General features: G+C 70.7%; 52 protein-coding genes, 1 pseudogene and 1 riboswitch (2 of these 54 only partly in view). Of the genes and pseudogenes, 42 read left to right on the top strand and 11 right to left on the bottom strand.

The annotated features are described in order from the left end of the window. From carB to ACI2L1_RS17200, 9 genes are all read left to right on the top strand, one after another. Nucleotides 1–1,832: the 3' portion of a carbamoyl-phosphate synthase large subunit gene (carB, locus tag ACI2L1_RS17240; protein ID WP_404740150.1), read on the top strand. The gene continues 1,477 nt to the left of window position 1, outside the view; only the last 1,832 of its 3,309 coding nucleotides appear in the window; its start codon lies off the left edge, out of view; it ends in the stop codon at nt 1,830–1,832. Nucleotides 1,833–1,883: 51 nt separating this feature from the next. Then, the gene (locus ACI2L1_RS17235; RefSeq protein ID WP_404740149.1) at nt 1,884–2,990 is read left to right on the top strand and encodes a quinone-dependent dihydroorotate dehydrogenase; all 1,107 of its coding nucleotides are present in this window, start codon (nt 1,884–1,886) and stop codon (nt 2,988–2,990) included. Beyond that, nucleotides 2,987–3,832 (top strand): orotidine-5'-phosphate decarboxylase, encoded by an 846-nt coding sequence (gene pyrF / locus ACI2L1_RS17230; protein ID WP_404740148.1) that lies wholly within the window; start codon nt 2,987–2,989, stop codon nt 3,830–3,832. The genes ACI2L1_RS17235 and pyrF overlap by 4 nt, the downstream gene beginning before the upstream one ends. Nucleotides 3,833–4,111: 279 nt before the next feature. Beyond that, nucleotides 4,112–4,435, top strand: coding sequence for an integration host factor (locus ACI2L1_RS17225; protein WP_003977346.1), 324 nt, complete (start codon nt 4,112–4,114; stop codon nt 4,433–4,435). Between the two features lie 59 nt (nt 4,436–4,494). Then, nucleotides 4,495–5,052 (top strand): guanylate kinase, encoded by a 558-nt coding sequence (gmk, locus tag ACI2L1_RS17220; protein WP_404740147.1) that lies wholly within the window; start codon nt 4,495–4,497, stop codon nt 5,050–5,052. A gap of 51 nt (nt 5,053–5,103) precedes the next feature. Further along, entirely contained in the window at nt 5,104–5,376 is a 273-nt protein-coding gene (gene rpoZ / locus ACI2L1_RS17215; RefSeq protein WP_003988945.1) for a DNA-directed RNA polymerase subunit omega, read from the top strand. 119 nt (nt 5,377–5,495) lie between these two features. After that, a complete protein-coding gene (gene coaBC / locus ACI2L1_RS17210; protein WP_404740146.1) occupies nt 5,496–6,698 on the top strand; it encodes a bifunctional phosphopantothenoylcysteine decarboxylase/phosphopantothenate--cysteine ligase CoaBC in 1,203 nt (400 codons plus the stop codon). A 240-nt stretch (nt 6,699–6,938) separates the two neighbouring features. Next, nucleotides 6,939–8,147, top strand: coding sequence for a methionine adenosyltransferase (gene metK / locus ACI2L1_RS17205; RefSeq protein WP_404740145.1), 1,209 nt, complete (start codon nt 6,939–6,941; stop codon nt 8,145–8,147). A gap of 812 nt (nt 8,148–8,959) precedes the next feature. After that, complete coding sequence (locus ACI2L1_RS17200) at nt 8,960–11,113, top strand: primosomal protein N' (RefSeq protein WP_404740144.1); 2,154 nt, start codon at nt 8,960–8,962, stop codon at nt 11,111–11,113. Nucleotides 11,114–11,569: 456 nt separating this feature from the next. Here the strand turns inward: ACI2L1_RS17200 and ACI2L1_RS17195 are convergent, their stop codons facing one another. Continuing rightward, nucleotides 11,570–12,124 (bottom strand): hypothetical protein, encoded by a 555-nt coding sequence (locus ACI2L1_RS17195; protein WP_404740143.1) that lies wholly within the window; start codon nt 12,122–12,124, stop codon nt 11,570–11,572. Nucleotides 12,125–12,335: 211 nt separating this feature from the next. Here ACI2L1_RS17195 and fmt point away from each other — a divergent pair, with 211 nt between their 5' ends. Beyond that, nucleotides 12,336–13,268, top strand: coding sequence for a methionyl-tRNA formyltransferase (gene fmt, locus ACI2L1_RS17190; RefSeq protein ID WP_404740142.1), 933 nt, complete (start codon nt 12,336–12,338; stop codon nt 13,266–13,268). A gap of 580 nt (nt 13,269–13,848) precedes the next feature. After that, nucleotides 13,849–15,267 carry an RsmB/NOP family class I SAM-dependent RNA methyltransferase gene (locus ACI2L1_RS17185; protein WP_404740141.1) on the top strand — a complete coding sequence of 473 codons (1,419 nt, stop codon included), beginning with the start codon at nt 13,849–13,851 and terminating at the stop codon, nt 15,265–15,267. On the opposite strand, the gene ACI2L1_RS17180 is transcribed toward ACI2L1_RS17185, so the two are convergent. Continuing rightward, a complete protein-coding gene (locus ACI2L1_RS17180; protein ID WP_404740140.1) occupies nt 15,268–17,424 on the bottom strand; it encodes an MMPL family transporter in 2,157 nt (718 codons plus the stop codon). A gap of 134 nt (nt 17,425–17,558) precedes the next feature. On the opposite strand from ACI2L1_RS17180, the gene rpe reads away from it, so the two are divergent. The 7 genes and pseudogenes from rpe (at nt 17,559) to ACI2L1_RS17145 (ending at nt 22,763) form a co-directional block, all read left to right on the top strand. Next, the gene (rpe, locus tag ACI2L1_RS17175; protein WP_404740139.1) at nt 17,559–18,245 is read left to right on the top strand and encodes a ribulose-phosphate 3-epimerase; all 687 of its coding nucleotides are present in this window, start codon (nt 17,559–17,561) and stop codon (nt 18,243–18,245) included. Nucleotides 18,246–18,323: 78 nt separating this feature from the next. Continuing rightward, nucleotides 18,324–19,367 (top strand): sugar-binding transcriptional regulator, encoded by a 1,044-nt coding sequence (locus ACI2L1_RS17170; RefSeq protein ID WP_404740138.1) that lies wholly within the window; start codon nt 18,324–18,326, stop codon nt 19,365–19,367. Between the two features lie 40 nt (nt 19,368–19,407). Next, entirely contained in the window at nt 19,408–19,779 is a 372-nt protein-coding gene (locus tag ACI2L1_RS17165) for a ribonuclease domain-containing protein (protein ID WP_404740137.1), read from the top strand. Beyond that, a complete protein-coding gene (locus tag ACI2L1_RS17160) occupies nt 19,776–20,087 on the top strand; it encodes a barstar family protein (RefSeq protein WP_404740136.1) in 312 nt (103 codons plus the stop codon). The genes ACI2L1_RS17165 and ACI2L1_RS17160 overlap by 4 nt, the downstream gene beginning before the upstream one ends. A gap of 131 nt (nt 20,088–20,218) precedes the next feature. Continuing rightward, entirely contained in the window at nt 20,219–21,661 is a 1,443-nt protein-coding gene (locus tag ACI2L1_RS17155) for a GuaB1 family IMP dehydrogenase-related protein (protein WP_404740223.1), read from the top strand. Nucleotides 21,662–22,177: 516 nt separating this feature from the next. Then, nucleotides 22,178–22,300 (top strand): annotated as a pseudogene (locus ACI2L1_RS17150) (amino acid permease C-terminal domain-containing protein); the annotation flags it as partial. Nucleotides 22,301–22,310: 10 nt separating this feature from the next. Next, nucleotides 22,311–22,763, top strand: coding sequence for an Lrp/AsnC family transcriptional regulator (locus ACI2L1_RS17145; protein ID WP_007380661.1), 453 nt, complete (start codon nt 22,311–22,313; stop codon nt 22,761–22,763). On the opposite strand, the gene ACI2L1_RS17140 is transcribed toward ACI2L1_RS17145, so the two are convergent. Next, nucleotides 22,756–23,214: a hypothetical protein gene (locus ACI2L1_RS17140; RefSeq protein WP_404740135.1), complete on the bottom strand. Its 459-nt coding sequence runs from the start codon at nt 23,212–23,214 to the stop codon at nt 22,756–22,758. The genes ACI2L1_RS17145 and ACI2L1_RS17140 overlap by 8 nt on opposite strands. 56 nt (nt 23,215–23,270) lie before the next feature. Continuing rightward, the gene (locus ACI2L1_RS17135) at nt 23,271–24,011 is read right to left on the bottom strand and encodes a GntR family transcriptional regulator (protein WP_404740134.1); all 741 of its coding nucleotides are present in this window, start codon (nt 24,009–24,011) and stop codon (nt 23,271–23,273) included. Nucleotides 24,012–24,245: 234 nt separating this feature from the next. Here ACI2L1_RS17135 and ACI2L1_RS17130 point away from each other — a divergent pair, with 234 nt between their 5' ends. From ACI2L1_RS17130 to ACI2L1_RS17095, 8 genes are all read left to right on the top strand, one after another. Next, a complete protein-coding gene (locus ACI2L1_RS17130; RefSeq protein ID WP_404740133.1) occupies nt 24,246–25,391 on the top strand; it encodes an ABC transporter substrate-binding protein in 1,146 nt (381 codons plus the stop codon). Continuing rightward, the gene (locus ACI2L1_RS17125) at nt 25,388–26,284 is read left to right on the top strand and encodes an ABC transporter permease (RefSeq protein WP_404740132.1); all 897 of its coding nucleotides are present in this window, start codon (nt 25,388–25,390) and stop codon (nt 26,282–26,284) included. Before ACI2L1_RS17130 ends, ACI2L1_RS17125 begins: the two co-directional genes overlap by 4 nt. Further along, a complete protein-coding gene (locus ACI2L1_RS17120) occupies nt 26,272–27,084 on the top strand; it encodes an ABC transporter permease (protein WP_404740131.1) in 813 nt (270 codons plus the stop codon). The genes ACI2L1_RS17125 and ACI2L1_RS17120 overlap by 13 nt, the downstream gene beginning before the upstream one ends. A 3-nt stretch (nt 27,085–27,087) precedes the next feature. Next, the gene (locus ACI2L1_RS17115; RefSeq protein WP_404740130.1) at nt 27,088–28,137 is read left to right on the top strand and encodes an ABC transporter ATP-binding protein; all 1,050 of its coding nucleotides are present in this window, start codon (nt 27,088–27,090) and stop codon (nt 28,135–28,137) included. A 37-nt stretch (nt 28,138–28,174) separates the two neighbouring features. Then, a complete protein-coding gene (locus tag ACI2L1_RS17110; RefSeq protein ID WP_404740129.1) occupies nt 28,175–29,584 on the top strand; it encodes an HAD-IA family hydrolase in 1,410 nt (469 codons plus the stop codon). Between the two features lie 105 nt (nt 29,585–29,689). Continuing rightward, the gene (locus ACI2L1_RS17105) at nt 29,690–30,880 is read left to right on the top strand and encodes an MFS transporter (protein ID WP_404740128.1); all 1,191 of its coding nucleotides are present in this window, start codon (nt 29,690–29,692) and stop codon (nt 30,878–30,880) included. Nucleotides 30,881–31,028: 148 nt separating this feature from the next. After that, nucleotides 31,029–31,817 (top strand): carbon-nitrogen hydrolase family protein, encoded by a 789-nt coding sequence (locus ACI2L1_RS17100; protein ID WP_404740127.1) that lies wholly within the window; start codon nt 31,029–31,031, stop codon nt 31,815–31,817. A gap of 81 nt (nt 31,818–31,898) precedes the next feature. Further along, nucleotides 31,899–33,596: a flavin monoamine oxidase family protein gene (locus ACI2L1_RS17095; RefSeq protein WP_404740126.1), complete on the top strand. Its 1,698-nt coding sequence runs from the start codon at nt 31,899–31,901 to the stop codon at nt 33,594–33,596. A 4-nt stretch (nt 33,597–33,600) separates the two neighbouring features. On the opposite strand, the gene ACI2L1_RS17090 is transcribed toward ACI2L1_RS17095, so the two are convergent. Further along, nucleotides 33,601–34,287: a DUF5995 family protein gene (locus ACI2L1_RS17090; RefSeq protein WP_404740125.1), complete on the bottom strand. Its 687-nt coding sequence runs from the start codon at nt 34,285–34,287 to the stop codon at nt 33,601–33,603. 173 nt (nt 34,288–34,460) lie between these two features. Here ACI2L1_RS17090 and ACI2L1_RS17085 point away from each other — a divergent pair, with 173 nt between their 5' ends. Next, nucleotides 34,461–35,585 carry a glycoside hydrolase family 6 protein gene (locus ACI2L1_RS17085; protein WP_404740222.1) on the top strand — a complete coding sequence of 375 codons (1,125 nt, stop codon included), beginning with the start codon at nt 34,461–34,463 and terminating at the stop codon, nt 35,583–35,585. Nucleotides 35,586–35,613: 28 nt separating this feature from the next. Here ACI2L1_RS17085 and ACI2L1_RS17080 read toward each other — a convergent pair whose 3' ends face one another. Next, complete coding sequence (locus ACI2L1_RS17080) at nt 35,614–36,825, bottom strand: MFS transporter (RefSeq protein ID WP_404740124.1); 1,212 nt, start codon at nt 36,823–36,825, stop codon at nt 35,614–35,616. 113 nt (nt 36,826–36,938) lie between these two features. Between ACI2L1_RS17080 and ACI2L1_RS17075 the strand changes: the two genes are divergently transcribed. Next, nucleotides 36,939–38,123 carry an ROK family transcriptional regulator gene (locus ACI2L1_RS17075; protein ID WP_404740123.1) on the top strand — a complete coding sequence of 395 codons (1,185 nt, stop codon included), beginning with the start codon at nt 36,939–36,941 and terminating at the stop codon, nt 38,121–38,123. Here the strand turns inward: ACI2L1_RS17075 and ACI2L1_RS17070 are convergent. Continuing rightward, entirely contained in the window at nt 38,084–38,839 is a 756-nt protein-coding gene (locus ACI2L1_RS17070) for an SDR family oxidoreductase (RefSeq protein WP_404740122.1), read from the bottom strand. The genes ACI2L1_RS17075 and ACI2L1_RS17070 overlap by 40 nt on opposite strands. Nucleotides 38,840–38,930: 91 nt before the next feature. Then, nucleotides 38,931–39,818, bottom strand: a complete 888-nt coding sequence (locus tag ACI2L1_RS17065) for an RNA polymerase sigma-70 factor (RefSeq protein WP_404740121.1) — start codon at nt 39,816–39,818, stop codon at nt 38,931–38,933. Between the two features lie 212 nt (nt 39,819–40,030). Then, a riboswitch (FMN riboswitch) is annotated at nt 40,031–40,161 on the top strand. 155 nt (nt 40,162–40,316) lie between these two features. Here ACI2L1_RS17065 and ACI2L1_RS17060 point away from each other — a divergent pair. The 9 genes from ACI2L1_RS17060 to ACI2L1_RS17020 all read left to right on the top strand — a co-directional run bounded on the left by ACI2L1_RS17060 (nt 40,317) and on the right by ACI2L1_RS17020 (nt 47,645). Continuing rightward, complete coding sequence (locus ACI2L1_RS17060; RefSeq protein WP_059207991.1) at nt 40,317–40,922, top strand: riboflavin synthase; 606 nt, start codon at nt 40,317–40,319, stop codon at nt 40,920–40,922. Next, nucleotides 40,919–41,569: a nicotinamide riboside transporter PnuC gene (gene pnuC / locus ACI2L1_RS17055; RefSeq protein ID WP_404740120.1), complete on the top strand. Its 651-nt coding sequence runs from the start codon at nt 40,919–40,921 to the stop codon at nt 41,567–41,569. Before ACI2L1_RS17060 ends, pnuC begins: the two co-directional genes overlap by 4 nt. Then, the gene (locus tag ACI2L1_RS17050) at nt 41,566–42,909 is read left to right on the top strand and encodes a bifunctional 3,4-dihydroxy-2-butanone-4-phosphate synthase/GTP cyclohydrolase II (protein ID WP_404740119.1); all 1,344 of its coding nucleotides are present in this window, start codon (nt 41,566–41,568) and stop codon (nt 42,907–42,909) included. The genes pnuC and ACI2L1_RS17050 overlap by 4 nt, the downstream gene beginning before the upstream one ends. Nucleotides 42,910–42,933: 24 nt before the next feature. Continuing rightward, the gene (gene ribH / locus ACI2L1_RS17045; protein WP_030038615.1) at nt 42,934–43,419 is read left to right on the top strand and encodes a 6,7-dimethyl-8-ribityllumazine synthase; all 486 of its coding nucleotides are present in this window, start codon (nt 42,934–42,936) and stop codon (nt 43,417–43,419) included. Between the two features lie 34 nt (nt 43,420–43,453). Beyond that, complete coding sequence (locus tag ACI2L1_RS17040; protein WP_018534786.1) at nt 43,454–43,726, top strand: phosphoribosyl-ATP diphosphatase; 273 nt, start codon at nt 43,454–43,456, stop codon at nt 43,724–43,726. A gap of 47 nt (nt 43,727–43,773) precedes the next feature. Further along, nucleotides 43,774–44,622, top strand: a complete 849-nt coding sequence (gene hisG, locus ACI2L1_RS17035; RefSeq protein ID WP_404740118.1) for an ATP phosphoribosyltransferase — start codon at nt 43,774–43,776, stop codon at nt 44,620–44,622. 14 nt (nt 44,623–44,636) lie between these two features. Further along, nucleotides 44,637–45,083, top strand: coding sequence for a PH domain-containing protein (locus ACI2L1_RS17030; protein ID WP_404740117.1), 447 nt, complete (start codon nt 44,637–44,639; stop codon nt 45,081–45,083). Between the two features lie 154 nt (nt 45,084–45,237). Further along, the gene (locus ACI2L1_RS17025; protein ID WP_404740116.1) at nt 45,238–46,572 is read left to right on the top strand and encodes a hemolysin family protein; all 1,335 of its coding nucleotides are present in this window, start codon (nt 45,238–45,240) and stop codon (nt 46,570–46,572) included. Next, nucleotides 46,569–47,645 carry a hemolysin family protein gene (locus ACI2L1_RS17020; protein WP_404740115.1) on the top strand — a complete coding sequence of 359 codons (1,077 nt, stop codon included), beginning with the start codon at nt 46,569–46,571 and terminating at the stop codon, nt 47,643–47,645. The genes ACI2L1_RS17025 and ACI2L1_RS17020 overlap by 4 nt, the downstream gene beginning before the upstream one ends. A gap of 145 nt (nt 47,646–47,790) precedes the next feature. On the opposite strand, the gene ACI2L1_RS17015 is transcribed toward ACI2L1_RS17020, so the two are convergent. Both ACI2L1_RS17015 and ACI2L1_RS17010 read right to left on the bottom strand, forming a co-directional pair. After that, the gene (locus ACI2L1_RS17015) at nt 47,791–49,656 is read right to left on the bottom strand and encodes an AAA family ATPase (RefSeq protein WP_404740114.1); all 1,866 of its coding nucleotides are present in this window, start codon (nt 49,654–49,656) and stop codon (nt 47,791–47,793) included. 432 nt (nt 49,657–50,088) lie between these two features. Continuing rightward, nucleotides 50,089–50,709 (bottom strand): uridine kinase, encoded by a 621-nt coding sequence (locus ACI2L1_RS17010; RefSeq protein ID WP_404740221.1) that lies wholly within the window; start codon nt 50,707–50,709, stop codon nt 50,089–50,091. 233 nt (nt 50,710–50,942) lie between these two features. On the opposite strand from ACI2L1_RS17010, the gene ACI2L1_RS17005 reads away from it, so the two are divergent. From ACI2L1_RS17005 to ACI2L1_RS16995, 3 genes are all read left to right on the top strand, one after another. Continuing rightward, nucleotides 50,943–52,304, top strand: coding sequence for a peptidase C39 family protein (locus ACI2L1_RS17005; RefSeq protein ID WP_404740113.1), 1,362 nt, complete (start codon nt 50,943–50,945; stop codon nt 52,302–52,304). A 149-nt stretch (nt 52,305–52,453) separates the two neighbouring features. Further along, on the top strand, nt 52,454–52,594 hold the full coding sequence (locus ACI2L1_RS17000; RefSeq protein ID WP_404740112.1) for an SCO1431 family membrane protein: 141 nt from the start codon (nt 52,454–52,456) through the stop codon (nt 52,592–52,594). Nucleotides 52,595–52,661: 67 nt separating this feature from the next. Continuing rightward, nucleotides 52,662–53,324 carry a TetR/AcrR family transcriptional regulator gene (locus ACI2L1_RS16995; protein ID WP_404740111.1) on the top strand — a complete coding sequence of 221 codons (663 nt, stop codon included), beginning with the start codon at nt 52,662–52,664 and terminating at the stop codon, nt 53,322–53,324. Nucleotides 53,325–53,416: 92 nt separating this feature from the next. Here the strand turns inward: ACI2L1_RS16995 and ACI2L1_RS16990 are convergent, their stop codons facing one another. Further along, on the bottom strand, nt 53,417–54,649 hold the full coding sequence (locus tag ACI2L1_RS16990; RefSeq protein WP_404740110.1) for a glycoside hydrolase family 18 protein: 1,233 nt from the start codon (nt 54,647–54,649) through the stop codon (nt 53,417–53,419). Nucleotides 54,650–54,996: 347 nt separating this feature from the next. Between ACI2L1_RS16990 and ACI2L1_RS16985 the strand changes: the two genes are divergently transcribed. Continuing rightward, nucleotides 54,997–56,169, top strand: coding sequence for an acyl-CoA dehydrogenase (locus tag ACI2L1_RS16985; protein ID WP_404740109.1), 1,173 nt, complete (start codon nt 54,997–54,999; stop codon nt 56,167–56,169). A gap of 333 nt (nt 56,170–56,502) precedes the next feature. Continuing rightward, nucleotides 56,503–56,581: the 5' portion of a hypothetical protein gene (locus ACI2L1_RS16980; RefSeq protein ID WP_404740108.1), read on the top strand. It continues 71 nt past the right edge of the window; the window shows 79 of its 150 coding nt (coding positions 1–79); it begins with the start codon at nt 56,503–56,505; its stop codon lies beyond the right edge, outside the window.

Here is a 56,581-nt window from a genome sequence, read left to right as displayed (position 1 = left end):
AGCGGCACGGCTTCTCCGACCAGCAGATCGGTGAGATCCGGGGGCTGCGCGAGGACGTGGTGCGCGAGGTGCGGCACGCGCTCGGCGTGCGCCCGGTCTACAAGACCGTCGACACCTGCGCGGCCGAGTTCGCCGCAAAGACGCCGTACTTCTACTCCTCCTACGACGAGGAGAACGAGGTCGCGCCCCGGACCAAGCCCGCGGTGATCATCCTGGGCTCGGGTCCGAACCGTATCGGCCAGGGCATCGAGTTCGACTACTCCTGCGTCCACGCATCCTTCGCGCTGAGCGACGCCGGGTACGAGACCGTGATGGTCAACTGCAACCCGGAGACCGTCTCCACCGACTACGACACCTCCGACCGGCTGTACTTCGAGCCGCTCACGCTGGAGGACGTCCTGGAGATCGTCCACGCCGAGCAGCAGGCCGGGCCGGTCGCGGGTGTGATCGTGCAGCTCGGTGGACAGACCCCGCTGGGTCTGGCGCAGGCGCTCAAGGACAACGGCGTACCGGTCGTCGGGACCTCGCCCGAGGCGATCCACGCCGCCGAGGACCGGGGCGCCTTCGGCCGCGTCCTCGCCGAGGCGGGCCTCCCGGCCCCCAAGCACGGCACCGCCACCACCTTCGCCGGCGCCAAGGCCATCGCGGACGAGATCGGCTACCCGGTCCTCGTACGGCCCTCGTACGTCCTCGGCGGCCGCGGCATGGAGATCGTCTACGACGAGACCCGCCTGGAGGCCTACATCGCCGAGTCGACCGAGATCAGCCCCTCACGGCCGGTCCTGGTCGACCGCTTCCTGGACGACGCGATCGAGATCGACGTGGATGCGTTGTACGACGGCCAGGAGCTGTACCTCGGCGGTGTGATGGAGCACATCGAGGAGGCCGGCATCCACTCCGGCGACTCGGCGTGCGCGCTGCCGCCGATCACCCTGGGCGGCCACGACATCAAGCGGCTGCGGGCCTCCACCGAGGCCATCGCGCGCGGGGTCGGCGTACGCGGCCTGATCAACATCCAGTTCGCGATGGCCGGCGACATCCTCTACGTCCTGGAGGCCAACCCGCGCGCGTCCCGCACCGTCCCCTTCACCTCGAAGGCGACCGCGGTCCCGCTCGCCAAGGCCGCCGCCCGGATCTCGCTGGGCGCGACCGTCGCCGAACTGCGGGCGGAGGGCCTGCTTCCGGCGAGCGGTGACGGCGGAGAGCTCCCGTTCGACGCGCCGATCTCCGTCAAGGAGGCCGTCATGCCGTGGTCGCGCTTCCGCGACATTCACGGCCGCGGTGTCGACACGGTCCTCGGCCCGGAGATGCGCTCCACCGGCGAGGTCATGGGCATCGACTCGGTCTTCGGCACGGCGTACGCCAAGTCCCAGGCGGGCGCCTACGGTCCGCTGCCGACCAAGGGGCGCGCCTTCATCTCGGTCGCCAACCGCGACAAGCGCTCCATGATCTTCCCGGCGCGCGAACTGGTCGCCCACGGTTTCGAGCTGCTCGCCACCTCCGGCACCGCCGAGGTCCTCAAGCGCAACGGCATCAACGCCACGATCGTGCGCAAGCAGTCCGAGGGCACCGGCCCGAACGGCGAGAAGACCATCGTCCAACTCATCCACGACGGCGAGGTCGACCTCATCGTCAACACCCCGTACGGCACCGGCGGCCGCCTCGACGGTTACGAGATCCGTACGGCGGCCGTGGCGCGGTCGGTCCCATGTCTGACGACGGTCCAGGCGCTCGCCGCGGCCGTCCAGGGCATCGACGCCCTCAACCACGGCGACGTGGGCGTCCGTTCGCTCCAGGAACACGCGGAACACCTGACCGCGGCCCGCGACTAGCAGCCCTGAGGGGGACACCGGAAACGGTGTCCCCCTCTTCGTGAGGACACCATGTACAAGATCTTCTTCAACCTCGTCTTCAAGTGGATGGACCCGGAGCGGGCCCATCATCTGGCCTTCCGCTGGATCCGGCTCGCCGCCCGTGTCCCGGTGCTGCGCACCTTCGTCGCCGCAGCCCTCGCGCCCCGCCACAAGGAGTTGCGCACCGAGGCCTTCGGGCTGCGCATGCACGGTCCCTTCGGCCTCGCCGCCGGCTTCGACAAGAACGCGGTCGCGATCGACGGCATGACCATGCTCGGCTTCGATCACGTCGAGATCGGCACGGTGACGGGGGAGGCCCAGCCGGGCAACCCCAAGAAGCGGCTGTTCCGCCTGGTGCAGGACCGTGCGCTCATCAACCGCATGGGCTTCAACAACGACGGTTCGCTGGCCGTCGCGGCCCGTCTGGCGTCCCGTGAGCCCGTCTTCAGGACAGTCGTGGGTGTCAACATCGGCAAGACCAAGGTCGTCCCGGAGTCCGACGCGATCGGCGACTACGTGAAGTCGGCGGAGCGGCTGGCGCCCTATGCGGACTATCTGGTCGTGAACGTCTCGTCGCCCAACACGCCCGGCCTGCGCAACCTCCAGGCGGTCGACCATCTGCGCCCGCTCCTGACCGCCGTCCGCGAGGCCGCCGACCGCATGGTGGCCTCCCGCCGCGTCCCGCTCCTGGTGAAGATCGCGCCCGACCTCGCCGACGAGGACGTCGACGCCGTCGCCGACCTGGCCGTCGAACTCGGTCTGGACGGAATCATCGCCACCAACACGACCATCGCGCGCGAGGGCCTCGGTCTGAAATCCGGACCCTCGCTGGTGAAGGAGACGGGCGGGCTCTCCGGGGCGCCCCTCAAGGCGCGCTCCCTGGAGGTCCTGAGGCGCCTGTACGCGCGCGTGGGCGACCGGATCACCCTGGTGGGCGTCGGGGGCGTCGAGAACGCCGAGGACGCCTGGCAGCGCATCCTGGCGGGTGCCACGCTGGTCCAGGGCTACAGCGCGTTCGTCTACGAGGGCCCCTTCTGGGCCCGCGCCATGCACAAGGGCCTCGCCGCACGCCTGCGCACGAGCCCGTACGCCACCCTCGCCGACGCGGTCGGCGCCGACGTGAGGAAGACGGCATGACCTCGTACGAGCCCTTCGGCGCCCGTCTGCGCCGCGCGATGGACGAGCGCGGCCCGTTGTGCGTGGGGATCGACCCGCACTCCTCGCTGCTCACCGAGTGGGGCCTGGACGACGACGTGGCCGGTCTGGAGCGGTTCAGCCGCACGGTCGTCGAGGCGCTGTCCGACCGGGTCGCCGTCTTCAAGCCGCAGAGCGCGTTCTTCGAGCGCTTCGGCTCACGCGGTGTCGCCGTACTGGAGAAGACCGTCGAGGAGGCTCGCGCGGCCGGTGCGCTGGTCCTCATGGACGCCAAGCGCGGCGACATCGGCTCGACCATGGCCGCGTACGCCGAGGCCTTCCTGCGCAAGGACTCCCCGCTGTTCTCGGACGCGCTGACCGTGTCGCCGTATCTCGGCTACGGCTCGCTCTCGCCGGCGATCGCCCTGGCGCGCGAGAGCGGCGCGGGCCTGTTCGTGCTCGCGCTGACCTCAAACCCCGAGGGCGGCGAGGTCCAGCACGCGGTCCGCGCGGACGGCCGGAACGTGGGCGCGACCATGCTGGCCCATCTCGCCGCCGAGAACACGGGGGAGGAGCCCCTGGGGTCCTTCGGAGCCGTCGTCGGGGCCACGCTCGGCGATCTGTCGTCGTACGACCTCGACATCAACGGCCCGCTCCTCGCGCCCGGTGTCGGTGCCCAGGGGGCCACTCCGGCCGACCTTCCCCGGGTGTTCGGAGCGGCCGTCCGCAATGTCGTCCCCAACGTCAGCCGGGGGGTGCTGCGGCACGGCCCGGACATCGGTGCGCTGCGCGCGTCCACCGACCGGTTCGCGGAGGAGATTCGAGCGGCGCTGCCGACCGGATGACAAGGGTCGATCTCCTCGTTCGAGTCCTCCGACGAGTGGTTCGAGGCCCGCTTGAGTCTGAATACATCCTCAAATCCGGGGCAGTATGTCAGAAATGTCCGACCTGGCAGAGGCTGACCAGGACTTTTCCGCTGTTCTCGCTGACTCTGGCGGACTTGGCCGCTAGTCTCCGACGCAGAGTCAACGGGCAAGCGTGTTGCTCGTGGCTCCCCAGGTGTGGGGCGACTAGGTTCCTCACCGGTCCGTATCCGACAGTTCGACATCCGAGGTGACGTAGGCGTGGCTCTTCCGCCCCTTACCCCTGAACAGCGCGCAGCCGCGCTCGAAAAGGCCGCCGCGGCTCGCCGGGAGCGGGCCGAGGTCAAGAATCGACTCAAGCACTCCGGCGCCTCTCTTCATGAGGTCATCAAGCAGGGCCAGGAGAACGACGTCATCGGCAAGATGAAGGTCTCCGCCCTGCTCGAGTCCCTGCCGGGCGTGGGCAAGGTCCGCGCCAAGCAGATCATGGAGCGACTCGGCATCTCCGAGAGCCGCCGTGTACGCGGCCTCGGCTCCAACCAGATCGCTTCGCTGGAGCGTGAGTTCGGCAGCACCGGTTCCTGAACCGGGTCACTCCGGGAAGGGAGTCCCGGGTACTCCGGGATTGCTGGAATAATCGCTGCATGAGTGAACGTCCGCGGCTGACCGTGCTCTCCGGCCCCTCAGGGGTCGGCAAGAGCACGGTCGTCGCCCATATGCGCAAGGAACACCCCGAGGTCTGGCTCTCGGTGTCGGCGACGACCCGCAAGCCCCGCCCCGGCGAGAAGCCCGGAGTCCACTACTTCTTCGTCACCGACGACGAGATGGACAAGCTGATCGCCAACGGTGAGCTGCTGGAGTGGGCGGAGTTCGCCGGCAACCGCTACGGCACGCCGCGCGCGGCGGTGCTGGAGCGGCTGGAGGCGGGTGAGCCCGTCCTCCTGGAGATCGACCTCCAGGGGGCCCGGCAGGTCCGTGAGTCCATGACGGACGCCCAGCTGGTGTTCCTGGCTCCTCCCTCCTGGGAGGAGCTCGTGCGCAGACTCACCGGACGTGGCACCGAGCCGCCCGAGGTGATCGAGCGCCGTCTTGAGGCGGCGAAGATCGAACTGGCGGCTGAACCCGAGTTCGATGTGACCTTGGTCAACACCTCCGTCGAGGACGTGGCGCGCGAGCTGCTAGCCTTGATGGATGTCGTGTGATCGTCTCCGGTCATGCACACTGAATCTTTCCCATCCATCGGAAGGTAGAGCGTGTCCTCTTCCATCTCCGCGCCCGAGGGCATCATCAACCCGCCGATCGACGAGCTCCTCGAGGCCACAGACTCGAAGTACAGCCTCGTGATCTACGCGGCCAAGCGGGCCCGCCAGATCAACGCGTACTACTCGCAGCTCGGCGAGGGCTTGCTTGAGTACGTCGGTCCGCTGGTGGACACCCACGTCCACGAGAAGCCGCTCTCGATCGCCCTCCGCGAGATCAACGCGGGTCTGCTGACGTCCGAGGCCGTCGAGGGCCCGGCGCAGTAGCAGTAGTACTTTCAGCTTTTCGCTGAGTTATCCACAGGCCCGGCAGCGCGACTGTCGGGCCTGTGGTGTGTGATGGACCCGTACGTCGCACTCGTACGTTGCCGAGCCGGGGAGAGACGGTGGACAAGCCGAAGGTCGTGCTGGGGGTCAGCGGAGGCATCGCCGCCTACAAGGCGTGCGAGCTGCTGCGCAGACTGACCGAGTCCGGCCATGAGACCCGCGTCGTGCCCACCGCCTCCGCCCTCCACTTCGTCGGCGCGGCCACCTGGTCCGCCCTCTCCGGCCGGCCGGTCTCGACCGAGGTCTGGGACGACGTGCACGAGGTTCCCCACGTGCGCATCGGGCAACACGCCGACCTCGTCGTGGTCGCCCCCGCGACCGCGGACATCCTCGCGAAGGCCGCCCACGGCCTGGCCGACGACCTGCTCACCAACACACTCCTGACGGCCCGCTGCCCGGTCGTCTTCGCGCCCGCCATGCACACCGAGATGTGGGAGCACCCCGCCACCCAGGAGAACGTGGCGACGCTGCGGCGACGCGGTGCGATCGTGATCGAGCCGGCCGTCGGCCGGCTGACCGGCGTCGACACCGGCAAGGGACGGCTGCCCGACCCGGCGGAGATCTTCGAGGTCTGCCGCCGGGTGCTTGCCAGGGGCGTGCGGGAGCCCGACCTCGCCGGCCGGCACGTCGTCGTCAGCGCCGGCGGCACCCGCGAGCCCCTCGACCCGGTCCGCTTCCTCGGCAACCGCTCCTCCGGCAAGCAGGGCTACGCCCTCGCCCGCACCGCGGCCGCGCGCGGCGCCCGGGTCACGCTGGTCGCGGCGAACACCGGCCTGCCGGACCCGGCCGGAGTGGACGTCGTCCCGGTGGGGACGGCCGTACAGCTGCGTGAGGCGGTGCTGAAGGCGGCGGCCGACGCCGACGCGGTGGTCATGGCGGCCGCGGTCGCGGACTTCCGTCCGCAGACGTACGCGGCCGGAAAGATCAAGAAGAAGGACGGCCAGGACCCCGACCCCATCGTCCTGGTGCGGAATCCGGACATCCTCGCCGAGATCTCGGCGGAGCGAGCCCGCCCCGGCCAGGTGATCGTCGGCTTCGCCGCCGAGACCGACGACGTCCTGGCCAACGGCCGTACGAAGCTGGAGCGCAAGGGCTGCGACCTCCTCGTCGTCAACGAGGTGGGCGAGCGCAAGACCTTCGGATCGGAGGAGAACGAGGCCGTGGTGCTGGGCGCCGACGGCAGCGAGACCCCGGTGCCGCACGGCCCGAAGGAGTTCCTGGCCGAAACCGTGTGGGACCTGGTGGCACACCGCCTCAACTGAATGTTTCATTCGCTTCTCGGTCCCCTCGAACCTCTGCCGCCAAGGCGTGGCGCCCCTGGTCAAGCCCGCCCCGGATTGGGCACAATGCCCGTGCCGCAGGTCACGGCACTCCCGAGAGGCGAGACGGGGGAGCCGTTGGCCGAGCACGACCGATAAACTGTTCTCGGACGATGCCGGGCGCAGCCTCCGAGCCCGTCCGCCAATGATCAGCCAGCAGCCGCTGCAACCCCAGGGAGCGTTGTGTCCCGTCGCTTGTTCACCTCGGAGTCCGTGACCGAGGGCCACCCCGACAAGATCGCTGACCAGATCAGTGACACCATCCTCGACGCGCTCCTCAAGGAGGACCCGACCTCCCGGGTCGCCGTCGAGACCCTGATCACCACCGGTCTGGTGCATGTGGCCGGTGAGGTCACCACCAAGACCTACGCGCCTATCGCCCAGCTGGTGCGCGACAAGATCCTGGAGATCGGCTACGACTCCTCGAAGAAGGGCTTCGACGGCGCCTCCTGTGGCGTATCGGTGTCGATCGGCGCGCAGTCCCCTGACATCGCGCAGGGCGTCGACACGGCATATGAGAACCGGGTCGAGGGCGACGAGGACGAGCTCGACAAGCAGGGTGCCGGCGACCAGGGCCTGATGTTCGGTTACGCGACCGACGAGACGCCCACGCTGATGCCGCTGCCGATCTTCCTGGCGCACCGCCTGGCGAAGCGGCTGTCCGCGGTCCGCAAGAACGGCACCATTCCCTACCTGCGCCCGGACGGCAAGACGCAGGTCACCATCGAGTACGACGGTGACAAGGCCGTGGGTCTCGACACGGTCGTGGTGTCGTCGCAGCACGCGTCCGACATCGACCTGGAGTCGCTGCTGGCGCCCGACATCCGCGAGTTCGTGGTGGAGCCGGAGCTCAAGGCGCTCCTGGACGAGGGCATCAAGCTGGACACGGACAACTACCGTCTCCTGGTCAACCCGACCGGCCGCTTCGAGATCGGCGGTCCGATGGGTGACGCGGGCCTGACCGGCCGCAAGATCATCATCGACACCTATGGCGGCTACGCCCGTCACGGCGGCGGTGCGTTCTCCGGCAAGGACCCGTCCAAGGTGGACCGTTCGGCGGCGTACGCGATGCGCTGGGTCGCCAAGAACGTCGTCGCCGCGGGTCTCGCCTCCCGCTGTGAGGTCCAGGTCGCCTACGCCATCGGCAAGGCCGAGCCCGTGGGTCTGTTCGTCGAGACCTTCGGCACCGAGAAGATCGACACCGAGAAGATCGAGAAGGCGATCGACGAGGTCTTCGACCTTCGCCCGGCCGCGATCATCCGGGACCTCGACCTGCTGCGGCCGATCTACTCCCTGACGGCGGCGTACGGCCACTTCGGCCGTGAGCTGCCCGAGTTCACGTGGGAGAAGACGGACCGCGTGGACGCGCTGCGCAACGCCGCGGGACTGTAGGTCCCGTAGATCCTTTCGGTCTGCCGCGAGGCCCGGTGTCCCTTGGGGGCGCCGGGCCTCGGCGTGTTCGAGCGGGTTCATCCGGCCGGGGCGGCCCGGGAGATTCGGCGCGTCCGTTCCTCGGCGACTGAGGACCTGCCGTGTGCCCGCGCGAGGGTGGCGGGCCGCTCCGCGAACAGGCCGAGATCGGGATCGGAATCGTCGGGGACGAAGGAGGAGGCGCACCTGCTCCGCGTCGATCGAGGCCCCGGTGGCGATCGACTTCTGCGCGAGGAAGACGCTGCCGGGCTGTGGTCGCGTCCCTTCTGGGAGCCGGTGGAGCGGGCGAGCGTGACGGGCGGATCGGGGATCAGCGCCGGCGCCGGGCGGCGGCGGTCGGTGCCTGCCGGGAGTGTGCGAAAGGCGGCGCAGATCGGCCAGGACCGGCGGGGCGTGGTCGAGCTCGCGCGGGTACGGCAGGCGTGCGGTGGGATGTGTGCGGTCTCCTCGTCGAGGAGCGTGGCCGCGCGTCGCGGTGCCCCCAGGTCGTAGCGGCGCTGGGCGGTGAGCCGGTACGTGGGAGGCCCCGAGCGCGGGCTGGGCGGGGTGGGTGGCGTCCTGTTCGAGCAGGTCCCAGGGCGCGGCCCGTAGTTGTGCGACTGCTCCAGCACTCCCCTTCCGTCGCTCCCGGCCCGCGGCCGGTGGCGAGGCGATTTGAGGGTGCGGGTGCGGCAGACATGTCGAGAAAGTGATTTCGGCCACGCTGTGGGGGCGGGGAGGTCTTCGGGCTCGGGCGGCGTCGGTTGTCAGTGGGGTTTGGTAAGAATGCAACTGTGAGCAGCGAGAACGGGTCGGTGGACGATGGCGCCGGGGGAGCGCAGCCCGAGCAGCTTGCGTTCATTCGGGAGAGCGTGCGGAAGGCCGAGGTGCCGCGGGCCAAGCCGCGGACGTGGCGGGGGGCAGAGCTCGCCAAGGAGCTGCCGGTCGCGCGGGTGTTGGTCGACAAGGGAGTGCTGCATCTCGACCGCTACTTCGACTATGCCGTGCCCGAGGAGCTCGACACGGACGCGCAGCCGGGGGTGCGGGTGCGGGTGCGGTTCGGGGCCGGGCGCGGGCGGGTCCGGGGAGGGCGGCGTGAGGGCGGGGGGCTGATCGACGGGTTTCTTGTCGAGCGGCTCGCCGAGTCGGACTACTCCGGGCCGCTGGCGGCGCTGGCTCAGGTGGTCTCGCCCGAGCCGGTGCTGAGCGAGGAGCTTCTGGGGCTCGCCCGGGCTGTCGCCGACCGGTATGCGGGCAGCCTCGCCGATGTGCTGCAGCTCGCCGTGCCGCCGCGCAGTGCTCGGGCCGAGCAGCGGCCCTCTCCCGAGCCGTTGCCACCGCCGGGGATGCCTGAGACGGGCTCCTGGGGGCGATACGAGTGTGGGGGCGCGTTTCTGGAGTCGCTGGCCTCGGGGGGCGCGCCGCGCGCGGTGTGGAACGCTCTGCCCGGTCCGGAGTGGAGTGAGGAGCTGGCGCGGGCCGTTGCGGCGACCCTGGCCTCCGGACGGGGGGCGCTGGTCGTCGTACCGGACGGGCGGGCCGTCGCGCGGGTCGATGCCGCGCTGACCTCGGTGCTGGGGGAGGGGCGGCATGCCGTGCTCACAGCCGACGCCGGGCCCGAGAAGCGGTACCGGGAGTGGCTGGCGGTACGGCGGGGCTCGGTGCGGGCGGTCGTGGGGACCCGGGCTGCCATGTTCGCCCCGGTGCGGGACCTGGGGCTCGTCGCGCTGTGGGACGACGGCGACGACAGCCACAGCGAGCAGCATGCTCCCCAGCCGCATGCGCGTGAGGTGCTGCTGTTGCGGGCGGCGCAGGACAAGTGCGCTTTTCTGCTGGGGAGTTGGAGCTGCACCGTGGAGGCAGCACAGCTTGTGGAGAGCGGGTGGGCCCGGCCTCTCGTCGCCTCGCGGGAGCAGGTGCGGGCCGTCGCTCCGCTGGTGCGGACCGTGGGGGACCAGGATCTCGCGCGGGACGAGGCCGCGCGGGCGGCTCGGCTCCCCACGCTCGCCTGGCAGGCCGTCAGGGAGGGGCTGCGGCACGGGCCGGTGCTCGTGCAGGTGCCGCGGCGGGGGTATGTGCCGCGGATGGCGTGCGCCAACTGCCGTGAGCCCGCGCGGTGTCGGCACTGCGCCGGGCCGTTGGAGGGGCAGGAGTCCGGGGCTGCGCTGCGGTGCGGGTGGTGTGGGCGCGAGGAGGAGGCCTGGCACTGCCCGGAGTGCGGGGGGTTCCGGTTGCGGGCGCAGGTGGTGGGGGCGCGGCGGACCGCGGAGGAGTTGGGGCGGGCGTTTCCGGCTGTGCCGGTGCGGACGTCCGGGCGTGAGCATGTGCTGGACACGGTGCCGGGGGCGCCGGCGCTGGTGGTGAGTACGCCGGGGGCGGAGCCGGTCGCCGAGGGCGGTTATGCGGCGGCCCTGTTGCTGGACGGGTGGGCCATGCTCGGGCGGCCGGATCTGCGGGCCGGGGAGGATGCGCTGCGGAGGTGGATCGCGGCTTCGGCGTTGGTGCGGGCGCAGGGGGTCGGGGGGACCGTTGTGGTGGTTGCCGAGCCCACGTTGCGGCCTGTGCAGGCGTTGGTGCGGTGGGACCCGGTGGGGCATGCGGTGCGGGAGTTGGGGGAGCGGGCGGAGCTGGGGTTTCCGCCGGTGTCGCGGATGGCCGCGGTGTCCGGGGCGGCGGAGGCGCTGGCCGGGTTTCTGGCGGCTGTGGAACTGCCTCGGGAGGCGGAGGTGTTGGGGCCTGTGCCGTTGCCGGTGACGGGGGTGGGGGGGCCTCGGCGGGTGGGGGCGCCGCCGGTGGGGGAGCAGTGGGAGCGGGTGCTTGTGCGGGTGCCGCCGGGGAAAGGGGCCGCGTTGGCGTCTTCGCTGAAGGCTGCGCAGGCTTCGCGGATGGCTCGGGGTGGGGGGGACGGAGTGGTTTGGGTGCGGATTGATCCGCCTGATATTGGGTGAGGGTTGTGGGGTCGGGTGCGGGTGGGTGGTGGGTTTTTGGGGTTCCCACCCGCACCACCTGTGCGGCTTTCGTTGTCGGGTGCGGGTGCCCCCGTGGGGCTGAGCACCGTCGGCGGCTGACGGGCTGACGGGCTGACGGGCTGACGGGCTGACGGGCTGACGGGCTGACGGGTCGGCGGGTCGGCGGATGGACGGCTCGCGGTTGGCGGCGGCGGCTCGATTTCCGGGTTCCCGCTGGCCGCGGCTGCCGGCAGGCGGGGTGACTTCGGCCGGTGGGCCTGTCCGCGGCCGTCGTGCACATGCCGGTCGCGATGCCGACGGCCGCGTCTGACCGCTGCGGCTGCGGCTGCGGCTGCGGCTGCGGCTGCGGCTGCGGCTGCGGGGACAGGGGACAGGGCATGGAGCATGCGTATGCCCTCCCGGTCGTGGGGCGGGAGGGCAGTGGGGGCGCGTGAATCAGCTGTTGCGGGGGCCGGGGAAAGCTGTGGGTCTTGCCTCGTCGCGGAGGACGGGGCTGCCCGCGGTGGGCTGGGTCGGCATGGAGCGGGCCGCGGGGACCGTGGGCACCGCCGGCACCGTGGGGATGCCGGTGTTGACGCTGACCGTGCTGCGGGTTCCCGTCGATTCCGTGGCTCGCTCGGCGTCGGCCGTCGCCTGGGCCGCGGCGCGGCGGGCGCCGTAACGCCGGTGGACCGCCTGTTTGGTGACCCCGAGAGCGGAGCCGACCGCGTCCCACGAGAAGCCGAGCGAGCGGTCGAAGTCGACCGCTGCCGTCACCAGGGTCTCGACACTGTCCCGCAGTTCCTGCGCGAGACGGACCGTGGGGGCGGGGGCGCGTCCGTAGACGACGAAGCCCGTGGAGGGGCCGGAGCGGCGCGGGCGGTAGACGTTGCCCAGCTGGGCGGTCAGCGTGCGCAGTGCGTCCACCTGCCGGCGGACCCGCTCGATGTCCCGCACCAGCAAGTGCAGGCTGGCCCGAGCCTGGGCGTCGTGGGTTGCGTGGTCGGCCATGAACAAGCCTCTCGAACCGGCGTTGAAAAGGATCGGGCCGCGATCGCGGCCCGTTGTGGTCAACTCTTTCTTGACCAACGCGTGTGCGCTCCGCTGGTCACGCAGTGGGGGCGCACCGGCATATGCGTGCGCCGGGGGTGGGGGGCGTGCGCCTCGCCATAGACTTGTGCGTTGCCCGTCGTCACCCTTGCCCGAGAGGTCCTGCCCACCCATGAAGCTCGTCTTCGCCGGTACCCCCGAGGTCGCCGTTCCCGCTCTGGACGCTCTCATCGCCTCCGGGCGGCATGAGGTCGCCGCCGTCGTCACGCGGCCGGACGCACCGGCCGGGCGGGGGCGGAAGCTGGTCGCGAGCCCGGTCGCGGAGCGGGCTGAGGAGGCGGGGATCGAGGTGCTGAAGCCCGTCAGGCCGCGGGATCCCGAGTTTCTGGAGCGGCTTCGGGCCATCGCCCCCGACTGCTGCCCCGTCGTCGCCTACGGCGCCCTCCTGCCCCGTGTCGCCCTCGACATCCCCGCCCACGGCTGGGTCAACCTGCACTTCTCGCTGCTGCCCGCGTGGCGCGGGGCCGCTCCCGTGCAGCACTCCATCATGGCGGGGGACGAGATCACCGGTGCTTCGACCTTCCTCATCGAAGAGGGGCTCGACTCCGGGCCTGTCTACGGCACGGTCACCGAGGAGATCCGGCACACCGACACCAGCGGCGACCTGCTGACCCGGCTCGCCTTCGCCGGCTCTGGGCTGCTCGCGGCGACCATGGACGGGATCGAGGACGGCACGCTGAAGGCCGTGCCGCAGCCGTCCGATGGCATCACCGTCGCCCCGAAGATCACCGTCGAGGACGCTCGCGTGGACTGGACCGCGCCTGCCCTGCGAGTGGACCGGGTCGTGCGGGGGTGCCACCCGTCGCCCGGTGCCTGGACGACCTTCCGCGGTGAGCGGCTCAAGCTCATCCAGGTCCAGCCGGCACCCGACCGCACCGATCTCGCCCCCGGCGCGCTCTCGGTCGGCAAGAACAGCGTCCACGTCGGTACGGGGTCGTACGGCGTCGAGCTGCTGTGGGTGCAGGCGCAGGGGAAGAAGCCGATGAAGGCCGCCGACTGGGCGCGGGGGGTCAGGATCTCGGACGGGGAGGCCGTCGGCGCGTGACGTGGGAGGCGCGGGGATGGACGGTTGGGCTTCCGGCTGGTGCGGCCTGGGGCGGGTCGGGCGCCTCGGCCTCCTGTGGGTGCAGCGGGACGGAGAGGTACCCGTGCCTCGGTCAGGGACGCGAGCGTCGCTGCCGTCCGGCGTGCGGCCCTAGGTGGGTGACGTGACACCGGTCTTCACAACGCCGGGCTGCCTGCCCCGTCCGGCTCGCCGCGTGGGCGGTGCATGTCCCTGACCGCGGCCGCGTCGCCCCGGGCGCCAGGTCACCGGTCGGGGTCCCACGGTTTCGGGCAGTGGGTCACCGGGGTTGTGTGGGTTCGGGTTTCGACTCACCGGGGCGTGTGACCTCACCCTGGGGGTCGCCGAGTTCGCGTGACCTCGGGCCTCGGCGTCTCGGGGTCGCCGGGGTCGCGTGACTTGACGTCCCGGGATCACCTGGTCGCTTGATCGCCGGCGTTCGCGGTCACCGGTCCGCCGTTCCGTGAGCGGTGGGATCTCAGGGCCCTCGAAGGGCGACGGCGCCCCCGACGGACGTACGCTTGGGGCGGTATCCAGCCCTTACATCCGGAGCACCTTTTTCGTGAGCGACCAGCCCAGTCGACCCCGCAAACCCGGCAAGCCCTACCGTCGGCCCCAGAAGGACCCCGTCCGCATCCTTGCCTTCGAGGCGCTGCGGGCCGTGGACGAGCGGGACGCGTACGCCAACCTCGTCCTGCCGCCGCTGTTGCGGAAGGCGCGGGAGAAGGGCGGCTTCGACGCGCGGGACGCGGCGCTGGCCACCGAGCTCGTGTACGGGACGCTGCGGCGGCAGGGGACGTACGACGCGATCATCGCTGCCTGTGTCGACCGGCCGCTCCGGGAGGTCGACCCGCCGGTGCTCGACGTGCTGAGCCTCGGTGCGCACCAGCTGCTCGGGACGCGCATCCCGACCCACGCGGCCGTGTCCGCCTCCGTCGAACTCGCGCGGGTCGTACTCGGCGACGGACGGGCCAAGTTCGTCAACGCCGTGCTGCGGAAGGTCGCTCAGGACGATCTCGACGGATGGGTCGCCAAGATCGCGCCACCGTACGACGACGATCCCGAGGACCATCTCGCGGTCGTGCACTCCCACCCTCGCTGGGTCGTCTCCGCGCTGTGGGACTCCCTGGGCGGCGGACGGGCCGGGATCGAGCGGCTGCTGGAAGCCGACAACGAGCGGCCCGAGGTGACGCTGGTCGCCCGGCCGGGCCGGTCCACCGCCGAGGAGCTGCTGCGCGAGGAGGCCGCCGTACCGGGGCGCTGGTCGCCGTATGCCGTACGGCTGGCGGAGGGCGGTGAGCCGGGGGCCGTCGACGCCGTACGGGAAGGCCGGGCAGGGGTGCAGGACGAGGGGAGTCAGCTGGTCGCGCTGGCCCTGGCGAACGCTCCCCTGGAGGGTCGGGACGAGAGGTGGCTGGACGGGTGTGCGGGGCCGGGCGGCAAGGCCGCGCTGCTGGCCGCGCTCGCCGCCGAGCGGGGCGCCATGGTGCTCGCCTCCGAGAAGCAGCCGCATCGGGCCGGGCTCGTCGCCAAGGCGCTCGACGGGAATCCCGGGCCGTATCAGGTGATCGTCGCGGACGGGACCCGGCCACCTTGGCAACCCGGGAGTTTCGACCGGGTGTTGATGGATGTGCCATGCACGGGGCTCGGGGCGTTGCGGCGGCGGCCGGAGGCGCGGTGGCGGCGGCGGCCGGAGGATCTGGACGGGTTCGGGCCGTTGCAGCGGGAGTTGTTGAGCACGGCGTTGGACTCCGTCAGGGTGGGCGGGGTGGTGGGGTATGCGACCTGTTCTCCTCATCTCGCGGAGACTCGGGCCGTGGTGGAGGATGTGCTCAAGCAGTGGCCGTCCGCCGAGCTTGTTGATGCGCGGCCGTTGTTCCCCGGTGTTCCGGAGCTCGGTGAAGGGCCGGACGTTCAGCTGTGGCCGCACGTTCACGGGACCGATGCGATGTATCTGGCCCTGATCCGTCGGACCGGGTGACTAGTCGTGCGTCTGCTGCGCTGTCGTGGCTGGTCGCGCAGTTCCCCGCGCCCCCGGGTCCGTCACCTCTTCCTTGGCCAGGCTGTGTGGCCACCAGACCTTTGGACCTACGTCCAGGAACAGTGACGTGACCAGCACCGACCGCACGATGAACGTGTCCAGGAGGACGCCCAACGCCACCGCGAAGCCGATCTCCGCGAAGGCGACCATCGGGAGGGTGCCCAGGGCGGCGAAGGTGCCGGCCAGGACCAGGCCGGCCGAGGTGATGACAGCGCCCGTGGCCGCGAGGCCCGTGACCACGCCGGGCCTCGTGCCCTGGCGGGCCGCCTCCTCGCGGATGCGGGTGGTCAGGAAGATGTTGTAGTCGATGCCGAGGGCGACCAGGAAGACGAAGACGAACAGCGGGAAGTCCGTCGACTCGCCGGCGTAGTCGAACAGGTGGCGGAAGGCCAGGGCGCTGAGGCCCAGGGCCCCCGCGAAGGACAGGATCACCGTCCCGATCAGCAGCAGCGGGGCGATCAGGGCGCGCAGCAGGGCGCACAGGATCAGCATCACCACGACCAGCACCAGCGGGATGATCAGGATGTTGTCGTGGGTGGTCGCCTTGTCCATGTCCAGCAGGGCGGCCGTGCCGCCGCCGACCTGGGCGTCGGCGTCCGGGACCGCGTGGACGGCGTCCCGGACCCGCTCCACCGTCTGTTTCGCGGCCTCGCTGTCGGCCGGTGCGGTCATCGTGGCCTCGAACAGCACCTTGCCGTCGTACGACGGTTTCGTGCCCGGTGGCAGGCCCAGTGACGCGGGCACGACCCCGCGCGTGCCCGCGACCGCCTCGCCCACCTGACGCGCCTGGGCCTGGTCGCTGACGATGACCAGGGGATCGCCGCTGCCCGCCGGGAAGTACTTCGCGGACACCTCCTGGCCGACGATCGAGTCCGGTTTCCCGGTGAACGCGTCCGCGTTGCTGATGCCCTCGGCGCGCAGCTGGATCAGGCCGAGAGAGCAGATCGCCAGGGCGAGTGCCGTGACGGTCCAGATCATGCGGGGGCGGTGGGCGATACGGCGGCCGGTGCGGGCCCAGACGCCGCTCTCGATGCGGTCGGGCGCGCCGAAGTGCGGGATCGCGGGCCAGAAGATCCAGCGGCCGAAGATCACCAGCAGCGCCGGGAACAGCGTCACCATCGCCAGCAGGGCGACCGCCACGCCGATGGCGGCGACCGGGCCGAGGCCGCGGGTCGAGTTCATCTCGGCGGCCAGCAGCACCAGCATGCTCAGCACGACGGTCGCGCCGGAGGCGATCACCGCGGGGCCCGCGCGGTGCAGGGCGAGGGCCATCGCCTCGTGGCGGTCCTCGTGGTGGTGGAGTTCCTCCCGGTAGCGGGCGACGAGCAGCAGGGCGTAGTCCGTCCCCGCGCCGAAGACGAGCACCGTGAGGATGCCCGCGCTCTGTCCGTTGACCGTCAGCCCGGCGTGCTTCGCGAGCAGGTAGATGAAGGCCTGTGCGGTGAACAGCGCGGTGATCACCGAGAGCAGCGGGACCAGGAGCAGGGTGGGGCTGCGGAAGGTGATGAGCAGCATGACCACGACGACCGTCATCGCGGACAGCAGCAGCGTCGAGTCGATGCCCTCGAAGGCCTCGGAGAAGTCCGCGGAGGTGCCACCCGGCCCTGTGATGTGCACGGCGAGACCGTCGCCGCCCTTGCCGACGACGTCACGGAGCGAGTCGACCGCGGGCGCGATCTCCTCCCAGCCCTTCTCGTCCATGGTGATCGGGACGAGGATCTGGGCCGCGCGCGGGTCGCTCGGCCGGTCGTAGACCGGGCCCCGGGTCTCCGAGCCGCGGATGCCGTGCGCCGTGAGCTGCTTGATCTCGGCGACGTCCTTGGCGATCGTGGCCCGTTCCTGCGCCGTCAGGCCGCTCTCGCGCGCGTAGACGACCACCGCGGGGATCTGTTCCGGCCTGAAGTCCTCGGAGATCTGCAGGACTTGGGTGGACTCGGCGGACCCGGGCAGCCAGGAGGCCGCGTCGTTGTCCTGGGCGTCGGTGAGCTTGGAGGCGAGGGGCGCCGTCAGGAACAGCACCACCAGCCACAGCACCAGCACCAGCCACTTCGCACGCCGTCCGCAGACGAGATGCGCGATGCCCCGATTTCCGCTCATGGCCACCCCCGGTGCCATCTGTCGAGCCGATCAGCCGCCCAGCATGACACGCACAGCTCGTTCACAACATCCGATGAACGCATTAGGTCTGGACCGGCGCACCCCCGCGCTCCCGGACATGGGAGGCTAGGAGCATGGCCGCGCAGATCAATCCCAGCATCCTGTCCGCCGACTTCGCCCGCCTCGCGGACGAGGCGAAGGCGGTCGAAGGAGCCGACTGGCTCCACGTCGACGTCATGGACAACCATTTCGTCCCGAACCTCACGCTCGGTGTGCCGGTCGTAGAGTCACTGGCCCGTGCGACGGACACTCCGCTGGACTGCCATCTGATGATCGAGGCCCCCGATCGCTGGGCGCCCCAGTACGTAGAGGCGGGGGCCTCCTCCGTCACCTTCCACGTCGAGGCGGCCGCCGCTCCGGTCCGGCTCGCCCGGGAGATCCGGGCCAAGGGTGCCCGCGCCTCCATGGCGCTGAAGCCCGCGACGCCCATCGAGCCGTACGAGGACCTGCTCCCCGAGCTCGACATGCTGCTGATCATGACGGTCGAGCCCGGTTTCGGGGGACAGGCGTTCCTCGACATCATGCTCCCCAAGATCCGCCGGACCCGCGAGTTGATCAGCAAGCACGGCCTCGAACTGTGGCTCCAGGTCGACGGCGGGGTCTCGGCGTCCACCATCGAGCGCTGCGCGGACGCGGGCGCCGACGTCTTCGTCGCCGGCTCGGCGGTCTACGGGGCGTCCGACCCGGCCGAGGCGGTACGTGCATTGCGCAACCAGGCGGAGGGGGTGACGGCCAAGGCATCGTGGGCGTGCGACCACTGAGCGTCAGGAACGTGAACGGCTCCGATCAGGGCTGATCAAGTGCGCCGGATCTGCAAGGATGAACGGCGAATCCAGAGTGTGAACAGCAGTGAGGAGAACGCCGTGTCGGGTATGTCGGCGGGCCGGTCAGCCATGCGGATGGGACCCGCTGAGCTGGTGCAGGCGGCGGCCATGGCCCGCCGCTTCTACCTTGAGGGCAAGTCCAAGATCCAGATCGCGGAGGAGTTCGGCGTCAGCCGCTTCAAGGTGGCCCGGGTCCTGGAGACCGCCCTCGAACGGGATCTCGTACGCATCGAGATCCGTGTGCCGGCCGAACTGGACGCCGAGCGCTCGGACGCGCTCCGCGCCCGCTACGGCCTCAGGCACGCCGTCGTGGTCGAGTCCCCGGCCGAGGCCCAGGACTCACCCGACCCCGAGAACCTGGGAGAAGTGGCCGCCGACCTGCTCGGCGAGCTGGTCGACGAAGGGGCCGTGCTGGGCCTGGCCTGGGGCCGTTCCACCATCCACATGGCGGCCGCGCTCGACCGGCTCCCGCCGTGCACGGTGGTGCAGTTGACCGGTGTGTACGACGCCGGGACCGCCGAGCGCGGTTCGGTGGAGGCGGTACGGCGAGCCGCCCAGGTGTCCGGCGGGGACGCCCACCCCATCTACGCGCCGATGCTGCTGCCGGACGCGGCCACCGCGGCCGCGCTGCGCAACCAGACCGGGATCGCCCGCGCTTTCGAGTACTTCGACAAGGTCACGGTCGCCTGTGTCTCCATCGGCTCCTGGGAGCCGGGCATCTCGACGGTGCACGACATGCTCAGCGACGAGGAACGCGGCCACTACGCCTCGCTCGGTGTCGCCGCCGAGATGTCCGCGCACCTCTTCGACGCCGAGGGCCGCCGGGTCGGGCGGGACCTGGGCGAGCGGTGCATCACGGTCAAGGCCGACCAGCTGCGCCGTATCCCCGAGGTCGTCGCGATCGCGGGCGGGCAGCGGAAGGCGGCCGCGATCGACGCGGTGCTGCGGTCGGGCCTCGTCACCAGCCTGGTGACGGACACGTCGGCGGCGGACGTGCTGATGACGGCGGGCCCGACGCCGAAGCCGGCGCTGAACAGGACGGACCCGGACGGCCTCTGACGGAGAGTCATGAGGGGACGGCCGTGGCAGCATCATGCGCATGCTGCTGCGGTTCGTCTCCCGGATGCTTCTGTGTCTGCTCCTTCTGACGGGGTGTTCGTCCGCGGACACGGATGATCCCGCGCGGGCCGACGGCCTGGCCACGGTCCAGGAGGCGAGGCTGCCGGCCGAGGCTCGGCGGACGCTCGAACTCATCGACAGGGGCGGCCCCTTCCCGTATGCCGAGGACGGCACGGTCTTCGGGAACTTCGAGCGGCTGCTGCCCGCGCATCAGCGCGGCTACTACCACGAGTACACCGTCCCCACGCCGGGCTCGCACGATCGCGGGGCCCGGCGCATTGTCACCGGGAGGGGCGGCGAGATCTACTACACCGATGATCACTACGACTCGTTCAGGGCGGTACTGAGATGACGGCACTCGTGGTCACGCTGGACCTCGACGGGATCACGGACAAGGCGGCCCTGATGGATCGCTGCGCCCGTGACCTGCGGCTGCCGGACTATTTCGGCCGCAACTGGGACGCGCTGGCCGATGTCCTGTCCGACTCGGGCCTGTGGTCCGGGAACGCCGGGGACGCCGGCGGGGAGGAGACCTTCGTCGTCGTACGGAACTGGGACGGGTACGCCGAAGCGCGGCCGGACGAGTGGGCGACGGCCCGCGAGGTGTTCTCGCAGGCATCCGCGGTCACCGTGGCGCTCGCTCTTGGAGCTTCCTCCTAGCGCACCTCTGACCTGCCTGGACGATTCGCCCGGCCACCGCATTCCGGCCGACATGGGACAATGAAGTACGTGCTCTTCCCCCTGGCTGACCTGTCCGGGGGCCACCTCTGATCGACTGGGATGTGCAGCACGTGCGTTTCCTCAACGACATCCAGCCCCCGTACGACCTGACGTACGACGACGTCTTCATGGTCCCGAGCCGCAGCGCCGTCGGCTCACGGCAGGGTGTGGACCTCAGCTCCCCGGACGGCACGGGCACCACCATCCCGCTGGTCGTCGCCAACATGACCGCCATCGCCGGGCGCCGGATGGCCGAGACGATGGCCCGGCGCGGTGGCCTGGTCGTCATCCCGCAGGACATCCCGATCGAGGTCGTCACCGAGGTCGTCTCCTGGGTGAAGAGCCGCCACCACGTCCTGGACACCCCGATCGTGCTGGCCCCGCACCAGACCGTCGCCGACGCGCTGGCCCTGCTGCCCAAGCGCGCGCACAACGCGGGTGTGGTCGTCGACGAGGACCAGCGGCCGGTCGGTGTGGTCACCGACCGGGACCTGTCCGGGGTCGACCGTTTCACACAGCTCGCCGAGGTGATGTCGCGCGATCTGCTGCTGCTCGACGCGGACATCGACCCGCGTGAGGCCTTCAACCGCCTCGACGTGGCCAACCGGCGCTACGCCCCCGCCGTGGACCGGGACGGCCGTCTCGCCGGCATCCTCACCCGCAAGGGCGCCCTGCGCGCCACGCTGTACACGCCTGCGGTCGACGCGAAGGGGCGGCTGCGCATCGCCGCCGCCGTCGGGGTCAACGGTGACTTCGCGCAGAAGGCCAAGCAGCTGCTGGACGCGGGCGTCGACACGCTCGTCATCGACACGGCCCACGGCCACCAGGAGTCGATGATCAGCGCGATCAAGCAGGTGCGGGCGCTCGACCCGCAGGTCCCGATCGTGGCCGGCAACATCGTGGCCGCCGAGGGCGTCCGGGATCTGATCGAGGCCGGCGCGGACATCGTCAAGGTCGGTGTCGGCCCGGGCGCGATGTGCACGACCCGCATGATGACCGGCGTCGGCCGGCCGCAGTTCTCGGCGGTGCTGGAGTGTGCGGCCGAGGCGAGGAAGTACGGCAAGCACGTGTGGGCCGACGGCGGTGTCCGGCACCCGCGCGATGTCGCCATGGCGCTGGCCGCCGGGGCGTCCAACGTGATGATCGGTTCGTGGTTCGCGGGCACGTACGAGTCCCCGGGCGACCTGCAGCAGGACGCGAGCGGGCGGCTCTACAAGGAGTCTTTCGGCATGGCGTCCGCGCGTGCGGTGCGCAACCGTACGTCCGAGGAGTCGTCGTACGACCGCGCTCGCAAGGCGCTCTTCGAGGAGGGCATCTCGACCTCCCGGATGTTCCTCGACCCGGCCCGGCCGGGCGTGGAGGACCTGATCGACTCGATCATCGCGGGCGTCCGCTCCTCCTGCACCTACGCCGGTGCGGGCTCCCTGGAGGAGTTCGCGGAGAGGGCGGTCGTCGGGATCCAGAGCGCGGCGGGCTATGCGGAGGGCAAGCCGCTGCACGCGAGCTGGAGCTGAGTCCGTTGTGCGCGGCCCCCGTCGGAGTTCGGGGGCCCATCGAGCCGCAGTACACCCTGCTGACCGCCGTCTCCCGGCTCGACGATCTACGGATGCGGGAGGCGATGGGCGGGGCCACGGACACCCCCGACCGGGCCGAACTGCTCGAACTCCTCGCGCTGAGCGAGGTCGTGGCCGGGAAGGCGGCCTACGGCCGTCATCCGACGGGGCGGGCGGCCCGTGCGGCCGGGGCCTCCTGGTCACGGATCGGGGCCGCGCCGGGCACCAGCAAGCAGGCCGCGTGGGAGGCACCCTCGCGCTGGATCGACGCCCAGGCGGAGGCGTACGGCAAGCCCGGACAGATGGGGTTCGGCGAGGTGGACGTGGCGGAGGCGCGGGCGGCGGCGGGGGATCCGGAGCAGCGGCGACCGGAGTCGTCGCTACCTGCACCTCTGAAGAAGGCCGTCGCCGAGTCGGCGGGAGGTCGCCGGCCAGGGTCGTCGTGCAACGCTCGGAAGGCCTTCGCGTTCGCGCCGGTGGATGATGGGCAGCCTGTCCACCGTCACCTGGGTGGTCTTCGGGGTCTGGATGGCCGTCGGGCTCGTGTTCTACTTCGGGTACGGCCATCGCCGTTCCCGACTCGCAACACCCGAAGGCTGATCCACCCACCGTGCTGAACGATCTCGACGAACGCATCGTGCACGCCCTCGCAGAGGACGCCCGCCGCTCCTACGCGGACATCGGCCAGATCGTCGGTCTCTCCGCGCCCGCCGTGAAGCGACGCGTGGACCGGCTGCGCGCCACCGGGGCCATCACCGGATTCACCGTACGGGTGGACCCGGCGGCCCTCGGCTGGGAGACCGAGGGGTTCGTCGAGATCTACTGCCGGCGCAACACCTCCCCGGAGACCATCCAGCGGGGCCTGGAGCGCTACCAGGAGGTGGTGGCCGCCTCCACCGTCACCGGCGAGGCCGACGCGGTCGTCCAGGTCTTCGCCTCCGACATGCGGCACTTCGAACGGGTCCTGGAACGGATCGCGGGGGAGCCGTTCGTGGAGCGGACGAAGTCGGTGCTGGTCCTGTCGCCGCTGCTGAGGCGGTTTTCTTCGGGCTCGCCTACCTGACCTGTTCGGCCCGGCGCCGCGCCGCCGCCAGCAGCCGCCCGGTGAGCAGGGCATGCGCGCCCGAGGAGATGACCAGCAGCCGGTAGAGGGAGCCGAGCGGGCCGGGGAACCTGGCCCTGGTCTCGGCCTGCAGCCGGGTGCGCCCGTCGTCGGTTCCGTCCAGGCGGAAGACCAGGGCGTACGTCGAGAAGTGGTGCCGTCCGATCAGGACGAGCTCCCGGCCCGGGTCCGCGTCGGCCACCCGGAACCCGGGGAGGACCGATCCCTCGACGAGGGGCCGGGGCCCGGACGCCGTACGGTCGGCGACGCCGACGAGACGGGCGTAGCGGGCGGAACGGGGCCGGGCGAAGGATCGGTCAAGGGTCTCGCCGAGTGCGTGCCAGACATCGCCGGCCGCGGCCGCGACGACAGTCGAGTGGGTGTCGATCCGGGGCAGAGCGGGGACGGTCATCAAAACCTCCGTTGCGGACGGTGGACGGACCACTGGGCGCTCCCGAACCCCGAGTTCTACTCCGCGGTCTTTCGGGCCAGCGCGTTGTTGCCGATCGAGTTGTGCACGCTGAAGCTCACCGCGTCCGAGCGATACCGGTCGTCCGACCACTCGACCGGGCGTCCTTCGCGGGTCGTGGTCACCCGGCGAACCCGCAGCAGGGGGCTCGTCCGGCGGAGCTCCAGCAGCTCCGCGTCCTGCGCCCCTGCCGCGACCGCGTCGATGACGTGTTCCCCGTAGGCGAAGACCAACCCCGTGTCGTCGTACAGGCGTTGGGTGACCGAGGGGCACTCGGGCTCGATGGCCTCGACGGTCGGGGAGATCCAGTCGGCGTAGACCGTCCGCTCCAGCAACACCGGTTCGCCGTCCAGGCCGCGCACCCGCAGGACATGCAACACCGGGGTGCCGACGGCGAGTTGGAGGCGTACCGAGTCCTCCTTCGAGGCTGGACGGTACTCCTGCGCGACCACCTGCCCGGTCGCCTCCCGGCCCATCGCCCGCGCCCATTCCGCGAAACTCCGCAGCTCCGCGAAGCTCTGGCTGCGGCGGCTGGCGAGAACGACGCGCCGGGCGCCCTGGCGGGAGCCGATCAGCCCCTCGGCCGTCAGCGTCGCGACCGCCTGGCGGACCGTCCCGCGCGAGACGCCGTAGCGCGTCGCGAGCTCCGTCTCGGCGGGCAGCAGGCTGCCGACGGTGTACTCCTCGCGGTCGATCGCCCGGCGCAGTTCGTCGGCGATCTCCTCGTGTCGCGCCGGCATGCTTCCCCTCTGAGTCAATCCCTGTGCACAGCGTGACCAGCCTAGTCGACGATTCATGGGTTCCGCGACGGCTTGAAATGTGCGGAAACTCTGGGTCAGATGTTTCGCCGCTGTTTACGGACAGGACACCAGCGGCCGCCTTACTAAGGCCAACTTGTTCAGACAAGTTTTCTCTCTTTCTCTCTCTGTCTCTCCCTTTGGCTCCTGCACCCTCGCGCGTCCCCTGGAGAAGCCGTGACCGTGTCCCTGCCGAGAACAGCCGCCCTCGCGGTCCTCGCCGCCCTCACTCTGAGCGCCTGCGGCGCCGCCCCCGACGACTCGTCGACCACCGCCGACGGCAAGAGCGCCGCGACCGCCACCTCCGCCGCGGAATTCGGCGGCCTCGACGCCCTGGTGAAGGCGGCGAAGAAGGAAGGCACGCTCAACGCCATCGCCCTGCCCCGCGACTGGGCCAACTACGGCGCCCTCATCGACGGCTTCCAGAAGAAGTACGGCATCAAGATCTCCGTCGAGAACCCCGACGGCTCCAGCCAGGACGAGATCAACGCCGTGACGTCCAGGAAGGGCCAGGACCGCGCGCCGGACGTCCTCGACCTCGGCAGCTCCTTCGCGCTCAGCGCCGCCCAGCAGGGCCTGCTCGCGCCGTACAAGGTGACCTCGTACGACGACATCCCCACCGGGCAGAAGGACGCGCAGGCCCGCTGGTACAACGACTACGGCGGCTACATCTCCATCGGCTGCGACGCCAAGCGGGTCAAGGCCTGCCCGACCACCTTCGCCGAACTGCTCAAGCCGCAGTACAAGGGCCAGGTCGCCCTGAACGGCAACCCCACCAAGTCCGGTTCGGCCTTCGGCGGCGTCTACGCGGCCGCGCTCGCGAGCGGTGGCTCCTTCGACGACATCCAGCCCGGCCTCGACTTCTTCGCCAAGCTGAAGAAGAACGGCAACTACACGCCCGTCGAGTCGACCCCGGCCACCGTCGAGAAGGGCGAGACGCCGATCAGCATCGACTGGGACTATCTGAACGCCGGGTACGCCGACGAGTTCAAGTCCAAGGGCGTCGACTGGAAGGTCGCGGTCCCGACCGACGGCCAGTTCTCGCAGTACTACTCCCAGGCGATCAACAAGGACGCCCCGCACCCGGCGGCCGCCCGCCTGTGGCAGGAGTACCTCTACAGCACCGAGGGCCAGAACCTCTGGCTGGGGGGCTACGCCCGCCCGGCCCTGATGACCGCCATGGACAAGGCCGGCACCCTCGACAAGACGGCCGCGGCCAAGCTGCCGCAGGTCTCCGGCACCCCCTCCTTCCCGACCGAGGCCCAGCAGAGCAAGGCCAAGACGGTCCTCGGTGAGGGCTGGGCGAAGGCCGTCTCCGGATGACGGCCACCGCCGTACGGGTGGACACGGCGCCCGCCGCTCAGCTGAAGCGGCGGCGCCGGTCCCTCGGCTGGGTCGCCGTCGTCCCGCTGCTCGCGTTCGTCGCGGTCGCCTTCGGGCTGCCCGCGATCGCCATGCTGGACGGCGCGTTCACCGCCAAGGACCCGTCCACCGGGGCGACTTCGTACACCGCCGACAACCTGACCGCCTCCCTCAAGGGCGCCTATCTCACCGCGCTCCTCGGCAGCGTGAAGCTGTCGGCCGTGTCCGCCGCCCTCGCGACCCTGGTCGGGCTGCCGCTCGCCCAGGCCGTGGTGAGCTCCCGCTTCCGCGCACTGCGCGAGGCCGTGCTCACCGCGTCCGGGGTGCTCGCCAACTTCGGCGGCGTCCCGCTGGCCTTCGCCTTCGTCGCCACCCTCGGCAACGCCGGTGTGCTGACCCGCCACCTCGGCCTCACGGACAAGGGCTGGGATCTCTACAGCTTCTGGGGCCTTGTCATCGTCTACCTGTACTTCCTCATCCCGCTGATGGTCCTCACCATCACACCCGCTCTGGACGGGCTGCGCGCCCAATGGCGTGAGGCCGCGCAGAACAACGGGGCAACTGCTCCGCAGTACTGGCGATTCGTCGCTCTGCCCGTCCTGCTGCCCACACTCCTCGGCGGGTTCGTGCTGCTCTTCGGCAGCGCCTTCGCCGCGTACGCCACCGCCGCCGCGATGGTGGGCAGTTCGATCCCGCTGGTCACCCTGCAGATCGCCGACGCGATCTCCGGCAACGTGCTCGTCGGCCAGGAGAACGTCGCGCTCGCCCTCAGCCTCGACATGGTCCTGGTCGCGGGCCTCGTCATGGCCGTCTACCTGCCCCTGCAGCGGAGGAGCGCCCGATGGCTCGCCTGAACCTGTGGCGGTGGGGCGTGCTCGGCCTCGCCGGACTGTACTTCCTGGTGCCGCTGGCCGCGTCCGTCGTCTTCACCGTCGACGTGCCGGGCCAGGGGATCACCTTCGACGCCTACACCCAGATCTTCTCCACCGACGGCTTCGCCTCCAGCCTGCTGCTCTCACTGGAACTGGCCCTCGCCACCATCGCCCTCGTCCTGCTGCTGATGGTGCCCGCCATGGTCGCGCTACGGCTCGGCGCGCCCCGGCTGCGACCGGTCGTCGAAGTGGTGTGCTCGCTGCCGCTGGTCGTCCCGCCGATCGCGTTCGTCGCCGGGATCGGCACCGTGCTCAAGTGGGGGCCCGAACACCTCTCCCGCACCCCGCTGTTCCAGACCTTCGTGGCGATCCAGAACCCCGACTTCCCGTTCGTCCTGGTCCTGGCCTACGTCGTGATGGCGCTGCCGTTCGTCTACCGGGCACTGGACGCCGGGCTGCGCGCGGTCGACGTCCGCACCCTCGTCGAGGCCGCCCGCAGCTGCGGGGCCGGCTGGCCGCAGGCCCTCGTCCGGGCCGTACTGCCCAATCTGCGCGGCGCCCTGCTCAACGCCTCGTTCCTCACGCTGGCCCTGGTCCTCGGCGAGTTCACCGTGGCCCAGCTGCTGGGGTTCCAGCCCTTCGCCGTGTGGATCGTCAACGTCAGCGGCTCGCAGGCCCAGTTGTCCGTCGCGGTGTCCGTGCTCAGTCTGCTCGTGACATGGGTGCTGCTTCTCGTCCTCGCCGGTTTCGGCGGCCGTACCCGTACTACCTCCCGGGGATGACCCATGCTTGAAACAGCCGCAACTGTCGAATTCCGGGGCCTCAGGCGGGAGTTCGGTCCGACCGTCGCTCTCGACGGTCTCGACCTGACCGTACGACCCGGCGAACTCCTCGCCCTGCTCGGCCCCTCCGGCTGCGGCAAGACCACCGCGCTCCGGATGCTCGCCGGCTTCGAACACCCCGACGCCGGCGAGGTGCTGGTGGACGGCGAGGACGTGACCCGGGTCCCTGCCCACCGCCGGGACGCCGGGATGGTCTTCCAGTCGTACAGCCTCTTCCCGCATCTCGACGCGCTGGACAACGTGGCCTTCGGACTGCGGATGCGCAAGGTCGGTTCGGCCGAACGGCGTTCCAGGGCCGCCGAGTTGCTGGACCTGGTCGGGCTCGCCGACAAGGGCGGGCGGTTCCCGCACCAGCTCTCCGGCGGTCAGCAGCAGCGCGTCGCGCTGGCCCGCGCGCTCGCCCTGCGCCCGCGCGTACTGCTGCTCGACGAGCCCCTGTCGGCGCTGGACGCCAAGGTGCGGCTCAGCCTCCGCGAGGAGATCCGCCGCCTGCAGCAGGAGCTCGGCATCACCACCCTGTTCGTCACCCACGATCAGGAGGAGGCTCTGTCCATGTCGGACCGGGTCGCCGTGATGCACGCCGGAAAGCTCGAACAGTGTGCGGCCCCGGGCGAGTTGTACGGCCGTCCCGCCACCGCCTTCGTCGCCGAGTTCGTGGGCACGATGAGCCGGGTCCCGGGACGGCTCGCCGAGGGCACGGTCGACGTGCTCGGGCAGCGGCTGCCCTTCGACGGCCCGGTGCCGGTCGCGAGCGAGGTCGATGTGCTGGTGCGGCCGGAGGCCGTGCGGGTGCGGGCCGAGGCCGACGGGAAGTCCCGCGTGGTCGCCACGTCCTTCCTGGGCGCCGCCGTCCGGGTCACCGTCCTGCTCGCCGACGGCAGCGAGGTCAAGGCCGACCTGCCCGCGCACGAGGCCGCCGAGCTCACGGCCGGAGCCGCAGTGAGCGTGTCGCTGCCCGAGCGGCCGGTGCTGGTGGCGGAACGTACCCGCTGACCCTTCCCGTGAAATTCCCCCCACGAAAGAGACAACTGTGACTCGACTCCCGCTCCAGGCCGTCCTGTTCGACATGGACGGCACGCTCGTCGACACTGAGCGGCTCTGGTGGGAGGCGGTGGAGCAGGTCGCCGGGCGGGCTCTGACCGAGGCGGACCGGCCGGAGGTGCTCGGCCGCCCGGTCGAGCACACCGCCGCCTGGCTGGCCGCGGCCACCGGCACCCCGGTCGCGGACCTCGCCGACACCCTGCACCGGGAGTTCGCGGCCCGCGTCCGCACCGGTGTCGTGCCCCGCCCCGGCGCTCTCGACCTGCTCGACGCCCTGGCCCGAGAGGGCGTCCCCACCGCCCTGGTCACCGCCTCCCCCCGGGCCGTCGCCGACACCGTCCTCGAAACCCTGGGCGGCGCGAGCCGCTTCGCCGTCGCCGTGACCGCCGACGACACCGAGCACACCAAGCCCGCCCCCGACCCCTACCTCGCCGCCTGCCTCGCCCTCGGCGTGCATCCATCGGGCTGCGTGGCCGTCGAGGACACCGAGACCGGCGTCGCCTCCGCCGAGGCGGCCGGCTGCGCGGTCCTCGCGGTGCCCTCGCTGGCCCCCATCGACGCGGCCCCGGGCCGTACGGTCCTGACCGGCCTGGAAGGCGTCACCGTGGGCCGACTGCGCGCCCTGCTGCCGTACCGGCTGCGCGTCATGACCTGGAACCTCTGGTACGGCGGCACCAAGGTCCACGACCACCGGGCCAAGCAGCTCAAGGTCATCGCCGAGACCGAGGCGGACGTGGTCGGGCTCCAGGAGACGTACGGCGGCGCCGCCGAGGAACTCGCCGAGGCGCTCGGCTGGCACCACCACCGCGCCGGATCGAACCTCGGCATCATCAGCCGGTTCCCGATCACTGCCCCGCTCGGCGACCCGGATGTCGGGTTCTACGGGGCGGCCGGCGCGCGGATCGCCGTAGCGGATCAGGAAGTCGAGATCTGGACGGCCCACCTCGACTACGAGCGGTACGGGCCGTACGAGTCCGAGCCGCTCGCCCACGAGGAGGTGCGGCTCGGGCAGATGCGGGACATCCTGCGCCGGATCGGGGACGCGGCACCCGTCGTCCTCGTCGGCGACTTCAACAGCCCCTCCCACCTGGACTGGCCGGACGTCGACTGGCCGGTGACGAAGGCGGCGCAGGAGGCGGGCTTCGCGGACTCCTTCCGACAGGCCCGCCCCGATGCCGTACGGGACCCGGGGCACACCTGGTCGCCGGTGCACGGACACCCGGAGCCGCAGGACCGGATCGACTTCGTCCTGCACCGGGGGTTCGGGGTCCTCGACTCCCGGACGTACGTCAGCGGCACCCCGCGGACCTGGCCCGACGTCGAGGACAACGCCTGGCCGTCCGACCACGCCGCCGTGATCACCACATTTTCGCTGGGCAACGGGCCCGGGACTGTCTAGCATCGGTGTCATGACCTGGCGACATTGATCCACCAGCCGTGCCTCCCGAGGGCCGCCTCGGACGCCGTACCGACGACGTCCGAACCGCCCTTCCGGGAAGGCCTCATGACACTCTCACCCCCACGTGCGCCCGCGACCGGCCTCCGCCGGCTGACGACCACGCTGTACGGCTACGCGTTCCTCGACGACCTCGTCCTGCTCTACCCGGTGTACGCGTTGCTGTTCGCGGACACCGGCATGTCGCTCTGGCAGATCTCCTCGCTGTTCGCCCTGTGGTCGGTCACCGCCGTGGCGCTGGAGGTGCCCTCGGGCGCCTGGGCCGACGCGGTCTCGCGCCGCCTGCTGCTGTGGATCGGCCCGCTGCTGACGGCCTGCGGCTTCGCCCTGTGGGTGCTCGTCCCGTCGTACGGGGCCTTCGCGGCCGGTTTCGTCCTGTGGGGCGTCGGCGGAGCGCTCGGCTCCGGCGCCCTGGAGGCGCTGGTCTACGACGAACTGGAACGGCTCGGCGCCGCCGACCGGTACGCGCGCGTGATGGGCCGGACCCGGGCCGCCAGACTGCTGGCCACGGTCGTCGCGATGGCTCTCGCCGGACCCGTCCTCGCACGGGGCGGCTACGAGGCCGTGGGCGCGGCGAGCGTGCTGGCTTCGCTGCTGGCCGCGGTGACGGCCACCCGGCTCCCCGAGCACCGCGTGCCGCCGGGGAAGGAGAGCGGGAGGTGGTCCGCGATCCTGCGGGCAGGCGTCGCCGAAGCCCGCGGGGACCGGGCCGTACGCGGCGCCCTGCTGCTCGTCCCCGCCGTGGCCGCCGTCTGGGGCGCGCTCGACGAGTACACCTCGCTGCTCATCCGCGACCTCGGTGTGGCCGAGACGACCGTGCCCTACCTGGTGCTGCTGATCTGGGCGACCGTCACCGTCGGCAGTCTGTTCGCCGGGCCCGCCGAACGCCTCGGCACCCGGGGCCTCGCCGCCCTGATCGCTGGCGCCGCGCTCGCCCTTGCCGTCGGAGCCGGGGTCCGCACTCCGGCCGGCATCTTCCTCGTGGGCCTAGCCTTCGCCGGCTTCCAACTGGCCGAGGTACTCGCCGACGTCCGCCTCCAGCACCGCATCGACGACGCCCGCCGGGCCACGCTGACCTCGGTGGCGAGCCTCGGCACGGAACTGGTCACGGTCGCCGTGTTCGGGGTGTACACGCTGCTCGGTACGTCGATGGCGCACAGCACGGTCTTCGTGATCCTGTCCGTGCCGTACCTGGTGACGGCGGTGGTGCTGGGCCGGGGGAGCGGGCGTGCGCAATGAATCGCCGGGGGACCGCCCCCACACGCAACAAACCGCTCACCGGCGCGCAACGGCTTCTCCTTGTCCGCGCCGGTGAGCCCCCCGTACCGTCTACATGGCCCTTCCACGTGGCCCCCACAACCACCTTCCGTCCCGGTGAGGATCACGCATGCGCACCGCCCTGCTCCAGAGCTCCGGCCGCCCGGGGTCCGTCGAGGGGAACCTCAAGGTCCTCGACGAGGCCGCGGGCCGGGCCGCCGCCGCGGGTGCCGCGCTGCTGGCCGCGCCGGAGATGTTCCTCACCGGCTACGCGATCGGCGACGACATCGCCCGCCTCGCCGAACCCGCTGACGGCGACTCCGCGGACGCGGTCGCCGAGATCGCCGAACGGCACGGGCTGGCGATCGCGTACGGATACCCCGAGCGCGTCGGCGGGAGCGTGCACAACGCGGTCCAGCTGATCTCCGCCGACGGCGCCCGCCTCGCCGGCTACCGCAAGACCCACCTCTTCGGCTGCTTCGAGCGCGACCACTTCACTCCGGGCGAACAGCCGGTCGTCCAGGCCGAGTTGGGCGGACTGACCGTCGGCCTCATGATCTGCTACGACGTCGAGTTCCCGGAGAACGTCCGCGCCCACGCGCTCGCCGGAACGGACCTGCTGGTCGTACCGACGGCCCAGATGCACCCGTTCCAGTTCGTCGCCGAGTCCCTGGTGCCGGTGCGGGCCTGGGAGAGCCAGATGTACGTCGCCTACGTCAACCGGGTCGGCCAGGAAGGGGAGTTCGACTTCGTCGGGCTCTCCACGCTGGCCGGCCCCGACGGGGTGGCCCGCGCCCGCGCCGGACGCGGTGAGGAACTCGTGTTCGCCGACGCCGACCCCGCCTTCCTCGCCGCCTCCCGCGAGGCGAACCCGTATCTCAAGGACCGCCGCCCCGGTCTCTACGGGTCCCTCGTCTGAACCTCACTCATGGCTTCAATCTGAACCACCCTCATGGCTTCAATCTGAACCACCCTCATTGCTTCAAGGAGCCCGCACCCCATGACGTCCACCGTGCCCAACGCCGTCGAGCACGCAGACGAGCACCAGCCGCCGATCACCATGTTCGGGCCGGACTTCCCCTACGCCTACGACGACTTCCTCGCCCACCCGGCGGGCCTCGGCCAGATACCGGCCACCGAGCACGGCACCGAGGTCGCGGTGATCGGCGGCGGTCTGTCCGGCATCGTGACCGCGTACGAGCTGATGAAGATGGGCCTCAAGCCGGTCGTGTACGAGGCCGACCGGATCGGTGGACGGCTGCGCACGGTGGGTTTCGACGGGTGCGACCCCTCGCTGACCGCGGAGATGGGCGCGATGCGCTTCCCGCCCTCCTCCACCGCACTCCAGCACTACATCGACCTCGTCGGCCTGGAGACCCGCGCCTTCCCCAACCCCCTTGCGGAAGCCACCCCTTCGACGGTCGTCGACCTCAAGGGCGAGTCCCACTACGCCGAGACGATCGCCGACCTCCCGCAGGTCTACCGCGATGTCGCCGAAGCCTGGAGCAAGTGCCTCGAAGAGGGCGCGGACTTCACCGACATGAACCGCGCCCTGCGTGAGCGGGACGTGCCGCGCATCCGGGAGATCTGGGCCCGGCTCGTCGAGCAGCTCGACAACCAGACCTTCTACGGCTTCCTGTGCGATTCCGAGGCGTTCAGGTCCTTCAGGCACCGCGAGATCTTCGGCCAGGTCGGCTTCGGCACAGGAGGATGGGACACGGACTTCCCGAACTCCATCCTGGAGATCCTGCGGGTCGTCTACACCGAGGCCGACGACCATCACCGCGGGATCGTGGGCGGCTCCCAGCAACTGCCGCTCAGGCTCTGGGAGCGCGAGCCGGAGAAGATCGTGCACTGGGCGTACGGGACGTCCCTGAAGGCCCTGCACGTCAACGGCGAGCCCCGGCCGGCGGTCACCCGGCTGCACCGCACCGCGGGCAACCGGATCACCGTGACGGATGCCGCCGGAGACATCCGCACCTACCAGGCGGCCGTCTTCACCGCCCAGTCCTGGATGCTGCTGTCGAAGATCGCCTGCGACGACTCGCTCTTCCCGATCGACCACTGGACGGCGATCGAGCGCACGCACTACATGGAGTCGTCCAAGCTGTTCGTGCCGGTCGACCGGCCGTTCTGGCTCGACAAAGACGAGGAGACGGGCCGGGACATCATGTCGATGACCCTCACCGACCGTATGACCCGCGGCACTTATCTCCTCGACGACGGCCCGGACAAGCCCGCCGTCATCTGCCTCTCCTACACCTGGTGCGACGACAGTCTGAAGTGGCTCCCGCTGTCCGCGAACGAGCGGATGGAGGTCATGCTGAAGTCGCTCGGCGAGATCTATCCCAAGGTCGACATCAGGAAGCACGTCATCGGCAACCCGGTGACCGTCTCCTGGGAGAACGAGCCCTACTTCATGGGCGCGTTCAAGGCCAACCTGCCCGGCCACTACCGCTACCAGCGGCGCCTGTTCACCCACTTCATGCAGGACGCGCTGCCCGAGGACAAGCGGGGCATCTTCCTGGCCGGCGACGACATCTCCTGGACAGCGGGCTGGGCCGAGGGTGCGATCCAGACCGCGCTGAACGCGGTCTGGGGCGTCATGCACCACTTCGGCGGCGAGACCGACGCGACCAACCCGGGTCCGGGTGACGTGTACGAGGAGATCGCGCCGGTCGAGCTGCCGGAGGACTGAGCGGTCAGTCCGGCAGCGGGGTGAGCAGCATGCGCCCCGCGAACCCCACCGCCGTGTCCAGGCGCTCGGTGAACTCCCCGGCCACGTCGGGCAGTCCGCGCAGCGCCCACAGCGCCCGCGCCGCGGTCCAGGTGGCGTCCCGGGCACGGTCCAGGCTCCAGGAGCCGAGCAGATGGGTGAGCGGGTCGGCGATCTGGAGGAGGTCGGGGCCCGGCATCAGATCTTCGCGGATGCGCTCCTCCAGCGAGACGAGGAGATCGCCCACGCGGTCGAACTCGTCCTCCACGTCGACGGGTTCGCAGTCGAGGCTACGACAGGTGTCCACGACGGCGAGCGCCAGGTCGTGCCCGATGTGCGCGTTGATGCCCGCGAGCGCGAACTGCAGCGGTCGTACGCCGGGATGGCGACGGAACTGGAACAGCGGTCGCCAGCAGGCCGGCGGGCGGCGCTCGCGCGACACCGCGTCCACCGCCGCCAAGTAGCGCTCCGCGAACCGCACGTCCAGCGTGATCGCGGCCCGTGCGTCCGCGAACCGACCGCCGTCGACACAGCGGTCGACCGCTTCGGTGACGGCGAGGTAGACGCGGTTGAAGACCGCTACGCCGTCCCGCTCCGGCAGGTCCTCGTCGAGGGCGCGCATACGGGAGACGACCGTGTCGAGGGGAGTGGTGAACTGTTCCAATTGCGCCATAGCGGCAGGGTCCCAGTCCTAGGCTGGCCGGGGTACCGGCGGGCCCGGCGCTTCCCCGGAACGGGGGAACGCGCCCGCCGCGCGAGGGGGGGAGCGACAGGGTGTCAGGCTTACGTGCCCAGCGGCTGGCCGCGCGCCGCGCCGCACGCAGGCGTGCCGTGGGCCGCGGTGCGATGGTCGCGGTGGCCTCACTGGTGGTCGCCGTCGGCACCGCGACCGGGATGCTCTCCGCTCTCGACGACCGTGACGCCTCCGACGAGGCGCGGCCGGGGCTCGTCGGCGACTCCCCGAGCGCGCGGCCGTTGCCCGCCGTGCCGTCGGCGCCCGGGTCGGCCGCTGCCTCGGCCTCTGCCTCGCCTTCGACGAAGGTGAGCGCGTCCCCGTCTCCCAAGAAGGCGAGCCCCAGCTCCACGAAGGCCCGCCCCGCCACCTCCACCCGCCTCTACCGCCACCCCTCCTCCCAGGTGCTCGACTGGGTGCAGGACAACCCGCGCGACTGGCGCACCGACGTCATAGAGTCCCGGATCGCCGACCGGCCGGCCGCGGTCTGGTTCGCCGACTACACCCCGGCGACCATCACCTCCCGGGTCCGCGCGGTCACCTCGGGCGGTGCCGGGCAGGGTCGGGTCCCGGTAGTCGTGGCGTACGCGATCCCGGACCGGGACTGCGGCGGCGCCTCCCAGGGCGGTGCGCCGGACCTCGGGGCGTACGACTCCTGGATCGACAGGTTCGCGGCGGGGCTCGGCTCCGGCGAGGTCGTGGTCGTCCTGGAGCCGGACTCGATCGCCCAGTCCGACTGTCTCTCCGACGGCGGCCGTGCCGACCGCTTCGCCTCGCTGGCCCGCGCCGGCCGCGTCCTGAAGTCCGCGAACGCGAACGCACGTGTCTACTACGACGCCGGCCACTCCGGTTGGCACCCGGCGGCCAAGCAGGCGGCCCTGCTGAAGCAGGCGGGCGCCGCCTCGGCCGCCTCCTCCGACGGGATCTTCAGCAACGTGTCCAATTTCCACACGACGTCCGCCGAGATCGCCTACGACCGTCAGGTCCTCGCCGCCCTGGGTGGACCGTCGAGTCTGGGCGCCGTCATCGACACCAGCCGCAACGGCAACGGCGCCCCGTCCGACGGTGAGTGGTGCGACCCGGCCGGCCGCAAGATCGGCCGGGCCCCGACCCTGAACACCGGGGAGTCGAGGATCGACGGCTACCTCTGGGTGAAGCTGCCGGGGGAGTCGGACGGCTGCAAGGGCTCACCGGGCACGTTCAGCCCGTCGTACGCCTACGAGCTGGCCTCGTCGTAGGGTCAGGTCGTAGGCAAGGATTACGGCTTCAGGGGCGCGGGTCGGGAACCGCCGTGGCCGGGCGGCCGACCTTCGGCCGGTCGCGGTCGCCGGCCCGCAGCACGCCCGCGAAGGCCATGATTCCGCAGGCCAGCACGGTCACCAGCATGAACGACACCATGAGGCTGGTGGCCTGGGCCAGTGTCCCGATCGCGCTCGGGGCGATCAGGCCCGAGGTGTAGGTGATCGTCGCGACTCCGGCGATCGCCAGACTGGGATTGGACCCGCTGCGGCCCGCGGCGGCGAAGCACAGCGGCACGACCACCGCGATACCGAGGCCCATCAGCGCGAACCCGCCCATCGCCACGGCCGGATGGTCCGCGAAGACGATGAGCAGCCCGCCGAGCACGGCCAGCACCCCGCTCGCCCGGACCGTACGCACCGAACCGAAGCGGTCCACGACCCGGTCGCCGGCGAGCCGTGCGACCGCCATGGTGAAGGTGAAACCGGTGGTGCACGCGGCCGCGAGCCCGGCCGAGGTCTCCAGCTGGTCCCGCAGATAAACCGCCGACCAGTCCAGGCTCGCGCCCTCTGCGAACACGGCGCAGAACCCGACCGCGCCGATGAGCAGCGCCGACTTCGGCGGCAGCGCGAACCGGGGCGGCGGCTCCTCGTCCTCGGCGGGCTGCAGGTCCAGCACCCAGCGGCAGAACAGCAGGCCGAGCAGGGTGAGGGCGGCCGACGCCAGCACATGGTGCAGGCGGGCGTCCGAGCCCAGATGTGCGGCGAGGGTGCCGGCCGCCGAGCCGATCAGGGCGCCCGCGCTCCACATGCCGTGCAGCCCGGACATGATCGAGCGGCCCAGACGGTTCTCGATCTCGACACCGAGCGCGTTCATCGCCACGTCCGCCATGCCGGCGGTCGCGCCGTAGACGAAGAGGGCCAGGCAGAGCGTGAGGAGGTTCGGGGCGAGGGAGGGCAGCACCAGGGCCAGCGTCCACAGGGTGATCAGACCGCGCAGGGCGTTCCGGGCGCCGAAGCGGTGGCTGACACTGCCGGCCAGCGGCATGGCCACGGACGCGCCGAGCGCGGGGAACGCCAGCGCGAGTCCCAGCTGACCGGCGCTCACCGAGGAGTGGTCCTGGATCCACGGCACCCGCGTGGCGAACGAGCCGGTCACGGCCCCGTGCACGGCGAACACGGCGGCCACGGCGTACCGGGCCCGCCGTACCTCCGCCGACGCCTGAACCACATCGCTCATTGTCGGGCCCCTCCCCGGATCCTCGCCGCTCCCGTACGCCGCCGTAAACTATCAGGCACCCTGCCTGATAGATAGCGTGTATTCGGCTCCGCGGATCTGAGAGGATTCCCGGCATGCCCGCATCCCCGAGCACCGCCCGGGCCATCAACGACCGGCTCGCCCTGCGTCTGCTCCAGCAGGAAGGCCCGCTGACGGCAGGGCAGTTGAAAGAGCTCACCGGACTGTCCCGGCCGACCGTCGCCGACCTCGTCGAGCGCCTCGCCGCCGCCGGACTGATCGACGTGGTCGGGGAGTCGGGGGAGCAGCGCCGGGGCCCGAACGCGAAGCTCTACGGCATCGTCGCCGACCGGGCCCACCTCGCGGCCCTCGACGTCCGCACCGAGGGCGTCTCCGTCGTCGTCTCCGACCTGCTGGGGCGGGTGCTGACCGAGGCGTCGGTGCCGATCGGCGGGGACACCGGGACCGGGCCCGCGGTCGAGCAGGCGGTCGCGCTGGTCGAACGGGCGGCGAAGGAGGCCGGGGCGCCGGAACTCCACACCGTCGGCATCGGCGCCCCCGGTCTGATCGACCCGGCCACCGGCGAACTCCGCGACTCCGGCGGCCTGCCCGAATGGCACCGGCGACTGGTGCTGGCACTGCAGGAACGGCTCCCCGAGACCCGCGTCCACGTCGAGAACGAGACCAACCTCGCGGCGCTGGCCGAACAGCGCGACGGCGTGGCCCGCGACCGGGACACCTTCGTCCTGCTGTGGCTGGGCCACGGCACCGGCGCGGCGGTGGTCCTGGACGGCGCCCTGCGCCGAGGTGCCTCCGGCGGCACGGGCGAGATCGGCTTCCTGCCGGTACCGGGGACGGGGGGACTGCCGTCGGCCGTGGACTGCGAAGGAGGCTTCCACTCCTTGGCGGGCTCGGCGGCGATCGTGGAGCTTGCGGAGCAGCATGGACTGGTGGTCGAGGACGACGGGTACGAGCCACCGGCCGCGCGCGTGGTGCGGGAGGCGGTGGCGAGGGCCTCGGCGGAGTTCCTCGACGCCCTCGCCGATCGCCTCGCCGTAGGAGTCGCGTCGGTCGTCGCCGTCCTCGACCCGGGCTGCCTGGTCCTGGCCGGCGAGGTCGGTCAGGCGGGCGGGACGGACCTCGCCGTACGAGTGGAGAGCAGGGTCCGCCGCATGTCACCTCTGTCCACGGAAGTGAGAGCGAGCACCCTGGGCGGAGAGGCGGTCCTGCGAGGAGCCCTGCTGACGGCACGCGACAGAGCTCAGGACGACTTGTTCGCACCCCGTCCGGCCCGCAGGTAACCCTCGAACGTCCCCTTCCCCACAGCCTGTTCAGGCGCGAGATGCCCACCGGCCCGGAACTCCCGATACGCCTTCCCGAACAACCGCACACCCACCACAGGCCGCTTGCGCCCGGCGGCCCGCAGATACGAACGGGCCAGATCCGCGAACGTACGAACCTCCGGACCGCCCATGTCCTCGACCCGCCCTGCGGGCGCCCCCACCGCCAACTCGGCCAGCCGTCCCGCGACTTCGGCCACCTCGATGGGCTGGTCCCGCACGCCCGCGGGAACGAACACCACCGGCAGCTTGGCCAGCCCACGGAACAACATCACGAGCAGATCGTGGAGCTGGGTCGTCCGCAGGATCGTCCACCCGAGCCCCGACTCCTCGATCATCCGCTCCACATCGAGCTTGGTCCGGTAATACGGGAACGGCACCCGATCGACCCCCACGATCGAGATGTACACGAGATGCGGCACCCCCGCCCGCCGCGCCGCGTCGAGCAGGTTCCGAGCCGATCGCTCGTCGCCACCCCGCTGCGTCGTCGCACAGTGCACGATCGTCCCCACCCCGGCGACAGCCGCATCCAACGCCGACCCACCCTCACGCAGGTCGACGCCGTACTCCGGACTGTGCCGGCTCAGCACGCGCACCCCGTGCCCGTCCGCCCGCAGCCGCTCGGTGACGAGTCGCCCGAGCGTTCCGGTTCCACCGGTCACCAGGATCGTGGTCATGCTGTCCATCCCCTCAGGACGCCGGACGTTCCCGAGCGGAGCGCCCTCCGACAGCACAGACCGAGTAGCCCTCGCGGAATGTGACAACCGCCTAGCGGCGGGCCAGCTGTCGGCCCGCGAACTCCAGCTTGTCCGGGTTCAGCACGGCCCGGACCCCGCCGATCACGCCGTCGCGCACCTCGAACGTGATCACCAGGGCCAGCGCCTCGCCTTCCCAGGCCGCGAGACCACTTCCGCCGTTGACCTCCACCGACGCGAATCGCAGCGCCGCGCCCCATTTCTCCAGGGAACCCAGCAGGAACCGGATGACCTTCTCGCGTCCCTCCACCGGTCGCCGGGCCGCGCTCACCCTGCCGCCGCCGTCGCTCCACCAGGTCGCGTCGTCCGCGAGCAGTTTCTCCAGCCCGGCGAGATCCCCGTCCCGGGCCGCCGTGACGAAGGACGCCACCAACTCCTCCTGCTGCTCGGGCGCGGGCACGAACCGTGACCCCGGCTCGCCCACCCGCCGGGCCGCCCGCCGGTGCAGCTGACGGCAGTTGGCCTCGCTCAGGTCCAGCACCCCGGCGATCTCCCGGTAGCCGTAGGCGAAGGCCTCCCGCAGCACGTACACGGCCCTCTCGGTCGGTGTCAGCCGCTCCAGGAGCACCAGCACCGCCATGGACACGGCGTCCCGCTGCTCGGCGGATTCCAGTGGGCCGAGCGTTCCGTCGGAGCTGACGACCGGCTCCGGCAGCCAGGTCCCGACGTACTGCTCGCGCCGGGACCGCGCCGAGGTCAGCCGGTTGAGGCAGAGGTTGGTGACGACCTTGGCGAGCCAGGCCCCGGGATGCTCGATGCCCGCGCGGTCGGTCCCGCTGAAGCGCAGATACGCGTCCTGAACGGTGTCCTCGGCCTCGTCGGCGGAACCGAGCATCCGGTATGCCAGACCGAACAGCCGGGGGCGATGGCTCTCGAACTCGTCAGCGATCGCGGTCGTCATGCGGGTCACCCTGCCAGAAGGGAGACCCGGCGGCGGGCAAGGGCCGTCGTCACCGCCGCCGGGCCCGTCTCTACGGGTGTCCACGCACGGCGACCCTAAAAAGGACTAGACCATTAGGTCAAGGGGTGGGGGTGAGGGGGTTGTGAGCCACTGCACACCGTTCGCCCGTATGGACGTCGATCGGGCGTGGCAGACTGACTCTGTACCAGAAGCAGCGCACTCCGGGGTCGGTGAAAGTCCGAACCGGCGGTTACAGTCCGCGACCCGACCGCTTCCAGCGGCCGGTTGACCAGGTGAAATTCCTGGACCGACGGTTAAAGTCCGGATGGGAGGCAGTGCGCGGCGGGCGGGCATACCTGTATGCGCGCCGCCGTATCAGGGTTCGCCCTTTCAGGGTGGGCCCCGTCCGGCGTCGCCCCCGGTGTCCCTGCTCGTCATTTCTGTCGTCATCGACAGCCCCGGAGTCCGTGCCCGAATGAGGCAGGGAGGACCCGGGAAGTGTTCACCGGAATCGTCGAAGAGTTGGGCGAGATCACCGCCGTCGAGAACCTCGGCGACGCCTGTCGCTTCCGACTGCGCGGCCCCGTCGTCACCGAGGGCGCGAAACACGGAGACTCCATCGCCGTCAACGGCGTCTGCCTCACCGTCGTCGACCACGAGGGCGACGAGTTCACCGCCGACGTCATGGCCGAGACCCTCGACCGCTCCAGCCTCGGTGCCCTGGGCGTCGGTTCGCGGGTCAACCTGGAGCGCCCCACCGCCGTGGGCGCACGCCTCGGCGGGCACATCGTCCAGGGACATGTGGACGGCACCGGCGAGGTCCTGGAGCGCAAGCCCTCCGAGAACTGGGAGATCATCAAGATCTCCCTGCCCGCGGACCTCGCGCGATACGTCGTCGAGAAGGGCTCCATCACGGTCGACGGCATCAGCCTCACCGTCGTGGACGCGGGGCCCGACTACTTCACCGTCAGCCTGATCCCGACCACCCTCGCCCTGACCACGCTCGGCCTCAAGCAGCCCGGTGCCCCGGTCAACCTGGAGGTCGACGTCGTGGCCAAGTACGTCGAGCGCCTGCTCGCGAGCAGTCAGGGGGCGGGGAAGTGAACTCCCTCAACACCGAGGCCTTCACGCTCTTCGGCCAGCACATCCTCTGGTCGGACATGATCGGCAACATCCTCGGCCTCATCGCCCTCGCCCTCGGCTGGCGACGAAACCTGTGGAGCTGGCCGGTGCAGTTCGCCTCCGGCCTCATCCTCTTCGGCGCCTTCTACGGGCACCTCACCGGCAGCGCCGGCAAGCAGGCCGTCGTCATGGTCGTCGCCCTGTACGGCTGGTGGCAGTGGAACCGCAACAAGGGCCGCGCCGAAGACGGCGGGGACGGGCACATCACCCCCCGGTTCGCCTCCTGGCGTGAGCGCGGTGCCCTCGTCGGCGCCGCAGCCGTGGGCACCGTAGCGGTCGCCCTGCTCTTCAAGGCCTACCCGACCCTGTCCTGGGACCCCTGGCCCGACGCCTACATCTTCGTCGGCACCGTCGTCGCCATGTACGCCCAGGCCCGCGGCATGGTCGAGTTCTGGTTCGCCTGGCTCCTCGTCGACCTCGTCGGCGTCCCGCTGAACTTCGCCAACGGCTATGCCTTCTCCGGCTTCGTCTACGTCATCTACGGCGCGCTCGTCCTGTGGGGCATGCGCGACTGGTGGCTGCGCTCCCGCGAGTCCGCGCGGCCCGTCATGGAAGGAGCGCCGGCATGACCGCCCGCCCGTCTCCCACCACCACCCCAACCGAGGCGCTTCGCGCCACCCCTTCGATCCCACCCATTCTGTACAGCACCGACGGGTTCGAGGACTTCGCGCTGGACCCCGTCGAGCAGGCCGTCGCCGACATCGCGGCCGGCCGCCCCATCGTGGTCGTCGACGACGAGGACCGCGAGAACGAGGGCGACCTCGTCGTCGCCGCCGAGAAGGTCACCCCCGAGATCGTCGCCTTCATGATGAGCGAGTGCCGCGGCCTGATCTGCGCCCCCATGGAGGGCGACGAACTGGACCGGCTCAAGCTGCCGCAGATGGTCGACGACAACACCGAGTCGATGAAAACCGCGTTCACAGTCTCCGTTGACGCATCGGGCGCTCACGGTGTGACAACAGGGATTTCGGCCTCAGACCGCGCGACCACGCTTCAACTGCTCGCGAGCGGCGACGCCGATCACACCGACTTCGTCCGGCCCGGCCACATCTTCCCGCTGCGCGCCAAGTCCGGCGGCGTGCTCGTCCGCAACGGCCACACCGAGGCCGCCGTCGACCTCGCCCGCCTCGCGGGACTGCGCCCGGCCGGCGCGATCGTCGAGATCGCCGGCGAGGACGGCCGGATGCTCCGCCTCCCGGAACTGATCCCCTTCGCCCGCAAGCACGGTCTGACGATCATCTCCATCGAGGACCTGATCGCCTACCGCCAGGCCGCCGAGCCCACAGTTCGCCGCGAGGCCGAGACCCGGCTGCCCACCGCCCACGGCACCTTCACGGCGTACGGCTACCGCTCCACCGTCGACGGCGTCGAGCACGTCGCCCTGGTGCACGGCGAGATCGGCGACGGCGAGGACGTCCTGGTCCGCGTCCACTCCGAGTGCCTCACCGGCGACATCTTCGGCTCCCTGCGCTGCGACTGCGGCCCCCAGCTGGACACCTCCCTGGAGCGCATCCAGGCCGAGGGCAGGGGAGTGGTGGTCTACCTGCGCGGCCACGAGGGACGCGGCATCGGCCTGCTGTCCAAGCTGCGGGCCTACGAGCTCCAGGAACAGGGCCACGACACCCTCGACGCCAACCTGGAACTCGGCCTGCCCGCCGACGCCCGGGACTACGGCGCGGGCGCGCAGATCCTTGAGGACCTCGGAGTCCACAGCCTGCGCCTGATGACCAACAACCCCGACAAGTCCGACGCCCTCCTGAGGCACGGCCTCAAGGTCACCGGCCGGGAGCCGATGCCCGTACAGGCGGGCGAGCACAACCTCCGCTACCTGCGCACCAAGCGGGACCGGATGGGCCACGACCTGCCCTGGCTGGACACCGCACCGGTGTCCACCTGCAGCAACCAGTAAGCACTTCGAGGAGAGTTCGAGAACGTGAGCGGCAAGGGTGCACCGGAGCTGTCCGTACGCAACGTGGGCGACCTGCGGGTCGCCGTCATCGCGGCACAGTGGCACGAGAAGGTGATGGACGGTCTGGTGGACGGCGCCCTGCGCGCCCTGCACGACCTGGGGATCGACGAGCCGACCCTGCTCAGGGTCCCCGGCAGCTGGGAGCTCCCGGTCGTCGCCAAGGTCCTCGCGGGCCGCGGCTACGACGCGATCGTCGCCCTCGGCGTCGTGATCCGCGGCGGCACCCCGCACTTCGAGTACGTGTGCCAGGGCGTCACCCAGGGCCTCACCCAGGTCTCCGTGGACACCGGCGTCCCGGTCGGCTTCGGCGTCCTCACCTGCGACACCGAGGAGCAGGCCCTGGACCGCGCGGGCATCGAGGGCTCCAACGAGGACAAGGGACACGAGGCGGTGACCGCCGCGGTGGCCACGGCGGCCACCCTCCGCTCAGTATCTGAACCGTGGCGATAGAGACGCTGTTAATTGCCATAAGGTGTGTCTCACCATGTCCAATAAGACGTTCGAGGAGCTCTTCACCGAGCTCCAGCAGAAGGCCGCCACCGGCGACCCCGCCACCTCCCGCACCGCAGAACTGGTCGGCAAGGGCGTCCATGCCATCGGCAAGAAGGTCGTCGAAGAGGCCGCCGAGGTCTGGATGGCCGCCGAGTACGAGGGCAAGGAGGCGGCCGCCGAGGAGATCTCGCAGCTGCTGTACCACGTCCAGGTGATGATGGTCGCGCGGGGGATCTCCCTCGACGACGTCTACGCCCACCTGTAGAGCCACCCGTTCAGCCAACACCCCATCACGCAAAGGAAGCCGACCTCATGCTGCGCATCGCCGTCCCCAACAAGGGTTCCCTCTCAGGCCCTGCGGCGGACATGCTGCATGAGGCCGGCTACCAGCAGCGCCGGGAGTCCAAGGAACTGCGGATCGTCGACCCGGTCAACGAGGTGGAGTTCTTCTACCTCCGCCCCCGTGACATCGCGATCTACGTCTCCTCCGGCCGCCTCGACATCGGCGTCACCGGTCGCGACCTGCTGATCGACTCCGGCGCCAACGCCGAGGAGATCCTCCCGCTCGGTTTCGCCCGTTCCACCTTCCGGTTCGCGTCCAAGCCGGGCACCGCGAACGGCATCGAGGACCTCAAGGGCAAGACGGTCGCCACCTCCTACGAGGGGATCGTCGCGGGGCACCTCGCCGACAGCGGCATCGACGCCTCCGTCGTCCACCTCGACGGCGCCGTCGAGACCGCCATCGAGCTCGGTGTCGCCGAGGTCATCGCGGACGTCGTCGAGACCGGCACCAGCCTGCGCAACGCGGGCCTGGAGGTCTTCGGCGAGCCCATCATGAAGTCCGAGGCCATCGTGATCCGCCGCACCGGCGCCGAGACGGAAGAGCCCAAGGTGCAGCAGTTCCTGCGCCGCCTTCAGGGCGTCCTCGTAGCCCGGACGTACGTGATGATGGATTACGACTGTCGCGTCGAGCAGCTGGAGAAGGCCGTCGCGCTCACGCCGGGTCTGGAGTCCCCGACCGTCTCCCCGCTGCACAACGAGGGCTGGGTCGCCGTCCGCGCGATGGTCCCGGCCAAGGAGGCGCAGCGCATCATGGACGACCTGTACGACATCGGCGCGCGGGCCATCCTGACGACGGCCATCCACGCCTGCCGGCTCTGAGGGGCGTACCGCAGATGTCTTCCGAGCCGCCCGCTCTCCCCGTCACGTTCCGGCCGGGCCGCACCCGTGTCGTGCTGCTCGGCGCGGGTGTCGCGATCTTCGTGGTGATCACGGTGATCGCGCTGCTCCTTGAGCAGCTCGGCCCGGGGGAGCGCCTGAGCTTCATCTTCACCGGGGCGCTGCTCGCCGGTGTGTTGTTCATGCTGGCCAGGGTGAAGGTCGTTGCCGACGAGTCCGGTGTCACCGTCCAGAACATCGCCGGCCGGCGGCACCTGGAGTGGGCCGAGATCATCCAGGTGAACCTCCGGCCCGGCGATCCGTGGGTGTTCCTCGACCTCAGCGACGGCACCAGTCTGCCGGCGCTCGGCATCCAGCCGGGCATCGCCAAGCAGCACGCCATCGCCGACGCACGTGCTTTGCGGGCGCTCGTCGAGTCTCGTTCACCGAGGGATCTGCCGTAGAGGCCCTTGTCTTGATTAATCTGTTGGCGGAGGCGTTTTCGTGACGCCTCCGCCGCTTCTTGTTCCTGCTACCCGAGGAGTGACTCCCTCCAGCGATGGACGGATCGTCCTGTAGTACCTGCGCCGCCCCCTCCCGACATATCGAGGCGGCGGCATGACCATCCCGCTGCTGCTCCTAGGAGCGGCGTTCCTGTTGATTCTCGCCAACGGCTTCTTCGTGGCGGCCGAGTTCGGCCTCGTCACCGTCGAGGCCACGGAGGCCGAGAGGGCCGCCGCGGAAGGCGACCGACGGGCCCGCCGGGTCGCCGAGTCGCTCAAGGAGCTGTCCTTCCAGCTCTCCGGCACCCAGCTCGGCATCACCATCACCTCCCTCGTCGTCGGCATGCTCGCCGAGCCGGCGCTCGCGGAACTGCTGCACGGGCCGTTCACGGCCATCGGCATCCCCGAGGGCGCGGTCTCCGGTGTGGCCGTCGTCGTGGGCATGCTGCTGGCCTCCGCCGTGCAGATGGTGATCGGCGAACTCGTGCCCAAGAACTGGGCGGTGTCCAAGCCGATGCAGGTCGCCCGCTTCGTGGCCGGCCCGCAGCACGCCTTCGCCCGGCTCTTCCGGCCGGTGATCGCCGCCCTGAACGCGGTCGCCAACCGCCTCGTCCGTGCGCTGGGCATCGAGCCCGCCGAGGAACTGGCCTCCGCCCGCACCCCCGGCGAGCTGGTCTCCCTGGCCCGGCACTCGGCCCAGGCCGGCGCCCTGGAGCAGGACACCGCGGACCTCTTCGTCCGCACGCTGTCGCTCGGCGAGCTCACCGCGCAGCACGTCATGACCCCGCGCGTGAAGGTCAGCTCGCTCCAGGCCTCGGCCACCGCCGAGGACGTCGTCAACCTCACCCGGGCCACCGGTCTGTCCCGCTTCCCGGTCTACCGCGAGAAGATCGACGAGATCGTCGGCATGGTCCACCTCAAGGACGCCCTGGCCGTCCCGGTCCAGGACCGTCTCCGCACTCCCGTCGGCCGGATCGCCCGTCCGGCGCTGCTGGTGCCCGAGACGCTCCCGGTCCAGCCCCTCCTCGCCCAGCTGCGCAGCGAGCAGCCCATCGCCGTCGTCGTCGACGAGTACGGCGGCACGGCCGGCGTCGTCACCCTGGAGGACATCGTCGAGGAGATCGTCGGTGAGGTCCGTGACGAGCACGACGGTCAGGACGTCCCCGAACTCGCCGCCGTCCCGCCGGAGGACGGCCGCCTCGCCTGGGACGCCGACGGCAGCTGCCGGGTCGACATCCTCCAGCGCATAGGCCTCGACGTGCCCGAGGGGCCGTACGAGACCGTCGCCGGGCTGGTCGCCGACCTGCTCGGCCGTATCCCCGCCGTCGGCGACCGGGCCGAACTGCCCGGCTGGCGGCTCACCGTGCGCCAGGTCGGGCACTACCGCGCCGAGCGGGTCCGCCTGGTCCGCACGGTCCCCGCGGTGAACGTCATGGAGGCCGCCCGATGAGCGTGCTCCAACTCCTCTTCGCCGCGCTGCTCGTGCTCGCCAACGGCTTCTTCGTCGGCGCCGAGTTCGCGCTGGTCTCCGTGCGCCGCAGCCAGATCGAACCGCTCGGCACCGCGCGTGCCCGACAGGTGTTGTACGGCCTTGAGCGGCTCCCCCAGATGATGGCGGCGGCCCAGTTCGGCATCACGGTGTGCTCGCTGACGCTCGGCGCGGTCGCCGAACCGACGGTCGCGCAGCTGCTGGAGCCGGTCTTCGAGTGGATCCATATGCCGCACGGCATGATCCACCCGCTCGGATACGTCATCGCCCTCGCCGCGGTGGTCTTCTTCCACCTGGTCATCGGCGAGATGGTCCCGAAGAACCTCGCGATGGCGGCGCCGGAGAAGGTCTCGCTGTGGCTCAGCCCCGGGCTGGTGGCCTTCGCGCGGCTGTGCAGGCCGATCACCATCTCCCTCGGCGCCTGCGCCCGGGCCATCCTGCGGCTCTTCCACGTGGAGCCCAAGGACGAGGTCGAGGCGGTGTTCACCAGCGAGCAGCTCAACCGCCTGGTGGAGAGCTCCGGCCAGGCGGGCCTGCTCGACCCCGAGGAACAGGAACGCCTGGAGGACGCGCTGGAGCTGGGTTCCCGCCCGGTCACGGACGTCCTGCTCAAGCGCGAGTCCCTGGTGACGGTACGTCCCTCGGTGACCCCGGGCCAGATCATCGAACTCACCGGCCGTACCGGGTACTCCCGCTTCCCGATCGCCGCGGAGAACGGTGCGTTCATGGGGTACCTGCACGTCAAGGACGTACTGGATCTGGAGGACTCGCAGCGGGCGGTACCCCAGCAGATCTGGCGCCCCATGACCAAGCTCAGGTCCGACCTGCCGCTGGACGACGCCCTCACGGTGATGCGGCGGGCGGCTACGCACCTGGCTCAGGTTGCGGACGGTTCGGGCAAGGTGCTCGGGCTGGTCGCGCTGGAGGACGTACTGGAGCTGCTGGTGGGCGAGGTGCGGGATCCGGCGCACCGGGAGCTGCCGGAGGTGCGGGTCACTGAGCCGCGCAGCAGCGAGGAGGCGTTGGCGTCGTAGTTCTTCGGCTGCGGCCGAGTGGGGGCTGATCGCGCAGTTCCCCGCGCCCCGGGGTGGGTGCAGTCAATGCATGCCTAGCTGTACCCACTGCTTTTGGGGGCGCGGGGAACTGCGCGACAAGCCCCACCGGCCTGCAGCCAACGAACTACATCGCCGACGGATCCTGCGGCCCCCGCCCCGACAGGACCTCCCCGTACGCCTGCATCAGATCCGGCAGCCGCAGTGTCGACAAGTCGTCCCGGCTCAACATCCCCGGATACGTCGACAACCGAAGATCCCGATACGCGCAGCTCTTCTCGTACAGAGTCCGCAGGAACCGCCCGTTGCCCAGCTCGTCGATCCATCCCTGGTCCACCACATGCCCGGCGATGGACCGCAGCTCGTCGAGCGCCTCCTCGTCCCAGATGTCGCCGTTCTCGCCCGCCAACACCTCGCCGATGGAGGTGAGTTCGAGGGGACGGTACGAGGGGAAGTCCACCCGGGTCGTGAAGCGCGACGACAGTCCGGGGTTCGCGGCCAGCAGCCGGTCCATCCCCTCCGGGTAGCCCGCCAGGATCACGACCAGGTGATCCCGGTTGTCCTCGGCCCGCTTCAGCAGCACCTGCAGCGCCTCGTCGCCGTACGCATCCCCTTTGCCGTAACCGGAGTTGGAGAGCGAGTACGCCTCGTCGACGAAGAGCACGCCACCGAGGGCGGAGTCGATCAGTTCGTTCGCCTTCACCGCCGTCTGGCCCAGGTACTCCCCGACCAGATCCGCCCGCTGCGCCTCCACGAGATGGTCACCGCCGAGCAGCCCGAGTGCGTAGAAGACGCGCCCCAGGATGCGGGCCACCGTGGTCTTGCCGGTGCCGGAGGGGCCGGAGAAGACGAAGTGACGTTTGGGCGGCTGGACCGGAAGGCCCTGTCCGGTGCGCAGCCGGGCCATGTTCAACTGGGCGGAGAGAGCCTTGACTTGGCGCTTCACCGGCTCAAGACCCACCATGCGCTCGAGTTCGGTGAGCGCCTCCTCCAGTAAGGCGGGGTCGGTGGGGCCGGCCGGCAGCGGCCCCGCCGGTGTACTGGAGCGCTCACGTCCGGCCGGGTCGGTCATGGACGGCAGCGGACCGGTGGGCGGAGGCTCCGGATCGGAGAGCTTCAGCTCCCTCCCCTCGATGCCGAACAGCGGGTCGATCCCGTCGGGCCCTTCCAGCACGTCCTGCCCGAAACCGGTGAGCGTGATCGCCGCGAGGTCGGCGGGGTCGTCGTACCCGTCGCCCTCGGCGATCGCGGCGAGCCGGGCCGAGGTGTCCATGAAGGCGGGGTCGACGCGGTGCACGGCCCGGTAGAGGGGGAGCGCGGCCGCCGACCGGCCGGTTCCCTCGTGGGCCCGGGCCAGCCAGTAGCGCAGTTCCTTGCGCTGGGGCTGTTCGCTGCGGCAGCGCATCAGGGCCGCCGAGAGCAGCGGTTCGGCCTGGCCGTACATCTCCAGACGGACCCGGGCCATGCCGCCGAAGAGACCGGCCTCGATCCCGAGCATGGCGTCGTCGATCAGCGGTTCGGTGTGCCGGACCAGTTGGTCCCAGTCCTTGACGAGGTAGGCGCGGCACGCGTGCAGGAAGCGGACCTGGTGGTCGGTGTCCACCGGCGGCAGTCCCGCGAGGGCCCGGTCCAGTTCGGGGACGTGACGGCCGTCCAGCCAGTGCGAGGCGTGCGCGAGGAGCAGGTCACGCGGGCTCTCCAGGACCGGCTGCACCCACCAGCCCAGCCAGTACCAGGAGTTGAGGGTGCGGCGGTGCCGGGCGCGCTGTTCTCCGAAGCGCTCGCGGTGCCGGTACATCCGCAGCAGCGCGGTCGTCGTGTCGACGCGCAGTGCGTGCAGTCCGAGCCAGCCGTCGGCCATCCCGGGATCGATCCGCACCGCGGCCCGGAACTCCTCCTCCGCCTGCGGATAGGCGCCCATCGTGTAGGCGTCCACACCTCGCACCCATGCGAGGTCGGCCGGGGCCTCGGGGCCCTGCGTGCCGAAATCCATCACGTCCCCCACAAACCGTGCCCCCGTGGTTTCACCACCGGGCCGACGCCCGGTGGCCGCCTTCGTCCAACCGCTGTGCCGCGGACCGGAGTTGCAACAGTGCGCAGAGCAGCCGTCCGTAGGTCGCACCGAGGGCATCGTACCTGCGGAAGCATCGCCCGCCGTAGGGTGCCGCACAGGCCGTTTGACGAGGTGGGAGCAGATGGGGCGCACCACGCATGGTGACCGAGGGTGAGCAAATCGTGCCTCACGGCGTCCGGAAATCCGTGTGAAGGCAGAACGAAGCCCCCGATCACGGGGGAACAACCGGGGGCTTCGCGACTGCGGGCGACCTCGAACGGCCGCACATTGAGAACGTAAGACCTGTACGGCCCCTCGGTCAAGCGGAGTTGGGCGACTCAGGCGAGTTCCTACCGGTGGGTCTTCACAGGTTCAACACATCGCCTCCGGGTCGTCACCGTGTGTGACATCGCAGGCCGGTCCGATGGTCTCCGCAGGCCCTTTGGTGACCACGTATCCCTCCTGACACTGCCGCACCAGAAGGTCAGCGAAAGGCCGGGAGGGGTCTTCGGCGAAATGCCGTCGCTCCGCCGCGACCCAGCCGTCCCAGAACTCCCGCTGCCGCGCCCCGTCCCGGGAGCGTCCGCGGGCCCAGGACTCCTCGCGGGGCAGTTCCATCCACAGCAGTCGTGCCAGGTGCGGCCTCAGTGCGCGGCGGCCCGCTCCGACGCCCTCCAGCAGGATCACCGGCGCCGGTGGCAGGGCGCGGGACGGTCCGAAGCGGCGGGCGTGCCAGTCGTAGGGGGCGTAGTGCGCGGTCCGACCGCGGTCGAGCGGTGCGATCACCTCGCGCAGGAGCCGGCCGGTCCAGTCGAACAGCTCGTCGTGGCTGGCGATGTCATCGAGGTGCAGCACAGGAACACCGCCGAGAGCGTCGGCCAACTGCCCGGCGAACGTGGACTTTCCGGAGCCGGCGTGTCCGTCGACCCCGATCAGTCGGACCGGACCGCAGGACGGGGGCAGCCGGCGGAGCCGGAAGGCGAGGTCGTGGATGACGGTTCCTGGAGGCGTGCATACGGATGGACGGGCGGGCGCGGCCAGTCTAGTGAGCGCCCGCTGCTGATGTCGGAATCGCAGGCTCCCAGGTCATGCCAGTGGACGAGACCAATATTCGTGGGCGTGGCATGGGCGGAAGTGCTGGCAGGAGCATGCCGCCTCATCCATAGTTGGCGCACTACCGTGCATTGGACCCGCCCCGACTCGGACACCTGGGGGTCTTCCCAGCCATGAGCAGAGCCGAACAGCCGTCCCGCAGAACCGTTCTGGCCGCCGCGGTCGCCGCCGCTGTGGCCGGCAGCGCGGGCCCCGCGACCGCCCTCGGCGACGCGACCGACGCGGAGCCCGACGAGGCAGCCGCCCGACAGGTCGACAACCACGCCTGGACCACGTACAGCGACTGGCGCGCCGGCATGGCGAAAGGCACCCGTGCCGTCGCCGGCAGCCGTCCCGGCGTCGTGATCGGCACGCCCGCAGGCACCACCGCCTACACCGACCCGCACACCGGGACCACCGCCACCTGGGAGTACGCGACCTGGACCGCGCCGGTCCACAAGCTCACCGTGCCCTCGACGGAGGTGATCGCCTCCTGGAACGCGCACACTCCGGCCGGCACCTGGATCCAGATCGAACTCCAGGGGACGTACTCCGACGGCACGGCCACCCCCTGGTACGTGATGGGCCGCTGGGCCGCCGGTGACGGAGACATCAAGCGGACCTCGGTCGACGACCAGACCGACGACAAGAGCACCATCTGGACGGACACCTTCGCGATCGACGACCCGTCGACGGGGCTGCGCCTGGCGTCGTACCGGCTGCGGCTGACCCTGTACCGCAGGCCCGGCGCCAAGAACACACCGACCGTGTGGCGGCTGGGCGCGATGGGCTCGGACGTCCCCGACCGCTTCACCGTCCCGGCCTCCACGCCCGGCCTCGCCCGGGAGCTGGACGTCCCGCGCTACTCGCAGGAGATCCACTCGGGCCAGTACCCGGAGTACGACAACGGCGGCGAGGCCTGGTGCAGTCCCACCTCCTCGCAGATGATCATCGAGTACTGGGGCGGCCGGCTCACCGCGGAGCAGCTGGCATGGGTCGACCCGTCGTACGCGGACCCCCAGGTCTGCCACGCGGCCCGGTACACCTACGACCACCAGTACGCGGGCTGCGGCAACTGGCCGTTCAACGCGGCCTACGCGGCCACCTTCAAGGACCTCCAGGGCGTGGTCACCCGGCTCGGCTCGCTCACCGAACTGGAGACGCTGATCGCGGCCGGCATCCCGGCCATAACGTCCCAGTCGTTCCTCAAGGAGGAGCTCACGGGCGCGGGTTACGGCACCTCGGGTCACCTCATGACGGTGATCGGCTTCACCGCCGAGGGCGATGTGATCGCCAACGACCCGGCCTCGCCGAGCGATGCGGCGGTGCGGCGCGTCTACAAGCGGCGCGAGTGGGAGAACATCTGGCTCAGGACCAAGCGGTACAACGCCAGTGGCAAGGTCGTCTCCGGTACCGGCGGCGTCTGCTACCTGTACTTCCCCGCCTGTCCGACCCCGCGCCAGCGCGAGGCGCTCGCGGCGGTGGGCGTGCGCTGAGCCGCTCAGGCAACGGCCCCCGGCATTCCGTCGGGGGCCGTTCTCTGTGACCAAGCTCTCGGCCGCAAAAGCCGCTGAGGGTGGCAAGGTGGACAGACCGGTGGGGGGAGACCGGGTCCATCCGCACATCCGAGGTTCAGCGAGACGCCATGACCGCACACTCAGCCACCGCCACCCGCGCCCGGACCGGCGGCCCCAAGGATGACGGTCCGAACATCTTCGAACACATGGCGGGCTGGACCCTCGTCGCTGTGATCGCGATGCTTGTCACGCAGCTCGGCCTACTGTGACCTGATCCATAGTTGACCTGACATACTGCGGGTGTTTCCGCCGCCAGCCCGAGATCAGGGTCGCAATTTGAATATCAGTGATCAGCGTGAAGCCGCCCGGCCGCGGGCTCGCGGCACCGAGCGTTCGGTCGCGCGCCGCGCCGAACTCATCTCCATCGGGCGGAAACTGTTCGCGGACACGTCCTATGACGCGCTCTCCATGGACGACATCGCCCGCCAGGCGCATGTCGCCAAGGGGCTGATCTACTACTACTTCCGGTCCAAGCGCGGCTACTACCTGGCGATCATCCAGGACTCCGTCGCCGACCTGGTCACCTACGCGGCGAGCGGCCTCGAACTGGAGCAGGTGGACCGCGTCCACCGCACCCTGGACAGCTATCTGCGCTACGCCGAGCACAACCAGGCCGCCTATCGCACGGTCGTCAGCGGCGGCGTCGGTTTCGACGCCGAGGTGCACGCCATCCGGGACGGGGTGCGCGAGGCGATCGTCGCGACGATCGCCGAAGGGGCCTACGGCCGCACCGACATCTCCCCGCTGGCCCGCATGGGTCTGTTCGCCTGGGTCTGCAGCGTCGAGGGCGCCACGCTCGACTGGATCGCCGGCCCGTCCCAGCTCTCCCGCGACACCATGCGCGAACTCCTGGTGAAGGCCCTCGGCGGCTCGATGCGCGCCATCGCGGAGATGGATCCGGCCTACCCGACCCCGGCTCCGGCCCGCCGCGACGACTGACGGCCGCGACGACTGACGGCCGCGACGACCGACGGCCGACGGGTTGGGGCGGAGGCTCGTGGTCCCCCGCCCCAAGTCCCCGCTGGTCTCGGCTAGTTGATCGCCTTGATCAGTTCACCGCCCGAGGTGTCCCCGCTCAGCTCCCAGAAGAAGGTGCCGCCAAGGCCCTGCTGGTTCTTGTACGTCATCTTCGTCCCGATGGTCGCGGGGGTGTCGTAACTCCACCAGTCCTTGCCGCACTTGGCGTACGCCGTGCCGCCCACAGTCCGCGTCGCCGGGCACTTGGACTTCAGCACCTTGTAGTCGTCGATGCCCTGCTCGTACGTACCCGCCGCAGGACCGGTCGCCGTGCCGCCCGGCGCCGACTGCGTGACACCGGTCCAGCCGCGGCCGTAGAAGCCGATGCCGAGGAGCAGCTTCGAGGCGGGGATGCCGAGGCCCTTGAGCTTGTCGATGGTCGCCGAGGTGTGGTAACCGGCCTTGGGGATGCCGGAGTAGGAGTTCAGCGGCGAGTGCGGGGCCGTCGGTCCCGACGCGTCCCAGGCGCCGAAGTAGTCGTACGTCATCGGGTTGTACCAGTCGACGTACTGGGCCGCGCCCGCGTAGTTCGCCGCGTCGATCTTGCCGCCGGCCGTGCCGTCGGCGGTGATCGCGGCGGTGACCAGTGAGCCGCTCCCGAACTTCGAACGCAGCGCCGCCATCAGGTTCTTGAACGCCTCCGGGCCGCTGGTGTCACAGGTGTTGCCGCATGCGTTCGGGTACTCCCAGTCGATGTCGATGCCGTCGAAGACGTCGGCCCACTTGGAGTTCTCGACCAGGTCATAGCAGGACTGCGCGAACGCGGCGGGGTTGCGGGCGGCCTCACCGAACCCGCTCGACCAGGTCCAGCCGCCGAACGACCAGATGACCTTGAGACCGGGGTGCTTCTTCTTCAGCTCGCGCAGCTGGTTGAAGTTGCCCCGCAGCGGCTGGTTCCAGGTGTCGGCGACGCCGTCCACGGACTCGGCCGCGGTGTACGTCCGGTCGGTCGCGGCGTAGGCGTCGCCCATCGCGCACTTGCCGCCGCTGACGTTGCCGAAGGCGTAGTTGATGTGGGTCAGCTTCGCGGCCGAGCCGGAGGTCTCGATGTTCTTGACGTAGTACTTGCGGTCGTAGGTGCCCCATTCGGTGAAGTAGCCGACGACTTTGGAGCCGGCGGCCTTCGGTGTCGCCTCGGGGGCGGCGGCGGTCGCGCTGCTCGCGCCGGCCAACAGGCCCGCGCCGAGGAGCGCGCAACACGCGGCGGAGATCAGCGCCCGGAAGCGGGTGCGGTGGGGAACGTGCATCGGTGTCTCCTCGTGGGGGAGAGGGGAACGCCAGCGGATTGGCATGAACGCGATAAAGCGTTGCCCGGAACAGTAGGAGGACTAGACCACCGCGTCAATGGTTCGGACCAATTCGGGAGGCTGTGCCCGGGTCGGCTGTCGGTGCGCTGGGCTATCTTGAAGTGAGCGGTCGTTAACCAGTGACCAGGTGCCTCCGATCGGGCATACTCACAGGGCGCAGTCGCTGGTCAGCAGCTTCCCGTGACCCGGGAGGCGCGAGCAGCGGACGGCGCCCAGTGATATCCGGCGGAGCCGCCCCACCCCACGGCACGCGTCCGCCAGTGCCCTACAGGGAGGAGAGCGTCGCCATGCCCGACCGCGCCCCGCAGCCGGTGGACCGGCAACTGCCCACGGACGAGGCCCGAGACCTGATCTCGCTCGTCCGCGACATCGCGCAGCGCGAGATCGTCCCGAGGGCGGCCGAGGAGGAGGACGCCGGGCACTTCCCCCGCGAGGTCTTCACCCTGCTCTCCCGGACCGGCCTGCTCGGCCTGCCGTACGACTCCGAACGCGGCGGCGCCGACCAGCCGTACGAGGTCTACCTCCAGGCCCTCGAAGAGCTCGCCGCCGCTCGCCTCACAGTCGGCCTCGGCGTCAGCGTGCACACCCTCGCCTCCTACGCGCTCGCGACCTACGGCACCAAGGAACAGCAGGTCGAGCACCTGCCCGCGATGCTCGGCGGCGGACTCCTCGGCGCCTACTGTCTCTCCGAGCCGTCCTCCGGCTCGGACGCGGCCTCGCTGCGCACCAGAGCGGTCCGGGACGGCGACGACTGGGTGATCACCGGTACCAAGGCCTGGATCACCCACGGCGGAGTCGCCGACTTCTACACGGTCATGGCGCGCACCGGCGAGGAGGGCCCACGCGGGATCACCGCGTTCCTGGTTCCCGCGGACGCAGCGGGACTGAGCGCCGCGGCGCCGGAGAAGAAGATGGGCATGAAGGGCTCGCCCACCGCCCAGGTGCACTTCGACGGGGTGCGCGTGCCGGACGAGCGGCGCATCGGCGACGAGGGCCAGGGCTTCGCGATCGCCCTGTCCGCGCTCGATTCGGGGCGGCTCGGCATCGCGGCCTGCGCGATCGGACTGGCCCAGGCGGCCCTCGACGAGGCGGTCGACTACGCGACCGGGCGACAGCAGTTCGGGCGGCCCATCGCCGACTTCCAGGGGCTGCGCTTCATGCTCGCCGACATGGCGACCCAGATCGAGGCGGGCCGGGCGCTGTACCTCGCGGCGGCGCGGCTGCGGGATGCCGGGCGGCCCTTCGCCAAGCAGGCGGCCATGGCCAAACTGCACTGCACCGACACCGCGATGAAGGTCACCACCGACGCCGTCCAGGTCCTCGGTGGCTATGGCTACACCGCCGACTTCCCGGCCGAGCGGTACATGCGCGAGGCCAAGGTCCTGCAGATCGTCGAGGGCACCAACCAGATCCAGCGGATGGTCATCGCCCGTCACCTAGCGGGTCCGGAGACGCGCTGAACTGCCCCGGCCTGACCTGCGGCGCCACGAGCCGGACCCACTCCGGGTCATCGCGCCCCGGCAGGGTGCGGCCGCGGTTGGCCCAGGTGCGCAACAGGTCGCGGTAGATGGGCGGATCCTGGGGCGGTGGAGGTGGGGCCGACGGCACTGGGGGCGGAACCAGCGGCACCGATTCTGCGAACGGTGCATACGTAGGGGTCATACCGGGGCAACGCGATGGCCGACGGCAGGGTCACCGGTTTCCGGAATCGGGCGTGCGTTCATGGCCGTACATCGGGCCTCCGGTAGTTGTCTGACGTACCGTCAGCGCAGCTGCCGTACAGGGATGTTGACGTGAGTGACGACCGCCCCGTACCGCTCGACGAGTACCCCGCGCACCAGGTTCCCCTGTCCGTGAAGTACGTGGCGACGG

This window comes from Streptomyces sp. NPDC019531 (assembly GCF_044903305.1).
Lineage (GTDB): Bacteria > Actinomycetota > Actinomycetes > Streptomycetales > Streptomycetaceae > Streptomyces.
This window is presented reverse-complemented; position numbering and strand designations above follow the sequence as displayed.

What these genes read in the sequence shown, in the direction of transcription:
- ACI2L1_RS17030 (WP_404740117.1), top strand. Translation starts at nt 44,637, where the DNA reads ATGTCTTCCGAGCCGCCCGCTCTCCCCGTCACGTTCCGGCCGGGCCGC.
- ACI2L1_RS17040 (WP_018534786.1), top strand. Translation starts at nt 43,454, where the DNA reads ATGTCCAATAAGACGTTCGAGGAGCTCTTCACCGAGCTCCAGCAGAAG.
- ACI2L1_RS17235 (WP_404740149.1), top strand. Translation starts at nt 1,884, where the DNA reads ATGTACAAGATCTTCTTCAACCTCGTCTTCAAGTGGATGGACCCGGAG.
- ACI2L1_RS17140 (WP_404740135.1), bottom strand. Translation starts at nt 23,214, where the DNA reads ATGACCGTCCCCGCTCTGCCCCGGATCGACACCCACTCGACTGTCGTC.
- hisG (WP_404740118.1), top strand. Translation starts at nt 43,774, where the DNA reads ATGCTGCGCATCGCCGTCCCCAACAAGGGTTCCCTCTCAGGCCCTGCG.
- ACI2L1_RS17135 (WP_404740134.1), bottom strand. Translation starts at nt 24,011, where the DNA reads ATGCCGGCGCGACACGAGGAGATCGCCGACGAACTGCGCCGGGCGATC.
- ACI2L1_RS17070 (WP_404740122.1), bottom strand. Translation starts at nt 38,839, where the DNA reads ATGACCACGATCCTGGTGACCGGTGGAACCGGAACGCTCGGGCGACTC.
- ACI2L1_RS17105 (WP_404740128.1), top strand. Translation starts at nt 29,690, where the DNA reads ATGACACTCTCACCCCCACGTGCGCCCGCGACCGGCCTCCGCCGGCTG.
- ACI2L1_RS17160 (WP_404740136.1), top strand. Translation starts at nt 19,776, where the DNA reads ATGACGGCACTCGTGGTCACGCTGGACCTCGACGGGATCACGGACAAG.
- gmk (WP_404740147.1), top strand. Translation starts at nt 4,495, where the DNA reads ATGAGTGAACGTCCGCGGCTGACCGTGCTCTCCGGCCCCTCAGGGGTC.
- ACI2L1_RS16985 (WP_404740109.1), top strand. Translation starts at nt 54,997, where the DNA reads ATGCCCGACCGCGCCCCGCAGCCGGTGGACCGGCAACTGCCCACGGAC.
- ACI2L1_RS17080 (WP_404740124.1), bottom strand. Translation starts at nt 36,825, where the DNA reads ATGAGCGATGTGGTTCAGGCGTCGGCGGAGGTACGGCGGGCCCGGTAC.
- ACI2L1_RS17125 (WP_404740132.1), top strand. Translation starts at nt 25,388, where the DNA reads ATGACGGCCACCGCCGTACGGGTGGACACGGCGCCCGCCGCTCAGCTG.
- ACI2L1_RS17015 (WP_404740114.1), bottom strand. Translation starts at nt 49,656, where the DNA reads ATGGATTTCGGCACGCAGGGCCCCGAGGCCCCGGCCGACCTCGCATGG.
- ACI2L1_RS17180 (WP_404740140.1), bottom strand. Translation starts at nt 17,424, where the DNA reads ATGAGCGGAAATCGGGGCATCGCGCATCTCGTCTGCGGACGGCGTGCG.
- ACI2L1_RS17090 (WP_404740125.1), bottom strand. Translation starts at nt 34,287, where the DNA reads ATGGCGCAATTGGAACAGTTCACCACTCCCCTCGACACGGTCGTCTCC.
- ACI2L1_RS16990 (WP_404740110.1), bottom strand. Translation starts at nt 54,649, where the DNA reads ATGCACGTTCCCCACCGCACCCGCTTCCGGGCGCTGATCTCCGCCGCG.
- ACI2L1_RS17115 (WP_404740130.1), top strand. Translation starts at nt 27,088, where the DNA reads ATGCTTGAAACAGCCGCAACTGTCGAATTCCGGGGCCTCAGGCGGGAG.
- fmt (WP_404740142.1), top strand. Translation starts at nt 12,336, where the DNA reads ATGAAGCTCGTCTTCGCCGGTACCCCCGAGGTCGCCGTTCCCGCTCTG.
- ACI2L1_RS17065 (WP_404740121.1), bottom strand. Translation starts at nt 39,818, where the DNA reads ATGACGACCGCGATCGCTGACGAGTTCGAGAGCCATCGCCCCCGGCTG.
- pyrF (WP_404740148.1), top strand. Translation starts at nt 2,987, where the DNA reads ATGACCTCGTACGAGCCCTTCGGCGCCCGTCTGCGCCGCGCGATGGAC.
- ACI2L1_RS17095 (WP_404740126.1), top strand. Translation starts at nt 31,899, where the DNA reads ATGACGTCCACCGTGCCCAACGCCGTCGAGCACGCAGACGAGCACCAG.
- ACI2L1_RS17195 (WP_404740143.1), bottom strand. Translation starts at nt 12,124, where the DNA reads ATGGCCGACCACGCAACCCACGACGCCCAGGCTCGGGCCAGCCTGCAC.
- ACI2L1_RS17020 (WP_404740115.1), top strand. Translation starts at nt 46,569, where the DNA reads ATGAGCGTGCTCCAACTCCTCTTCGCCGCGCTGCTCGTGCTCGCCAAC.
- ACI2L1_RS17165 (WP_404740137.1), top strand. Translation starts at nt 19,408, where the DNA reads ATGCTGCTGCGGTTCGTCTCCCGGATGCTTCTGTGTCTGCTCCTTCTG.
- ACI2L1_RS17025 (WP_404740116.1), top strand. Translation starts at nt 45,238, where the DNA reads ATGACCATCCCGCTGCTGCTCCTAGGAGCGGCGTTCCTGTTGATTCTC.
- ACI2L1_RS17075 (WP_404740123.1), top strand. Translation starts at nt 36,939, where the DNA reads ATGCCCGCATCCCCGAGCACCGCCCGGGCCATCAACGACCGGCTCGCC.
- ACI2L1_RS17120 (WP_404740131.1), top strand. Translation starts at nt 26,272, where the DNA reads ATGGCTCGCCTGAACCTGTGGCGGTGGGGCGTGCTCGGCCTCGCCGGA.
- ACI2L1_RS17000 (WP_404740112.1), top strand. Translation starts at nt 52,454, where the DNA reads ATGACCGCACACTCAGCCACCGCCACCCGCGCCCGGACCGGCGGCCCC.
- ACI2L1_RS17085 (WP_404740222.1), top strand. Translation starts at nt 34,461, where the DNA reads ATGGTCGCGGTGGCCTCACTGGTGGTCGCCGTCGGCACCGCGACCGGG.
- rpe (WP_404740139.1), top strand. Translation starts at nt 17,559, where the DNA reads ATGGCCGCGCAGATCAATCCCAGCATCCTGTCCGCCGACTTCGCCCGC.
- ACI2L1_RS17005 (WP_404740113.1), top strand. Translation starts at nt 50,943, where the DNA reads ATGAGCAGAGCCGAACAGCCGTCCCGCAGAACCGTTCTGGCCGCCGCG.
- ACI2L1_RS17050 (WP_404740119.1), top strand. Translation starts at nt 41,566, where the DNA reads ATGACCGCCCGCCCGTCTCCCACCACCACCCCAACCGAGGCGCTTCGC.
- ACI2L1_RS17100 (WP_404740127.1), top strand. Translation starts at nt 31,029, where the DNA reads ATGCGCACCGCCCTGCTCCAGAGCTCCGGCCGCCCGGGGTCCGTCGAG.